Source organism: Tigheibacillus halophilus, assembly GCF_042683165.1.
Lineage (GTDB): Bacteria > Bacillota > Bacilli > Bacillales > Amphibacillaceae > Tigheibacillus > Tigheibacillus halophilus.
This window is the reverse complement of sequence record NZ_JBHUIZ010000005.1, coordinates 283,133-340,803: the sequence shown is the minus strand read 5'-3', so window position 1 is coordinate 340,803 and position 57,671 is coordinate 283,133. Positions and strand designations below refer to the sequence as shown.

57 protein-coding genes and 1 other annotated feature (1 of these 58 cut by a window edge) are annotated in these 57,671 nt (G+C 42.8%); of the genes, 24 read left to right on the top strand and 33 right to left on the bottom strand.

All coding sequences use genetic code 11. The features are described 5' to 3' along the window. Positions 1–160: 160 nt before the first annotated feature. The gene (locus ACFSMW_RS07950; RefSeq protein ID WP_390354561.1) at positions 161–1,264 is read right to left on the bottom strand and encodes a glycerol dehydrogenase; all 1,104 of its coding nucleotides are present in this window, start codon (positions 1,262–1,264) and stop codon (positions 161–163) included. A 227-nt stretch (positions 1,265–1,491) separates the two neighbouring features. On the opposite strand from ACFSMW_RS07950, the gene ACFSMW_RS07945 reads away from it, so the two are divergent. After that, the gene (locus ACFSMW_RS07945) at positions 1,492–2,931 is read left to right on the top strand and encodes an amidase family protein (protein WP_390354560.1); all 1,440 of its coding nucleotides are present in this window, start codon (positions 1,492–1,494) and stop codon (positions 2,929–2,931) included. Between the two features lie 14 nt (positions 2,932–2,945). Here the strand turns inward: ACFSMW_RS07945 and ACFSMW_RS07940 are convergent, their stop codons facing one another. Next, positions 2,946–3,803, bottom strand: a complete 858-nt coding sequence (locus tag ACFSMW_RS07940) for an SAM hydrolase/SAM-dependent halogenase family protein (protein WP_390354558.1) — start codon at positions 3,801–3,803, stop codon at positions 2,946–2,948. 172 nt (positions 3,804–3,975) lie between these two features. Next, positions 3,976–4,253, bottom strand: a binding site (T-box leader). A gap of 201 nt (positions 4,254–4,454) precedes the next feature. On the opposite strand from ACFSMW_RS07940, the gene ACFSMW_RS07935 reads away from it, so the two are divergent. The 3 genes from ACFSMW_RS07935 to ACFSMW_RS07925 all read left to right on the top strand — a co-directional run bounded on the left by ACFSMW_RS07935 (position 4,455) and on the right by ACFSMW_RS07925 (position 6,604). Next, a complete protein-coding gene (locus ACFSMW_RS07935; protein WP_390354557.1) occupies positions 4,455–4,949 on the top strand; it encodes an NUDIX hydrolase in 495 nt (164 codons plus the stop codon). Positions 4,950–5,062: 113 nt separating this feature from the next. Then, entirely contained in the window at positions 5,063–5,881 is an 819-nt protein-coding gene (locus ACFSMW_RS07930; RefSeq protein WP_390354556.1) for an alpha/beta fold hydrolase, read from the top strand. Between the two features lie 141 nt (positions 5,882–6,022). Beyond that, positions 6,023–6,604, top strand: a complete 582-nt coding sequence (locus ACFSMW_RS07925; protein ID WP_390354555.1) for a DUF2238 domain-containing protein — start codon at positions 6,023–6,025, stop codon at positions 6,602–6,604. A 77-nt stretch (positions 6,605–6,681) separates the two neighbouring features. Here ACFSMW_RS07925 and ACFSMW_RS07920 read toward each other — a convergent pair whose 3' ends face one another. From ACFSMW_RS07920 to ACFSMW_RS07900, 5 genes are all read right to left on the bottom strand, one after another. Then, positions 6,682–6,882: a hypothetical protein gene (locus ACFSMW_RS07920; RefSeq protein ID WP_390354553.1), complete on the bottom strand. Its 201-nt coding sequence runs from the start codon at positions 6,880–6,882 to the stop codon at positions 6,682–6,684. A gap of 67 nt (positions 6,883–6,949) precedes the next feature. Continuing rightward, positions 6,950–7,099: a small acid-soluble spore protein O gene (sspO, locus tag ACFSMW_RS07915; protein ID WP_390354552.1), complete on the bottom strand. Its 150-nt coding sequence runs from the start codon at positions 7,097–7,099 to the stop codon at positions 6,950–6,952. 179 nt (positions 7,100–7,278) lie between these two features. Then, complete coding sequence (locus tag ACFSMW_RS07910; protein ID WP_390354771.1) at positions 7,279–8,079, bottom strand: ABC transporter permease; 801 nt, start codon at positions 8,077–8,079, stop codon at positions 7,279–7,281. A 14-nt stretch (positions 8,080–8,093) separates the two neighbouring features. Then, positions 8,094–9,122 carry an ATP-binding cassette domain-containing protein gene (locus ACFSMW_RS07905; RefSeq protein WP_390354550.1) on the bottom strand — a complete coding sequence of 343 codons (1,029 nt, stop codon included), beginning with the start codon at positions 9,120–9,122 and terminating at the stop codon, positions 8,094–8,096. A 408-nt stretch (positions 9,123–9,530) separates the two neighbouring features. Then, positions 9,531–9,947, bottom strand: a complete 417-nt coding sequence (locus tag ACFSMW_RS07900) for a hypothetical protein (protein ID WP_390354549.1) — start codon at positions 9,945–9,947, stop codon at positions 9,531–9,533. Between the two features lie 184 nt (positions 9,948–10,131). Between ACFSMW_RS07900 and ACFSMW_RS07895 the strand changes: the two genes are divergently transcribed. The 3 genes from ACFSMW_RS07895 to ACFSMW_RS07885 all read left to right on the top strand — a co-directional run bounded on the left by ACFSMW_RS07895 (position 10,132) and on the right by ACFSMW_RS07885 (position 12,353). Then, positions 10,132–11,145: an NADP-dependent oxidoreductase gene (locus tag ACFSMW_RS07895; protein WP_390354548.1), complete on the top strand. Its 1,014-nt coding sequence runs from the start codon at positions 10,132–10,134 to the stop codon at positions 11,143–11,145. A 271-nt stretch (positions 11,146–11,416) separates the two neighbouring features. Further along, positions 11,417–11,917: a MarR family winged helix-turn-helix transcriptional regulator gene (locus ACFSMW_RS07890; RefSeq protein ID WP_390354547.1), complete on the top strand. Its 501-nt coding sequence runs from the start codon at positions 11,417–11,419 to the stop codon at positions 11,915–11,917. Between the two features lie 37 nt (positions 11,918–11,954). Beyond that, positions 11,955–12,353 carry a DoxX family protein gene (locus ACFSMW_RS07885; protein ID WP_390354546.1) on the top strand — a complete coding sequence of 133 codons (399 nt, stop codon included), beginning with the start codon at positions 11,955–11,957 and terminating at the stop codon, positions 12,351–12,353. Positions 12,354–12,485: 132 nt separating this feature from the next. Here ACFSMW_RS07885 and ACFSMW_RS07880 read toward each other — a convergent pair whose 3' ends face one another. Further along, on the bottom strand, positions 12,486–13,301 hold the full coding sequence (locus ACFSMW_RS07880; RefSeq protein ID WP_390354545.1) for a lipid II flippase Amj family protein: 816 nt from the start codon (positions 13,299–13,301) through the stop codon (positions 12,486–12,488). A gap of 190 nt (positions 13,302–13,491) precedes the next feature. Between ACFSMW_RS07880 and ACFSMW_RS07875 the strand changes: the two genes are divergently transcribed. Both ACFSMW_RS07875 and ACFSMW_RS07870 read left to right on the top strand, forming a co-directional pair. Then, positions 13,492–14,277 carry a 3-hydroxybutyrate dehydrogenase gene (locus tag ACFSMW_RS07875; RefSeq protein ID WP_390354543.1) on the top strand — a complete coding sequence of 262 codons (786 nt, stop codon included), beginning with the start codon at positions 13,492–13,494 and terminating at the stop codon, positions 14,275–14,277. Between the two features lie 390 nt (positions 14,278–14,667). Then, complete coding sequence (locus ACFSMW_RS07870) at positions 14,668–15,522, top strand: STAS domain-containing protein (protein ID WP_390354542.1); 855 nt, start codon at positions 14,668–14,670, stop codon at positions 15,520–15,522. 72 nt (positions 15,523–15,594) lie between these two features. Here the strand turns inward: ACFSMW_RS07870 and ACFSMW_RS07865 are convergent, their stop codons facing one another. Next, complete coding sequence (locus ACFSMW_RS07865) at positions 15,595–16,104, bottom strand: QueT transporter family protein (protein ID WP_390354540.1); 510 nt, start codon at positions 16,102–16,104, stop codon at positions 15,595–15,597. A 468-nt stretch (positions 16,105–16,572) separates the two neighbouring features. On the opposite strand from ACFSMW_RS07865, the gene ACFSMW_RS07860 reads away from it, so the two are divergent. Beyond that, positions 16,573–17,403 (top strand): MIP/aquaporin family protein, encoded by an 831-nt coding sequence (locus ACFSMW_RS07860; protein ID WP_390354539.1) that lies wholly within the window; start codon positions 16,573–16,575, stop codon positions 17,401–17,403. Positions 17,404–17,449: 46 nt separating this feature from the next. Continuing rightward, positions 17,450–18,940: a glycerol kinase GlpK gene (gene glpK / locus ACFSMW_RS07855; protein ID WP_390354537.1), complete on the top strand. Its 1,491-nt coding sequence runs from the start codon at positions 17,450–17,452 to the stop codon at positions 18,938–18,940. Positions 18,941–19,042: 102 nt separating this feature from the next. Here glpK and ACFSMW_RS07850 read toward each other — a convergent pair whose 3' ends face one another. Next, on the bottom strand, positions 19,043–19,810 hold the full coding sequence (locus tag ACFSMW_RS07850) for a 3-oxoacyl-ACP reductase (protein ID WP_390354536.1): 768 nt from the start codon (positions 19,808–19,810) through the stop codon (positions 19,043–19,045). A gap of 3 nt (positions 19,811–19,813) precedes the next feature. After that, positions 19,814–20,038, bottom strand: coding sequence for a DUF2829 domain-containing protein (locus ACFSMW_RS07845; RefSeq protein WP_390354535.1), 225 nt, complete (start codon positions 20,036–20,038; stop codon positions 19,814–19,816). Positions 20,039–20,305: 267 nt separating this feature from the next. On the opposite strand from ACFSMW_RS07845, the gene cysK reads away from it, so the two are divergent. The 5 genes from cysK to ACFSMW_RS07820 all read left to right on the top strand — a co-directional run bounded on the left by cysK (position 20,306) and on the right by ACFSMW_RS07820 (position 24,681). Further along, positions 20,306–21,241, top strand: coding sequence for a cysteine synthase A (cysK, locus tag ACFSMW_RS07840; RefSeq protein ID WP_390354533.1), 936 nt, complete (start codon positions 20,306–20,308; stop codon positions 21,239–21,241). Between the two features lie 184 nt (positions 21,242–21,425). After that, positions 21,426–22,031 carry a flavin reductase family protein gene (locus ACFSMW_RS07835; RefSeq protein ID WP_390354531.1) on the top strand — a complete coding sequence of 202 codons (606 nt, stop codon included), beginning with the start codon at positions 21,426–21,428 and terminating at the stop codon, positions 22,029–22,031. Positions 22,032–22,305: 274 nt separating this feature from the next. Beyond that, complete coding sequence (locus ACFSMW_RS07830) at positions 22,306–22,824, top strand: hypothetical protein (protein ID WP_390354530.1); 519 nt, start codon at positions 22,306–22,308, stop codon at positions 22,822–22,824. 239 nt (positions 22,825–23,063) lie between these two features. After that, complete coding sequence (locus ACFSMW_RS07825) at positions 23,064–23,867, top strand: CPBP family intramembrane glutamic endopeptidase (RefSeq protein ID WP_390354528.1); 804 nt, start codon at positions 23,064–23,066, stop codon at positions 23,865–23,867. Positions 23,868–24,141: 274 nt separating this feature from the next. Further along, entirely contained in the window at positions 24,142–24,681 is a 540-nt protein-coding gene (locus tag ACFSMW_RS07820; protein ID WP_390354526.1) for a LysM peptidoglycan-binding domain-containing protein, read from the top strand. Positions 24,682–24,838: 157 nt separating this feature from the next. Here ACFSMW_RS07820 and ACFSMW_RS07815 read toward each other — a convergent pair whose 3' ends face one another. Then, positions 24,839–25,570, bottom strand: coding sequence for a glucosamine-6-phosphate deaminase (locus tag ACFSMW_RS07815; RefSeq protein WP_390354525.1), 732 nt, complete (start codon positions 25,568–25,570; stop codon positions 24,839–24,841). Between the two features lie 86 nt (positions 25,571–25,656). Further along, entirely contained in the window at positions 25,657–27,258 is a 1,602-nt protein-coding gene (locus ACFSMW_RS07810) for a PTS transporter subunit EIIC (RefSeq protein ID WP_390354524.1), read from the bottom strand. A 571-nt stretch (positions 27,259–27,829) separates the two neighbouring features. On the opposite strand from ACFSMW_RS07810, the gene ACFSMW_RS07805 reads away from it, so the two are divergent. Continuing rightward, positions 27,830–29,194, top strand: a complete 1,365-nt coding sequence (locus tag ACFSMW_RS07805) for a Zn-dependent hydrolase (RefSeq protein WP_390354522.1) — start codon at positions 27,830–27,832, stop codon at positions 29,192–29,194. A gap of 85 nt (positions 29,195–29,279) precedes the next feature. On the opposite strand, the gene ACFSMW_RS07800 is transcribed toward ACFSMW_RS07805, so the two are convergent. The 6 genes from ACFSMW_RS07800 to ACFSMW_RS07775 form a co-directional block, all read right to left on the bottom strand. After that, positions 29,280–30,053 (bottom strand): MurR/RpiR family transcriptional regulator, encoded by a 774-nt coding sequence (locus tag ACFSMW_RS07800; protein WP_390354520.1) that lies wholly within the window; start codon positions 30,051–30,053, stop codon positions 29,280–29,282. A gap of 295 nt (positions 30,054–30,348) precedes the next feature. Next, positions 30,349–31,431, bottom strand: a complete 1,083-nt coding sequence (locus tag ACFSMW_RS07795; protein WP_390354519.1) for a YkvI family membrane protein — start codon at positions 31,429–31,431, stop codon at positions 30,349–30,351. A gap of 187 nt (positions 31,432–31,618) precedes the next feature. Then, complete coding sequence (menC, locus tag ACFSMW_RS07790; protein ID WP_390354517.1) at positions 31,619–32,731, bottom strand: o-succinylbenzoate synthase; 1,113 nt, start codon at positions 32,729–32,731, stop codon at positions 31,619–31,621. An 18-nt stretch (positions 32,732–32,749) separates the two neighbouring features. Continuing rightward, positions 32,750–33,535 (bottom strand): GNAT family N-acetyltransferase, encoded by a 786-nt coding sequence (locus ACFSMW_RS07785; protein ID WP_390354515.1) that lies wholly within the window; start codon positions 33,533–33,535, stop codon positions 32,750–32,752. 1 nt (position 33,536) lies between these two features. After that, positions 33,537–34,670: a M20 peptidase aminoacylase family protein gene (locus tag ACFSMW_RS07780; protein WP_390354514.1), complete on the bottom strand. Its 1,134-nt coding sequence runs from the start codon at positions 34,668–34,670 to the stop codon at positions 33,537–33,539. A gap of 95 nt (positions 34,671–34,765) precedes the next feature. Continuing rightward, complete coding sequence (locus ACFSMW_RS07775; protein WP_390354513.1) at positions 34,766–35,608, bottom strand: MurR/RpiR family transcriptional regulator; 843 nt, start codon at positions 35,606–35,608, stop codon at positions 34,766–34,768. A gap of 295 nt (positions 35,609–35,903) precedes the next feature. Here ACFSMW_RS07775 and ACFSMW_RS07770 point away from each other — a divergent pair, with 295 nt between their 5' ends. The 3 genes from ACFSMW_RS07770 (at position 35,904) to ahpF (ending at position 39,766) form a co-directional block, all read left to right on the top strand. Then, positions 35,904–37,256, top strand: coding sequence for an MATE family efflux transporter (locus ACFSMW_RS07770; protein ID WP_390354511.1), 1,353 nt, complete (start codon positions 35,904–35,906; stop codon positions 37,254–37,256). A gap of 401 nt (positions 37,257–37,657) precedes the next feature. Beyond that, positions 37,658–38,227, top strand: a complete 570-nt coding sequence (gene ahpC, locus ACFSMW_RS07765) for an alkyl hydroperoxide reductase subunit C (RefSeq protein ID WP_390354509.1) — start codon at positions 37,658–37,660, stop codon at positions 38,225–38,227. A gap of 12 nt (positions 38,228–38,239) precedes the next feature. Next, a complete protein-coding gene (gene ahpF / locus ACFSMW_RS07760; protein ID WP_390354507.1) occupies positions 38,240–39,766 on the top strand; it encodes an alkyl hydroperoxide reductase subunit F in 1,527 nt (508 codons plus the stop codon). Positions 39,767–39,877: 111 nt separating this feature from the next. Here ahpF and ACFSMW_RS07755 read toward each other — a convergent pair whose 3' ends face one another. Both ACFSMW_RS07755 and ACFSMW_RS07750 read right to left on the bottom strand, forming a co-directional pair. Next, on the bottom strand, positions 39,878–40,495 hold the full coding sequence (locus ACFSMW_RS07755) for an RraA family protein (protein WP_390354505.1): 618 nt from the start codon (positions 40,493–40,495) through the stop codon (positions 39,878–39,880). 228 nt (positions 40,496–40,723) lie between these two features. Further along, positions 40,724–40,885, bottom strand: a complete 162-nt coding sequence (locus ACFSMW_RS07750; RefSeq protein WP_390354503.1) for a hypothetical protein — start codon at positions 40,883–40,885, stop codon at positions 40,724–40,726. A 183-nt stretch (positions 40,886–41,068) separates the two neighbouring features. Between ACFSMW_RS07750 and ACFSMW_RS07745 the strand changes: the two genes are divergently transcribed. Continuing rightward, positions 41,069–41,395 carry a hypothetical protein gene (locus ACFSMW_RS07745; protein WP_390354501.1) on the top strand — a complete coding sequence of 109 codons (327 nt, stop codon included), beginning with the start codon at positions 41,069–41,071 and terminating at the stop codon, positions 41,393–41,395. Between the two features lie 246 nt (positions 41,396–41,641). Beyond that, complete coding sequence (locus ACFSMW_RS07740; protein WP_390354499.1) at positions 41,642–41,959, top strand: YflT domain-containing protein; 318 nt, start codon at positions 41,642–41,644, stop codon at positions 41,957–41,959. 74 nt (positions 41,960–42,033) lie between these two features. Here the strand turns inward: ACFSMW_RS07740 and ACFSMW_RS07735 are convergent, their stop codons facing one another. Continuing rightward, the gene (locus ACFSMW_RS07735) at positions 42,034–42,603 is read right to left on the bottom strand and encodes a hypothetical protein (RefSeq protein ID WP_390354498.1); all 570 of its coding nucleotides are present in this window, start codon (positions 42,601–42,603) and stop codon (positions 42,034–42,036) included. 386 nt (positions 42,604–42,989) lie between these two features. Here ACFSMW_RS07735 and ACFSMW_RS07730 point away from each other — a divergent pair, with 386 nt between their 5' ends. Beyond that, complete coding sequence (locus ACFSMW_RS07730; protein WP_390354497.1) at positions 42,990–43,676, top strand: PadR family transcriptional regulator; 687 nt, start codon at positions 42,990–42,992, stop codon at positions 43,674–43,676. 157 nt (positions 43,677–43,833) lie between these two features. On the opposite strand, the gene ACFSMW_RS07725 is transcribed toward ACFSMW_RS07730, so the two are convergent. The 3 genes from ACFSMW_RS07725 to ACFSMW_RS07715 are packed head-to-tail and all read right to left on the bottom strand — an operon-like array spanning position 43,834 to position 44,671. Then, positions 43,834–44,034, bottom strand: a complete 201-nt coding sequence (locus ACFSMW_RS07725; RefSeq protein ID WP_390354495.1) for a DoxX family protein — start codon at positions 44,032–44,034, stop codon at positions 43,834–43,836. Next, positions 44,015–44,188 carry a DoxX family protein gene (locus tag ACFSMW_RS07720; protein ID WP_390354492.1) on the bottom strand — a complete coding sequence of 58 codons (174 nt, stop codon included), beginning with the start codon at positions 44,186–44,188 and terminating at the stop codon, positions 44,015–44,017. Before ACFSMW_RS07720 ends, ACFSMW_RS07725 begins: the two co-directional genes overlap by 20 nt. Positions 44,189–44,191: 3 nt before the next feature. Then, entirely contained in the window at positions 44,192–44,671 is a 480-nt protein-coding gene (locus ACFSMW_RS07715; RefSeq protein ID WP_390354490.1) for a nucleoside 2-deoxyribosyltransferase, read from the bottom strand. A 715-nt stretch (positions 44,672–45,386) separates the two neighbouring features. Between ACFSMW_RS07715 and ACFSMW_RS07710 the strand changes: the two genes are divergently transcribed. After that, positions 45,387–46,715, top strand: a complete 1,329-nt coding sequence (locus ACFSMW_RS07710) for a S8 family peptidase (RefSeq protein ID WP_390354488.1) — start codon at positions 45,387–45,389, stop codon at positions 46,713–46,715. Between the two features lie 295 nt (positions 46,716–47,010). Here ACFSMW_RS07710 and ACFSMW_RS07705 read toward each other — a convergent pair whose 3' ends face one another. The 8 genes from ACFSMW_RS07705 to ACFSMW_RS07670 form a co-directional block, all read right to left on the bottom strand. Next, a complete protein-coding gene (locus ACFSMW_RS07705) occupies positions 47,011–47,181 on the bottom strand; it encodes a hypothetical protein (protein ID WP_390354487.1) in 171 nt (56 codons plus the stop codon). A 61-nt stretch (positions 47,182–47,242) separates the two neighbouring features. Further along, a complete protein-coding gene (locus ACFSMW_RS07700; protein ID WP_390354486.1) occupies positions 47,243–47,485 on the bottom strand; it encodes a hypothetical protein in 243 nt (80 codons plus the stop codon). Between the two features lie 331 nt (positions 47,486–47,816). Continuing rightward, complete coding sequence (gene ppc / locus ACFSMW_RS07695) at positions 47,817–50,579, bottom strand: phosphoenolpyruvate carboxylase (protein ID WP_390354484.1); 2,763 nt, start codon at positions 50,577–50,579, stop codon at positions 47,817–47,819. A 486-nt stretch (positions 50,580–51,065) separates the two neighbouring features. Next, positions 51,066–51,527 carry a hypothetical protein gene (locus ACFSMW_RS07690; RefSeq protein ID WP_390354483.1) on the bottom strand — a complete coding sequence of 154 codons (462 nt, stop codon included), beginning with the start codon at positions 51,525–51,527 and terminating at the stop codon, positions 51,066–51,068. Positions 51,528–51,809: 282 nt separating this feature from the next. Then, a complete protein-coding gene (locus ACFSMW_RS07685; RefSeq protein WP_390354482.1) occupies positions 51,810–53,273 on the bottom strand; it encodes an aldehyde dehydrogenase family protein in 1,464 nt (487 codons plus the stop codon). A gap of 161 nt (positions 53,274–53,434) precedes the next feature. Beyond that, positions 53,435–54,850, bottom strand: a complete 1,416-nt coding sequence (locus ACFSMW_RS07680; protein WP_390354480.1) for an aspartate ammonia-lyase — start codon at positions 54,848–54,850, stop codon at positions 53,435–53,437. 300 nt (positions 54,851–55,150) lie between these two features. Then, positions 55,151–56,071 (bottom strand): iron-hydroxamate ABC transporter substrate-binding protein, encoded by a 921-nt coding sequence (locus ACFSMW_RS07675; RefSeq protein WP_390354478.1) that lies wholly within the window; start codon positions 56,069–56,071, stop codon positions 55,151–55,153. Between the two features lie 503 nt (positions 56,072–56,574). Further along, positions 56,575–57,671 carry the 3' portion of an MFS transporter gene (locus ACFSMW_RS07670; RefSeq protein ID WP_390354477.1) on the bottom strand. 301 nt of this gene lie beyond the right edge of the window, so 1,097 of the gene's 1,398 nt are visible here — the last part of the coding sequence; its start codon lies beyond the right edge, outside the window; its stop codon occupies positions 56,575–56,577.

Genomic DNA, 57,671 nt, shown 5'->3' with positions numbered 1-57,671 from the left:
TATCCAATATTTTGTGGAGGCAAGTTTCGCTATACATTTTTCTGCTTCATGATCTTCTTTACAAATGTCATATCGACTTTAACATAAGGCTGATCTTTTTGTTTCGTTTACTAAATAACCAGTTAATGCTATCAAGCACATTCCTTTTTCTGAATGCTGACTATTGCTGCTTCATATTTTGACTTAGTTGATCAACAGCCAGTATAGCATTCGCCACATCTTCGGGAGTAATATCTACTGACAGGTTATCCATTGTTTCCCCTTCTTTTGTAGCTGCTGCCCCAACTTTTAACAAATCTTCATAAGTTGCTTGTTCTAAATGCATTGCCTGTAATGTTGTCGGTAAATCCAGCGCATTATAAAAAGAGATATACTTTCGGATTTCCTGTTCATCATGCAATTCCAACAATAATTGAACCAGTGTCCCATATGCTACTTTTTCACCATGAGTCAAATTGTGGATGTCTCCATCAAGAACGGTAAAACCGTTATGGATGGCATGCGCCCCAGCCAACCCGCCACTTTCAAAACCCAAACCAGAAAGTAATGTGTTCGCCTCTACAACTGCTTCTACTTGTTTAGTTACCAGTCCTTTTTGGACAGCTTTGTATGCAGGAAGGCCGTATTTGAATAAGGTTTCCTCACATGTCCTTGCAATTGCTTTGGCTGCAATACTCGATTTTCCTCCAGCCATTGCCGTGCCATTATTTTTTATAGTGGCTCTCGCCTCTATCCAAGTCGCCATCGCATCCGCAATCCCTGATGAAAAGAAACGGGCAGGTGCTTTTGCCACAATAGCGGTATCTACCAGCACAAGGTCGGGGTTTTTCTGATAAAATTTATAAGATTCAAAGACACCTTCATCACTATAAATAACAGATAGAGCACTTGTGGGAGCATCCGTAGAAGCAGTTGTCGGGACAATGACAACGGGGACATCCAATCCGTCTGCGATGGCTTTCGCAGCATCCAATGTCTTGCCTCCCCCTACTCCAATGATAAAATCAACCAGTTGATCCTGCCCTTCTGCAATGACCCGATTTATTTCATTCAATGATGCTTCTCCATTAAATGCAACGTAATGGAAATCAGTTTGCTCAGCTTGCAAGCCGTTAATAATTTGATCGCTAGTAATGTTCCAGACGACTTCATCTGACAGAACAAGTGGTTTTTTTCCAATACCATTTACATGATACCCGATGTTACTCAGCTCATCTTTTCCCTGAATATATTTACCAGGTGATTTAAATATGATTGTTGACATATAACCTCACTCCTCTGATAAGTCGTTACACATTCATCTTATCTGTTTTCAGCAAATTTGAAAAGTGGTTTGTGAATCATTTCACAAATTATTCAAGATTGGACTTTCAACCAATTTTTTAGCGATGAATCACATAACATATTAAAGATTCAAATTTTCAAAAAACAAAAGCTTATATTATGGTAGAATATATCACAGAAGCATTCAATTTTATCGGAGGTGATACCATGTCATTCCAATCCACAATGAAGACCGCAGCAATCAGTGACATGCAACAAGCAATGCAAACTGGTGAGCTGACATCTAAACAACTTACAAAAATGTACTTGGAGCGAATCGCTGCATATAATGATGCCGGTCCACGACTAAATGCTGTCCTGGAACTGAACCCCGATGTGTTGCATATCGCAGAAGCTCTTGATGTGGAGAGAAAAAACGGAGTTATTCGCGGGCCGCTCCATGGTATACCGATCTTGCTCAAAGATAATATAGATACAGCGGATAAAACACATACCACTGCTGGTTCCGTGGCAATCGCCAACCATTATGCGGCAGAAGATGCCTTCGTTGCCAAAAAGCTGCGAGAAGCAGGGGCTGTATTATTGGGAAAAACCAATCTAACGGAATGGGCAAATTTTATGGCAGAAAATATGCCTAATGGCTATAGTTCGCTCGGCGGGCAGGTAAGAAATCCTTATGGTCCGGAAAAATTCGATGTGGGTGGTTCCAGTTCCGGATCCGGCGCCGCCATTGCTGCAGGTTTTGCCGCCGGGGCAATCGGTACTGAAACAAGCGGGTCTATTTTGAGCCCGGCAAGCCGTAATTCATTGGTTGGCATCAAGCCAACAGTCGGTCTGATCAGCCGCAGCGGTATCATTCCGATTTCAAACAGCCAGGATACTCCCGGACCTATGGCAAAAACCGTAGAAGATGCTGCCATTTTGTTAGGTTCGCTGACCGGTTTTGACAAAAACGATCCGGCTACATTAACCAATCACCACGTTATTACCGATTACACTCCTTTCTTGCTGGAAACAGGGTTACAGAATAAACGGATCGGTGTCTCCCGGCAATACCTTGCATCATTTACCGAAGAAGAGCAAGCCATTTTCAACAGGGCCATGGAGAAAATGAAAGCTCTGGGTGCCACCATCATTGAATCCGTTTCGCTTTGTGCAGATCTCCCAGAGTCGAGTGTTATGCACCATGAATTCAAAAATGGCGTCAACGCTTACTTAGCAAATCTGCCTGCAGCTGAATCTGTTCGGTCCCTGACAGATGTGATCCACTACAATCTCACGCATGCCGGCTCAGCTCTGAAATACGGACAAACTGTATTGCTGGCATCCGAAGCCAAAAGCGGTACGCTGACAGAGATGGGGTATATAACGGACAGATTGGCAGACCTGAGGTTGTCTCAGGATGAAGGAATCGATCAGGCTATGTCAGAGCATCATCTGGACGCCTTGCTTTTTATCAATTATGCCGGATGTGATATCGCAGCGAGAGCTGGCTACCCCTCTATTACAGTTCCCGCAGGGTATACAAGCGACGGCTTACCAGTTGGTGTTACGTTTACAGGTCAGGCATTTGCAGAACCCCAATTGCTCGAACTGGCTTATGCCTTCGAGCAAGCAACCAAGCATCGAAAAGCACCAGCGCTTTAAGGCTGGTGCCAGACTTAATTGCCAGACAGGCATGCAGGTTTTCGTATTGTTATTTTCCAATCAGCCCCTGTCTGGATATGATATGTTCTTGCAAACGAACCCTGATTGAGGGCGACTCCCACATTGTCCAAGGAATTCACATATAATAGTGGTTCTCCTAAACGACTATCGGCAAAAGAATGGCCGAATGTCATGGTATTTTTATATACCTGGTGAGCGTTATCAGCAATCACTACATCCAGCGAGTCTCCATATTCCACGCCAGCTTCAAGAAACAACTCACGGCTGATATTCATCCATAGGTTTCCAAAACGGACATCCAGGATATCGATATTGCCGAAGACCTCGTTTTCCTTCGCTGATGCTACTGGTCTTTCCAATTCGATGATCGCATCGACATCAACGACTGGTCCCACTTCCTCAAAAGAAATGACATTCGCTGCAAGGCGGGCGCCGGTATACGCGTACACATCCCGACCATGAAACGTATAGGATTCCCCGGAATGCGGCAGACGATTAAGACTTTCATCAATTTCCCTTGCCTCCAAAATCCCGATATCCTGCTTAATATGTGTCAATGTCCCATTATCCGGTGTGACAATATAATGGTTAGTTGCGGTTTTTACCACCACACTTAATCTGTCCGTACCGACACCAGGGTCCACTACAGATACAAATACCGTTTTCTCCGGCCAATAATTAAACGTTTGATACAAACGATAAGACCCTTCCCAAATATTGTATTGCGGGATGTCGTGGGTAAGGTTAGAAATCCTGATCTCAGGGTCCACTGTGTTGGCAACGCCATACATCGCACTTACCGCTCCGTCACTTAAACCGAAATCTGACTGCAACACTAAATTTCTTTTCATTATGCATCCTCCTCAGCTATTTCATGGCTCCTGCAGTATAGTGTGGCCGTTGCAGATCCTTGGCATTCTCCAAGCATTAGTGAATGGTGTCCTTGCATCGGGACAGTATCGAAACAAGTTACATCCTACTGTTTTTGCCGGCAAAAGAAAAACCACGCCCTTAATCAATTACGATAAGGACGTGGTTTGAATATACGCGGTACCACCTTATTTCACTGTATGCTCGCACATACAGCCTTCATTAGTATGTCAAATCCTATAGGATCTTGCATACTTGGCACGTGTAACGGATGCCATCTCGTCGAAACCTACTAATGTCCCCACTGGCGACATGTTCAGCAGCGCAACTCCAAGGCCATTTTTCAGATCCGCATTTTTCGCTTCTTTTCAGCTTCCGAAGCTCTCTTTAGAAAAATCGCCAGAACTTACTTTCCTCTTCCATGTCTTTCTTACAGTTGTTGTTATATAATTTAGACTTATTATACAGATGAAGTCCAGGCTATGCAAGTGTCTCCTTCAATATTTCTTGTGTGCAATCATGCCGGCCAGCCGCATTCTTATTTGCTGACCGGTTCCTGGACTATGTATAATTAATGCATCCATTATTTATAAGGATCTCATTTTCTGATCCATATTTCAAAGGAGTTTACCATGTTAAAATATACGATTTGTTTCATCCAAAGAGGCAATCAGCTACTGCTCCTGAACAGAGAAAAAAGCCCCAACATGGGGAAGTGGAACGGTGTGGGCGGCAAAATTGAAAAGAATGAATCTCCCAAAGAAAGCATATTAAGAGAGGTTTCCGAGGAAACCGGCATTGTGCTTCCTACAGTGACATATGCGGGAAACGTCATCTGGAAAAGTAATGGCGAATATGCCGGTATGTATGTTTTCCTCGCAGATCTGCCGTCTGGTTGCCATCCTGCGACATTGGTCAAAACCAGAGAGGGGATACTGGATTGGAAAGAAATCACCTGGGTGTTGGACCGGGATAACCATGGTGTTGTCGACAACTTAAAACAATTCTTACCTCTCCTATTGAGTGGCCATTATGGCTTGGAACATATTTTCTTTTACCAAAACCATAGGATACTGGACTATACAACCAGACCTTTGCCTTTCGATGCTACGCTTCATTCTTCTTAAATATCTATAGTAAGCCATTTCCCAAGAACCCTTATTTAGAGATGGGGCTCAGTTCTGTTACAGTTCTCTCGCGAATATATAATGGATATAGCAAACTGAAGGGGCTGAGCATTATGGTGGTAGCGGGCGGTAAATACCTGGAAGTCGACACAGGAGTGGAGATGTTCATCCAGGATGTTGGTGAAGGAGAGCCCATTATTTTCATACCTGGTTTCACTTTCACGACTGAGGTTTTCTCCAAACAAGTAGCGTACTTTTCTAAAACACACCGGGTCATCGTGTTGGATCCAAGGAGCCATGGGCGGTCAACGATTACCCCACACGGCAATGACTATGTCACACACGGGGCTGATTTAGCCAAAATACTTGAACAATTAGAAGTGAAGCAAGCAACACTAGCCGGGTGGTCTTTTGGCTGTTTCACCGTTTGGGAGTATATCAGACAGTGCGGTACAAGTAATGTGAAATCCTTGGTCTTGATTGATATGCCGCCCAAATCCTTATCTGCACAAGAAGGGGATTGGGTGGAAGGCACATTGGATGACATGGCAGCTGTCTATCATACGTATTTACGAAATCCCCAGGGACAAAGGACATTCATCAGCAACTATGTGAAGCAGGTAATGATTCAGCGTGAAACGACTCCAGAGGAACTTATGTGGCTGGTCGAGCAGTCTTTAAGAACACCATATCATATTGCGGCCAATCTTTTTTCTTCTGGATTATTTTCTGACTATCGTGAGGAAGCGAAGAAAGCAAGTGAATCCGTACCGACGTTGACCGTGTTGGCTGAACATTGGGCAGAAACCGCCAATTCCTATATTCAGCGGATTTTTCCGCACACAAAAATTGAAATTCTCGGCGGCCATATGATGTTTTGGGAGCATGCAGATCGATTCAATTTCTTAATGGAGGATTTTTTGAAGGGATAGTAAGCGAAGGCCAGGATGCAACCAAAATGCACACCTGGCCTTTTGTCCGTGTAACGCGGCATTTATCAGCACAAGGGATTTATTCACAAAAACTGGGGATTTTAATACTACAAAGATGCAAAAGCTGCACGAGGTGATCAGATGAAACGTAAAATGATTATTGCTATCAGCCTGGTATATGCCATTTTCATGATAATCCTTGCTGTATACTTTTTCAGCACAGGCGATACAAAAAAAGCCATGGTAGGGATAGGTGGATTCGTTTGCGGTGCTATCCCTTTCATACTCTCTCTCTTTACAAAGTTCAAATTCCGTTTGTCAATTGTCGTTTCTTACATCATCTTTTTGTTCGGCTCACAGTACCTTGGTTCCATCAGAGGCTGGTACGGATTTGGATGGTGGGACACTTTTATCCACTTTATCAGCGGCGGCATGCTCGCTTTCATGGCCATCGCGCTATACGAGCGCCTCGTCCATCGCAATGCGGGAGATGATATTTCTCCTGGGTTTGTATTCCTGTTCATACTTGGATTTTCTGCACTCGGAGGAGTGTTGTGGGAGGTGTATGAATTCAGCTGCGACCAGATCTTTCACACGACAATGCAAGGCGGCGGAAATTTTGACACCATGTCGGACTTGATTGCGGGTATGGTGGGTTCATGCATTATCGCAGTCTGCTCCTGGATAAGGACCATTTTGAAACAGAAACAAAAGTCTCTGTAAGTCAAAAACAGAGCATAAGAATGCTCTGCTTTGCAGCATGAATCTATTATCTTAAATAATATTTTCCCGTAAAGGTCTTAATCAACTGGTTCCCCCCGCATCATCTTCTCGAACTTTTTCATCTGCGGATGCTGTATTTCACTTAAAGAAGAAAATGTTTCTTCTGTTTTAGCATCTGCCCGGATGCCGATACGGGTACCTTCTGCGTCCTTAAGCACCCCTTCCTTTTTGCCGTCTTGATGTGGGGTAGTTTCAGCAGGCACATTTCTGTGTTCCATACAATCGAACTCCCTTCCCTTATATTGGAAGAGATACCCCCATGGAGAAGGAGTATCCCAGAGATGGTTATTGACGCTTTTTCGTTTTTTTATTGTTATATTTTTCGTTGGCCGTGAGTGGTTCGTTCGCAAATTCATGATCGAACTGCTTGGAAAGCTTTTTCCTTACTGCTTGTTCATCACTGAACCCGCCGTTTGGCAGCTTTTTTCTGGACATCGAAAAACACCTCCATGCTTTTATCCTGCCTGTTGCACACGAATAATATGTACAGAAAACCATCAATCACACATTTTACCCCTCGAGAAATTACCGATATGCTTTTTTTCGCATTCCTTTTCAAAATAAAATGCCGGACATAAATCCGGCATTTTATTTTTTCATTTCCGAAGCTCCTTTTATGTCCGCCGCATATATGCACGAACTGTTATCGGTGCAAAAATTGCCACAATCACTGTCGCTCCAATGAGAGAGATGGTTAGATCCGAACCTGCCGTCCCATGGTTCGTTAGTTCTCTTACAGCAGTGACAAGATGGGAGATGGGATTGATTTTCACAAACCATTGCAGCCAGTCAGGCATAGTCTCCACAGGGACAAAGGCATTGGAGAGAAACGTCAATGGAAACAGCACAATCATTGAAATCCCCTGTACACTGGAAGCAGTACGGGCAATCACGCCGAAGAATGCAAATATCCAGCTGATAGCCCAGGAACAAACGATGACAAGCAAAGCGGCCATCACAACAGAACCCAGGCCCCCATCAGGGCGATAACCCATGATATATCCCATGGTGAATGTGAGCACGGTAGCAATTGTATACCGGACAGTATCTGCCGTTAAAGCGCCTGCTAATGGTGCAATACGGGCGATGGGCAATGACTTGAACCGATCAAATACCCCTTTATCCATATCTTCTCTCAATTGGACACCCGTCACGACAGAAGTGGTGATCACAGTCTGTACTAGAATACCCGGTATAATGACAGGTAAATAACTCTGTACATCTCCTGAAATCGCTCCGCCAAAAATATAGGTGAACATTAAGGTGAAAATAATGGGCTGAAGTGTGACGTCAAATAATTGCTCTGGTGTTCGTTTTATTTTCAGCAAGCCTCTATATGCCATCGTTAGCGAATTGCGCACGGACTGCCGAAAGCTTGGTTTATTGCGTAAAGGCTGCTGTGCTGCACGGTTCATTGCGATACTGCTTTTCATATGCTCGCCTCCTCCTTATGCACTTGATGAGATGCTTTTGCTGCACTTTCTTTCACTTCCTGGCCAGTGATCGTCAAAAACACTTCATCTAAACTCGGCTTCTGTACGCTCAGCTCAGAGAGTTGGATTCCTTCTTCACGAAAGGCGATAAGCAGGTCCGTTACCTTATCGGCATCTGCCATCGGTGCGGTAATTCCCCTGCCCTCCGGTAAAACCGTAGATGGCACCTGAAGCACTTGCTCAATTGTGTGACGAGCATGTTGAATATCCTTTGAATGCTGCATGATCAGATGAAGCGACGAAGTACCAATCGATGCTTTCAGTTCATTCACAGTGCCTTCCGCAACTACACGTCCACGATCGATGACAGCAATCCGATCAGTTAGTTCATCAGCTTCTTGCAAGTATTGGGTGGTCAAAAGCACGGTGGAACCGTTATGGACCAGCCGGCGGATGGTATCCCACATCTGATTACGTGTGCGCGGATCAAGACCTGTAGTGGGTTCATCTAAAAAAATCAGCGGTGGCTGCGCGATAAGACTCGCCGCCAAGTCCAGCCGGCGCCGCATTCCTCCGGAGAATTTTTTCAATGGACGTTTTGCAGCCTCTGTCAAGTTGAATTCCTCCAGCAGATCCGCTGCCTTTTTCCTTGCTTCCGCTCTTCCCAATCCAAGCAATCGGGAAAAGATGATTAAGTTCTCGGTAGCACTTAAAGATTCATCGACTGATGCATACTGGCCGGTTACACCTATCAACTGCCGGACCATTTGCGGTTCTTTCTCCACATCGTGACCAAAAATGCGTGTCGAGCCTGCGTCAGCACGCAGCAGCGTCGCCAGCATTCTGATTGTGGTCGTTTTTCCCGCTCCATTTGGTCCCAGCACACCATAAATTGAACCTGCACGTACATTCAAATCTACACCATCTACTGCGCGGTTATCACCAAACGTTTTGACAAGTCCACGCGCTTCAACAGCTAAATCACCATGGTTTGGTGCTACTTTGTTTTTGTCAGCAATTTGCATTGCCATTCCTCCTCGCTTTTCCTACTTCACTATAATTCGTGCGAAACATTTTAGAAACGAACGCACGACGGAGAAACTCTCCGCCCCGCGACGGGTTTCTGCCAACTGCTATCAGACACCTTCATAAGTCGCTCAAAAGGAATCATAAAATGTATTTATGAACTGTATATGAACAATAATTACTTGAGAAGGTTGAAGCGTTGGGAAATCGGTTGCAATGAAGCATCATTCGCATAAAAAAGGCATCAATCAGCGTATGATCGATGCCACAAACTATCCCCATATATTTAAGTTGCTTATGTATCAACACTTTTATATTATTTCACAGCAGTTATTCCTGCTAAAGAAGATCATATCTTTCACAGTGAAGCATTCCCACTCCTTACATAAATATCATATAGACGTCTTTCACCAAAACTTTATAAGCAGCCCGACAGTAACAGAGAATAAAGCGTGCCCCAGTGTCCAAAGCCCCCATGCCGCCACATCAGCAAGCTCGGGAGTTCTCGCAGACAATGCCGTCAATGGATACAGAAAGGCTCCGCCGATGGTGTACACAAGTACATAGGGCAAAAACCTTCTTTCCAGATGAAAAGGCTTTAGCAATAAAAACAGAACAGCGACACTCATGATGCATGTGAGGAAATGAAAAGCTATTCCGACACCCGGGACCTCATGCCACTGTTTCAAAACAGGCACATAATCTGTTTCAAATAAGAGGTCATAAGCCTGATTCCCCGTTGTCGTCTGAATGATTTTCAAAAACACAGCCAAAATTGCCCCAGCTGCCAGTCCTATAAGAATCAACTTAACTGCCTGTTTCATGCTTCCACCTACTTTTAAATCAAAAAGTAAATTTATCCGTTTTAGGAAACATACCCGAATGGCGCAATTTCCACACCAAGCAGTACAAAAATCCCGCGGATTCCCTCCTAGCTCCCCGATTACAAATCAAAGTCACGGGGTACATGTTTATTAGAGTAAATGCAATCATGAGGAGGAAATATATATGAAAGCGAAACAGCTCATATTCAATGAAAGACCAAACGGCATGCCAGACAAGGAAACTTTTCAATTGAAAGAAACGGAGCTTGGCAAGCCAGGCGATAACGAAGTATTGCTAAAGACCTTGTACGTATCTGTTGATCCATATATGCGCGGCAGGATGTCAGACAAGGAATCTTACGCCGAACCATTCCAGGTAGGGAAACCGCTGGAAGGAGGCGTCGTCGCCCAGGTTTTGGAATCCGGTTCAGGTTCTTTTCAAAAAGGAGACATTGTCAGGGGAAATCTGCCATTCCAAACGTATCTCATTGAAGAAACGGACAATATCAGCAAAGTGGACACACATGGATTGAACCCAAGTGCTGCCTTAAGTGTGCTTGGGATGCCAGCACTCACAGCCTATTTCGGCATAATGCATATTGGCAAGCCCGAAAAAGGAGAAAACGTCGTCATTTCAGGCGCCGCAGGAGCTGTCGGCCAAGTAGCAGGACAGCTGGCCAAACAGTCCGGAGCCCATGTTGTCGGCATTGTGGGGTCTGCAGAAAAAGCGAAACATATCACAGAAAAACTCGGTTTTGATGCAGCTGTTGAATATAAGAACGGAAATGTCTTGCAACAATTAAAAGATGCCTGCCCAAATGGCATTGATGTATATTACGAGAATGTTGGCGGAGAAATCGGAGATGCTGTCTGGCCACTGCTGAACACATTCGCACGTGTGCCAGTCTGTGGTGCCATTTCTTCATACAATTTAAAGGAAAACGAGCAAGACATCGGTCTGCGCGTACAACAATTCCTGATCAAATCCCGCGCTACCATGCAAGGTTTTCTTGTTGGTGATTTTGCTGAACACTTTAAGGAAGCTTATAGCTTTTTAGCTAACGCAGTCACCGACGGAAATATCGTTTTCAAAGAAACGGTGACAGAGGGGTTCGAGAAGATTCCCGATGCGTTCGCTGGTCTTTTCAAAGGAGAAAATATCGGCAAACAGCTCGTGAAGGTTGCTGAAGAAGACTAGTCTTTCTGAAAAAGGAGTCCCGCATTCAGAAAAGAACCCATTTACCCTTTGGATAGCCTGTCCAAGGGTTTTTTCATGGGCTATTTTTGAAAAGTCAGTTCCGAAAAAGGGCCTTTCTTCATTCATTGTGAGTAAGCAGAATAGGGGCCCCGCTTACAAAGGCATGTGAATCATCAATTAGTCAACATGTTGACTTTTTAAAGGCAGATGTTTTATACTTTTACAATACGTCAATAGGCTGAATCCTTATGAGCAAAAGCAGGTGAATGTTTTGGAAGATAAAGATACCAGAGTTGCAAATATGATACTGGATGTCATTCGTACCGCAAATCTGCTCGAAAGGCTTGGTGCCCAGTACGCTAAAGAAGCCGACCTAAGCAGCGTTCAACAGTATATGATCCTATCGATGCTATCAAATGAAGGTGACTTGCCAATGCGGGATCTCAGGCAGAATACGTTAGTCACCAAACAGGCAGTTACCGGATTGGTAGAGCGGCTAAGCCAGACTGGGTACGTAGAAACGTGCAAAGATACAAAGGACCACAGAGTCACACTTGTCAGACTGACATCTGCAGGTGAAAAAGCACTAGAAATCATTCGTCCTTTCCGGGTTTTGGGAAACCGCAATGCCTTTTCCGTTTTAAGCGATGAAGAGTTTTCCCAGTTGTCTGCCATACTACCTAAATTGATCCATCACTTAAAAAGCAATCAGGAACATATAGAGCATTCACGGCAAAATAATATAAAAAAAGCAAGTAATGATTCCCTATGACGTCGTCTATAAGGAAAATGGATAAGGAGTGAAAAGATTGGAAGCGTTAGGTCTTTTAATTATACGTTTGATTACAGGTCTGTATTTTGCCGCACATGGTGCCCAAAAAGCATTCGGTTGGTTTGGTGGACAAGGGCCGCAAGAAGCAGGTGCTACATTTGAAAAAATGGGTATTAAACCCGGAGCAAGGATGGCACTCATTGCTGGTTTGGCTGAATTTCTTGGCGGATTATTATTCGCAATTGGGCTTCTGACACCGCTGGCAGCTGTGTTAATTATCATCCCAATGATTGTTGCAATTGTGAAGGTTCATGGCAAAAACGGCCTTTTTGTTGACAAGGGCGGGGTCGAATATAACGTCGTCTTAATCGCCATAGCTCTTGGTATTGCATTATCTGGTCCCGGCACCATTTCAATAGATGCTATATGGTTTTAAAGAATGCTGCAAAAATGGATCTGATCATCAAATAATGATGTTCGGATCCATTTTAGTTCACTTTTAGCCAGTTATATCCTTATCATTTGATTTTCAGATATGCCAGCTCCTGAGCAGCAGCTATCATCCTTGCTATGCAATGAATTTTGTAAGCCAGGCGATGTATTGCGCACCGGGTATGAACAGGATTTGTGCCACGAAGGTCCCCAGCAATCTGGAACCTACCATCATCAGCGATATTCGCTTCAATGTCAGATAGCTTCCCCTTTTGTTGACGACATCATCTGCGATCACGGATACTTTCGGGTCGATAAAAACAACTAGCAGTATCGTCGCCACGCCATTTACCAGACCAGATGCCATAATGGCTGTGGATGCTCTTTCTGGTGCCAGGAGGGATGCATAGAGTGCTGATAAAACGCCGATGGTGTAAATTGCGGTGATAACCGTATTCACCAAAAACAGCTTCACCGGAATATCCTTCCAACGGACATCCTTCAAATATGACAAGCTTGGAAATCTGATATGCTTCATTCCCCGCCGTATGAACGTCAAAGAAAAGCCTTTTTTCAATAAAGCAGGTATAGAGCCTCTTTCTTCAGACAAATGAATAATCGCCCGTGAGAACAAGGCAATGAATGTTGGCAGCAGCAGTGTCCCGAATAACGTGCCAAGGGTGGAAGAGCCAATAATGATTCTGTATTGGCTTTCTACAAATGCTAAGGCATGTTCCTTTGGGGCGTTGTCTATAAGACTGCCAGTGAACGGTTGCTGCATCATATTCGCCATTCTGGATATGATGACCATCAAGTTGAATAGCGCCAGCGCCGAAGCTATCATTTTCACCCTGGCCCCTGACAATCTGACTGCATAAGCAAGTGTCTCTATAGCATGTATGATGAAAACGAACAATGAAATGAGAATTAATTTTTCTGTTATATAATCCAAATTGTTTACCACCCACATGTGGACTTATCCACTTTTTATAAACATAAGAAAATCCTACCACAAACTTTCGGGTTATGCCCCATTTACCCCTCCACTAATCAATTTTTCCATTTCCAAGTTGCTTCAGTCGCCAAAAAGGGAATAAACTAAAAACAGATAACCCATCTTAAAATAAATGGAGGCAAATAAAATGGAAAAAATGTTAACGGATAAAGTCGCCTTTATCACGGGAGCGGCCAGCGGAATAGGGCTGGAAATCGCCAGAGCATTCGCCGGCCAAGGTGCAAAAGTGGTTATTTCCGATATCAATGAACCGGCAGCTCGAAACGCAGCGGAAGAGCTGGAGAGCCAAGGGTATAAGGCCCTTGCTATCGCCTGTGATGTCACAAAAGAAGCTGAACTATCACGAAGTATTGAGGAGACAGTGGATATATTCGGCCGAATTGATATTCTGGTCAATAATGCAGGCATACAGCATGTCGCCAATATCGAAGATTTCCCGACTGATAAATTCGAATTTATGATCAAGCTGATGATCACTGCACCCTTCATGGCGACAAAAAAAGTTTTCCCACTTATGAAAAAGCAAAAGTTTGGCCGTATCATCAATATGGCCTCCATCAATGGGGTAATCGGTTTTGCCGGTAAAGCAGCATACAATACAGCAAAGCACGGCCTGATCGGTCTGACGAAAGTCGCCGCATTGGAAGGTGCAGAACATGGCATTACCGTCAATGCGCTGTGTCCGGGATATGTGGACACACCACTCGTGCAAAATCAGCTGAAAGATATTTCCGAAACGAGAAAAGTACCTGTAGAAAAAGTCATGGAAGATGTTTTCTTCCCTCTTGTACCGCAACAACGCCTCCTCTCTGTACAGGAAATTGCTGATTATGCCATATTCATCGCCAGTGACAAAGCAAAAGGAGTGACAGGACAGCCAATCCTTCTGGATGGAGGCTATACTGTGCAGTGAGTCAACAGCTTCATCGCCTTACAGCATTCTCTCTCCCACTTGGTCCAGCTATCAAAAATGGCCGTGCCGTCATTAACTGAAACTGGCCATTTTTGATTCAGTAACCGCGGAGAAAGAGGCCATCATTCTTCCTGGCGTTCAAATAAAAAGCTTTCCAAATGGATTGGAGTAATAGGTGAGCAAATGATAAAAATCTATTATTGCTATAAAAGAGAATTTCAGGGATAATTTTCCAGTAAATGGAATTTATTTCACCCCTCCATTCCCATTGGAAAGCGCTTTATAAACTTTCCCAACAGTAATCACAGCCTGTTATTTCTTCTCATAAAGGACTTTATTTGATATATTGATATAAAGTGTCTCAAAGAACTTACATGTTGAGGTGAGAGAATGACAGATTTGAACGAAGAACTACATACATATCTGGAAGATAGTATAGCAACCATTACAGACAAATGGCTCGCTCTTCGTGACCAAACCAAAGGCTCGATCTATTCCGCCAACGCAAGCAAGGAAACAGAGCAGGAACTGCGCGAGCAAAACACGATCACGAATCAGACCATCATCAGCAGTCTGTTTGGCGACAAAAGCAACTTCGAAAAAAAGAAAAACGAATGGGCTCATGTTGTTGCAAAAAGCCGGGTTGCAACTGCTACGCCAATTCCGGATGTACTGCGCGCGCTAAGCAAGGTACGAAAAGTATTTTGGCAGCAGGTGGAGCACTTTTTGGAAATGCACAAGCCAGCAATACCGGCACACATCGTAGCAGATTGGAGCGACACCATCCACCTCGCATTTGATGAACTGTACATCGCTTTTTCTGAAACGTATTTCAAACTTATGAACGATCGTCTCAGCGCGCAGCAGGAATTGATTAACGAACTGGGATCCCCAATTATCAAAATCACGGAAACCACTGGAATCCTACCGATGGTTGGCGACATTGATACATGCCGTGCCCAGACAATTATAGAAAATGTACCGGCTAAATGCGTCAGAACCGGGATCACAAGTTTGTACATCGATTTATCCGGCGTAGCTATCATTGACACAATGGTAGCCAATCAAATTTTCCAATTGACCAATATTCTCAATTTGCTTGGCACCCAGACAACCATCACTGGGATCCGCCCGGAAATTGCCCAGACAGCTGTACAATTGGGCATAAACTTTTCAAAAATCAATACTTCCAGTTCTCTTCTTCAGGCACTTAAGAACCGTTACGTGCTGCAAAAAATAGACTGACGGACAAGTGTCCGGCATTGTAAAAAGCACCTTTCCAAAAAAGGTGCTTTGTCAGCACCCCCTACTTGGTATTCAACGTGTGAAATCAATCTTTTTACTGAGAAAATATATGAAAATACCACCAATGGCCATAGACAGCAGTTCTCCTGCTCCAACAGACAACCATGTGTAGAAAAATGGCAAATCAAGCATGATAGTCAGTTGCCCCGCTACAGTAAACATAGACAGAGCAAAGATCATGGCTGTAACAGCCAGCTTGGTACCATGATGTTTGATGTTTCTGGTTATGTATCGACAGAGAACCAATACAAGAAATGTGGACACGCCGCCAATGGGTACATCCAATAATCCAGTCGGCGACATCAGGTTGGCGAATATGACGCCAAGCGTCACTGCGATGACGTAGCGCTTGTGATATAAAGCAAGGTAGTTGAACATTTCCGAAAGCCGCAGCTGGATCATGCCAAAGCTGAAAACAGCCAGCCATGCCGTCACAACAACGTACAGCGAGACCACAATGGAAATTTTTGTCAACTCTAATACAGAGGTGCTTGAGGTTGGGCGGGAAATTGATTTATTCATTTTATTTCTCCTTTGTAAAATAACGATTAAGCTATTTTAGTAATAACTGCGACCAAAGGAAGACTAAGTGCCGCAGTGCAGGTTTATATCAACATGCTGTCTGCTGAGATCCCCATCAATATCAGTATTTTTTGCCTGCGTGCTTATTATATCAGAGTCACTTTCCAGCGCGCATTTTTATTTTTTTTACCCCGTCAATCACTGTCCCGCTTAAGTTTTCGGTGACCATTACTTCAAGAAAAAACCATTGACAACGCTTGCACAAAGGTGTAACCTTGACTCAACAAGTTAAGAGTACGTGATGGAGATCAGGAGCCCGCACTATATCATCTGCTTTTTTTCTAAAAAGCAGCAATTGTTATAGTGCGGTTTTTTTGTGTCCTTCATCCACACTTGCGCGCGCAATCTTGTTATCTGTTCGTTTCTTTGGGAACGTATTCATACTACCATGATGGAAGGGGAATAAGTATGTCAGAATTTATGGCTGAAATAATCGGTACAATGATTTTAATTATTTTTGGCGGCGGAGTAGTTGCAGGGGTTAATTTAAGCAAATCAGGCGGTAAAGGCGGTGGCTATGTTGTCATTACGATTGCGTGGGGGCTCGCGGTTACCATGGGAGTTTATGCATCCGGTAATTTTTCCGATGCCCACCTGAACCCGGCAGTTACGTTAGGGTTTGCGGTTGCAGGCGACTTCCCTTGGAGTAAAGTTCCTGAATATATTACTGCACAAATGATAGGGGCAATCATTGGCGCTGTCGTTGTGTTTTTTGCTTATTTGGCACATTGGCGTGTTACAAAAGATCAAGGGGTAAAGTTGGGTGTCTTTGCAACCGGTCCAGCGGTAGACAGCCCACTAGCCAACCTCATTACAGAAATTATCGGTACGTTCGTCCTGGTCATGGGATTAATGTTTATCGGTGCTAATCAATTTACAGAAGGTTTGAATCCAGCTATCGTTGGTTTGTTAATTGTTGCAATCGGCATGTCACTTGGAGGACCGACTGGTTATGCCATAAATCCTGCACGTGATTTAGGTCCCAGGATTGCCCACGCTCTGCTGCCAATCCCTGGTAAAGGGCCGTCCAATTGGAAATATGCCTGGGTTCCTGTAGTTGGACCGATTTTCGGCGGGGTCTATGGCGCGCTTTTCTATGGTTCCATTTTTGAAAAACATTACACAGCGGGTTTTTGGATAGCTTCCGTCGTAATGGCCGTGATATTTATTGCAGCATTAGTAATAGAGCTTAGAAAAAAAGATTCTGCAGAAGGCAATATTTCAAAGCATGCTGTTTAAACACATTTTCATTTTTAAAAATAATATTTAAAGGAGACATCCTGTAATGGGAAAATATATTTTATCTTTAGACCAAGGTACAACCAGCTCAAGAGCTATTTTATTTAATCATGACGGGGAAATTGTGGACACCGCACAAAGTGAATTTGAACAATTCTTTCCAGAGCCAGGCTGGGTAGAGCATGATGCAAACGAAATTTGGACTTCTATTTTAAGCGTAGTCGCAAATGTTCTACAAAAAGGTAATATTTCACCAAGTGATATCGCTGGTATTGGCATTACGAACCAGCGTGAAACAACGGTCGTTTGGGATAAAACTACCGGAAAGCCTGTCTACAACGCTATTGTGTGGCAATCCCGCCAAACGGAAGATATTTGCAAAGAATTACGTAAAAAAGGCTACAATGATCTTTTCAGAGATAAGACTGGTTTGTTAATCGATCCTTATTTTGCCGGGACAAAAGTGAAATGGATTCTGGATAACGTTGACGGCGCACGTGAGAAAGCTGAAAAAGGCGAGTTGTTATTCGGTACAATCGATACATGGTTAATCTATAAATTATCTGGTGGCAAGGCACATGTCACAGATTACACAAATGCATCCAGAACACTGATGTATAACATTTACGACTTGGAGTGGGATGACGAACTGTTGGAAATCTTAACAGTACCAAAGTGTATGCTTCCAGAGGTAAAATCATCTTCAGAAGTTTATGCCCATACAGTGGATTATCACTTTTTCGGTCATGAAGTGCCTATTGCCGGGGTGGCAGGAGATCAGCAAGCAGCTTTATTCGGCCAGGCCTGCTTTGAAGAAGGTATGGCAAAAAATACGTATGGCACTGGGTGTTTCTTATTAATGAATACAGGAGAAACAGCAGTAAAATCACAAAACGGCTTGCTCACCACACTGGCATGTGGTATAGACGGAAAAGTGCAATATGCGCTGGAAGGCAGTATCTTTGTTGCAGGTTCCGCTATTCAGTGGCTTCGCGATGGATTGAATCTGGTCGACAATGCCCCAGAGAGTGAAGCATATGCAACAAAAGTATCATCCACGGATGGTGTGTATCTGGTGCCTGCATTTGTTGGCCTGGGTGCGCCTTATTGGGACAGTGACGCTCGTGGAGCCGTATTTGGGCTCACACGTGGCACATCAAAAGAACACTTCATTCGCGCCACATTAGAGTCACTGGCATATCAGACAAAGGATGTCTTGGATGCAATGAATGCTGATTCAGGCATTGAGCTGAAAGCACTCCGTGTAGATGGCGGTGCAGTGAAGAACAATTTCTTAATGCAATTCCAAAGTGATATGCTTGGCGTTCCGGTTGAGCGGCCAGTTGTTAATGAAACAACGGCGCTAGGCGCTGCATATCTGGCTGGCCTTGCAGTAGGATATTGGCAGGATAAAGAAGAAATTGCAAAGCAGTGGAAAGTAGATCAAAGCTTTCATCATACAATGGATGATGCTAATCGTGATGTTTTATATGCCGGATGGAAAAAAGCGGTTGAAGCAACCCGCGCATTTAAGTAAAATTCCCAGCATGGATAGTGGAAAAACATGCATAAAACGTAGAAAGGTACCTGCGGATAAACAATTCTATCCGCAGGTACCCTTTTTTAAAGTTCAAGATATTCATTTCATTGTCCAGCCGCCGTCAATTGGCATGACAGCGCCATGTATATAATCTGCTGCTTCACTTGCTAAAAAAAGCGACAAATTCGCGACTTCCTCCGGCAGGGCCCACCTTCCCGCAGGTGTTTCCTCCGCTACCCGCTTCGCCATCGTACCATCTCCGGCGAAATCCGCTTGGTTCATCGGTGTTTGAATCGCACCAGGCGCGATAGCATTCGCACGGATACCTTCCCGGCAATAATCCATATCAAGCTGCTTTGTGTAACCGATAATAGCATGTTTGGAAGCAGTATATGCTGCGCCGCCTCCACCCGCAACTAGTCCTGCTATCGATGCCATATTCACCACAACTCCTTGATTTTGAGCAAGCATGGAAGGAAGCACGGTATTCGTCACCATATACGTCCCCTTAAGGTTCGTATTCAAAACGTCATCCCATAGTTTTTCATCGGTTTCTAACGATTTGGCATAGCCATCAAGTACACCAGCTGTATTCAAAAGAATATCAAGTCGGCCAAATGCTGCCAATGCAGCTGTAACCGCATGTTTAACCGCCGTTTTATCTGCCACATCACCAGCAGTATAGCCAAATTTTCCCTCATATTCGCAAGCGAGCTGCTGTAACCCCTTTTCCTGTACGTCCAATGCAAACACATCTGCGCCATTTTCCAAAAAAGCAACGGCCTGTGCCCGCCCGATTCCAGATGCTGCTCCAGTAATAAATACTTTTTTTCCTGCAAACTCAGTAAACTTCATGTTATGCACCATGCCTTATTTCGCCACCATTTTCCAATCCTCTGCCAAAATATCACAAACGGCAGGAGTGAACATCGTATATCCTTCGCCACGTACATTGATCAAGAAATAAGGGTTGAGCTTTTCCCCATCATACTGACCTCGGCCGATAAGCTTTACATACAGTTCTGCCCCGCCCCAGCCTTCACGAACCACTTTCTTTCCAGACTTTAATGCAGGTAATATCTCCTCAAATGTCATGTTATCTTTTCCTCTCTTTTGGCTCATTTCGTGTCGTTTACGGTTATTGCCATAGACTCATAAATGCGTTTTGCTGAAGCTAGTATAGTGGATTGGTATTTAAATGGCAATGCATGATTTGCTCTAAACAAACAGCGATTTCATACCCGTACCTTTGTTTATATTCAGGAACCTCACACCACACCAATTCATAGTATTTTACTGTGTATAGTCAGATAAACTTTGTTATAATGAAGGTATATTTGCCGAAGAGAAAGGATGTGCAGTATGCGAGTTGCAAATAATATTGCAGAATTGATTGGAGAAACTCCGTTAGTCAAATTGAATAGACTTCCAGCTAATGACGGGGCAGCAGTTTTTGTTAAACTGGAATACTTTAATCCAAGCGGAAGTGTCAAAGATCGAGCCGCTTATCATATGATTCTAAAAGCTGAACAGGACGGTTTACTGAAACCAGGATACACCATCATTGAGCCCACTTCAGGAAACACAGGAATCGGTCTGGCCATGAATGCTGCCGCGAGGGGCTATCGCGCGATCATCGTCATGCCGGATAACTCCACTGCAGAAAGAATCCAATTATTACAGGCATACGGTGCAGAAGTTGTCTTGACACCGAGTGCAGAAAAAATGCCGGGGTCCATTCAAAAAGCACGGGAAATAGCTGAAAAAATTCCAAACAGCTTCATACCAATGCAATTTGAGAACGAGGCCAATCCAGACATTCACCGAATAACGACCGCCCCGGAAATCATCGCAGCTATGGAGGAATACGGAAAAAAACTCGCCGCGTTTGTTGGAACATCGGGTACTGGCGGCACGATCACCGGGACAGGGGAAGCATTGAAATCGTATGATGACAACATAACCGTTCACGTTGTAGAGCCCTCAGGTTCTGCAGTTTTATCCGGTGAAGCACCAGGAAAGCATAAGCTTGTCGGAACGAGTCCAGGTTTCGTCCCGCCGATTTTGAATACAAACATATACGATGAAATTTTCAAGATAGAGGATGAGGAAGCTTATGAGACCGTGCACCGTCTTGCAGCTGAAGAAGGCATATTGGTTGGCCCTTCCAGCGGCGCTTCTGTATTCGCAGCACTGCAGGTGGCAAAACGGCTTTCTCCGGATCAAACCGTTGTCTGTATGGCTCCTGACACAGGAGAGCGCTACCTTACCAGTGACTTGTTTCAATTTGAAAATTAATGTTAGAAGCGCGGCACCAACCCGTCTGCCAGTCTGGTGTTATAACTAGTGCATCCATCAGAGTTGCTGCTTTTACTTTACCCCAAACGGATAAAAGTGTCCTTCCTGGAGAAGATCGATTCATTGCATTTCGCTTTCAAAGAAGGTACCATTTTCTATAACTGAAGCGAAAGGAGGTATATTCTTGCAAACTATCAACCCATCTTCAAATACAGCAAAAGAAAACTACAAACTGCTGATTGGAAGTATTATCCCAAGACCGATTGCATTTGTTACGAGTCTATCAGCAGAAGGGATTTTAAACGGTGCACCTTTCAGTTTTTTCAATGCTGTCGGGGAGGATCCACCTATGATTTCTCTTTCCATCAACCGAATTGATGGCCGAAAAAAAGATACCACCAAAAATATACTGGAAACCAAAGAGTTCGTTGTACACATTGCCGATGAAGATAATATAGAACAAATCAATCAAACAGCGGCGAGTCTGCCATCGAATCAGAGTGAAATAGAACTCGCTGGTCTGACCCCTGTAAAAAGCAACAACATATCTGTTCCAGGTATCCAAGAATCAAAAATTCGCATGGAATGTATCCTTGAGCATGCCATCACATTAGGGGAACAAGATTCATTGCGGGATTTCATTATTGGAAAAGTTGTCCAATTCCATTTCGCTGATGATATTTATACAAACGGTAAAATCAATCCACGGCGGCTAGGTGCTGTGAGCCGTTTAGCAGGTACCAACTACGCCAGCATAGGTGATATCTTTCCATTGAAGAGACCGGAATAAATAATGTTTATGCCGCCTGCACTCGGGTTGCTTCCGCAGTGCACATGGGCGTGTCTGCCATCTTGATATCCTTGAATTACTACCACGTTCAAAAGCATGCTTTCAAAAACTTCATACCGCGCAATGGCTGTACTTTTCCGCCTCCGTTCCAGATAGCTTAAGCAAACACCTCCGTATTTTCCTGACTAATTCGAAACTTTCATGTAAAATAAAAATAGCTGGAATAATCATTTTTTGAATCGTCCTGGAATAGAAAACTATGGGGGGAATTCTTATGAGCAGACTTATCCCGAGAGCAGCAATAAGCGGTACAGCAACCGGTGTGCTTTTCATGGCTTTTTTCGGTACTGCCTGGGCTGGTATTGGCATCGGGGGGTTACAAGGTTGGGGAAATCCTTGGCTACCAGCCATCGCTGTGTGTATTGGCCTGGTTTTATGTTCAGGGGGAATCCATTTGTTACGAGCTTCCCGAAACGCACCAGCAGTGACATCAAAATCAGACATGCAGTACAGAAAACGAATCGGCCTCGGATTCGGCATCACATTTACTGCGGAAGCTGTACTCATTGCAGCAGCCGGGGCCATCCTTGGAGCAGCCAATCATTTCGAGTATTTTTTTCCTGTCATGGCATTGATTGTCGGTATCCACTTTTTTCCGCTTGCTCATCTGTTCCAAGTAAGTGGATATTATATCACTGGCACACTTCTTTGCATGCTTTCGCTTATCACATTTTTACTGGTGCCACATTTTTACTGGTGCCAACGCACATCACCATCGCTGCTTATGAAATAAATGGGTGGGAATCCTTCATCGGGTTCACATCTTCTCTTGTACTATGGATCACCGGGATCGCTATATGGAGAATGGGAAAAAATATGCTTAGGAAAACAGAACAAATATAAACAATCAAAAAAAGTGCAAAGGATCCATTGCCCGCTTCATTACTTATGCATCTTATGTCCTTCGGTATTCAAAAGCCCCCCTTCCGCATGCATGTTAAAAATTGATCGACTTTGTCAAAGGAGCTAATTATGTTTGCAACGATGAAAATCCGTTATTTTTTGTTGATCGGTCTGCTTATCCTTGTAGCAGATTTATTCATTTTCGGTGTTTCTGACGAGGATTGGTTTTCATTTGGATTATCCTATACCCTGCTTGGTTTTTATCCTATTCTCTGGCTAAAATATCAACTGAAAAAAAGAGGTCGGATGCTCTCCACTGTTATCCAGCCGAGCGGCACGGTGAAAAGACTGCCAGGACTGCTTTATGTTGTAATTGTAGTGATGTTCTTCTCCTTTGGTGCATTCTGGCTGCTCAACTTCGGTCTTTCCTTCGCTTTTCCAGGGGCGGTTGATTTTCTGTTGCAGGAAGATGAATTGCTGCCAGAGGGCGGAATGCTGTTTGTATGGATGGTGATCTATGTCGGCATCCTGGGGCCCGTTGCTGAGGAAATCATCTTCCGGGGGCTGTTGCTGAACCGTCTGACAGCCAAACTGAACCCGATTGCGGGACTTATCATTGCCAACGGACTTTTTGGCATAATGCACATGGACATTATCGGCGCGTTCATTTTCGGAGTCATGATGTCTTTACTTTATTTCAAAACAAATAACTTATGGTGGCCAATGATGGTCCATATGCTGAACAATTCTATCATTATGGTGATGCAGCTATTTCACATTCCAGATCCCGCCTTTGCAACCTATACAAATATTTCCCAGGTTCGTGACATGTGGCTGCCGAATACGGTGATCCTTGCTATTTCAGCAGTGTTGGTCATTCTTTTTATTCGCCAAAAGACTCAGGAGATCAATTGGAATATGCTCTGCCGATAAGTCAGAGGGCGCGTCCTGTACTGCACCCCAATTGTTAGACTAATAACAATTGGGGTGCAGTTTTTTAAAAGGTCTCTTTCAATTCATTGAGCATGACGTTTGTCTCTACTCGTAAAATTTTCAGGTTTAGAAAAACGTTAGAAAGGGCAGTGTACAATATTGACAGATTCATAGCAGGGGGTGAGATGACTATCATTCACTCGACACTGCCTGTGTGAAAAGAAAGTAAATCAATACATATTTTCTTTGACTGGCAGATTAAAATCTCTGAAATATGAAAGGAGAAATCACTATCAAATCTTTGCGTGTCATTATTTTAACTATCATCAGTCTATTGTTCGTATGCAGTACAGCCTATGCAAGCACAGACTACACCGTCCAATCCGGTGACACCTTGTATAGTATTTCGCGTTCCTACCATACTGAAGTGGCTTCCCTTTTGGATGCTAACCCTTCTGTAACGGATGAAGGCCATATTGTTCCCGGACAGAAGGTCACCATTCCAAATGCCAAAGAGGAATCGTTTAGAGTAACCGCCTACACTGCGGGGTATGAATCTACCGGAAAGCATCCAGGAGATAAAGGTTATGGTGTCACTGCTTCCGGGAAAACCGTCAAGGAGAAGCAAACCATTGCTTGTCCTCCAAGTATGCCATTCGGAACCGAAATATATATTCCAGCGATGATGGAAACATATACGTGTGAAGACAGGGGCAGTGCCATCACAGAAGGGAAATTGGATATTTACACTAATAATTTAAATGAAGCGCTGCAGTTCGGTGTGCAGCATCTTGATGTCCAGATCTTGAATTAGCACATAAAAAAGAACGGGCTTCACCACGGCGGCTCTTCAAGCTAGCCTTTCTGCCTCATCAAAAAGTACATTCAAACCATTTAAAAACAGCAGTACAGACGTAATCTCGGTCTGTACTGCTGTTTTGATACTGGACTTTATCGGTAAATCATTAACTTCAGTATTCCTTCTCCAACAATGATGCTGCATCTTCATCTATGATTACAACCGTATGGTCACTGTTCCTTAGAGCAGTGGCCGGGCAATCCGGGGTTATTTCCCCTTCCAGCAATGCTTTCACCGCCTCTGCTTTATGCTTGCCAGATACAAGCAATATGACTTGTTTTGCTGCTAGTATCTCTGTGAATCCGAGGGTCAGCATTTCTGTCGGGGCTTCTTCTCTTCCTATTCCATATTCTTTCATTGTACTTTGAATGGTCGATTCATCATGCTGGGCCAGGAACATAGTGGAATCAAATGGCGTTCCAGGCTCATTAGCACCGATATGACCGTTTGTACCTAAACCTAGCAATTGAATATCTCTGGGATATTGATCAAGGATCTCTTTATACCTCGCAATTTCTTTATCAGTATCTTGTGCAGCCCCATCAATCAAAAAGATATTTTCAGGCTTGGCAGAAATCAAATTATACAGATTTTCATACATGAATGTTCTCACTGTATACACAGCATCCCTCGGCCCCATATATTCATCCAAATTCATGATTGTGGCACTGCTGATGTCTAAACCATTCTGAACTTCTTCTACAAACAATTTAAACACTCCTCTTGGTGTACCGCCCGTTGTCATCGATAGCACAGGGCGCTCTTTGCTTTCTAACACCTCTTTCATGAATTCAAAACCTTTCTTGGACATTTCATCATAATCCTTCACAAATATTGTTTTCATTTTTCTCTCATTAAAGCGAATGGCCTTAATGATCTTCCCTCCTTATAAATAGTGATATTTGAAACGGCCTGCAGAAATCTACTTGTTTATTTTTTAATTAACGTGCCGCTCCGGACCTCCTTCTTTAAAGACCGGGCCGCATGTTCCACTTTCGGGCCGTATACAACTTGAATATTGTTCTTATCGATTTTCACGAGCCCCATAGACCCTGTTGCTTTCAGCATGGATTCATTTACCAATGAAGTATCATTCAATACCAATCTTAACCTTGAAATACAATTATCGATTTCCAAAATATTATCTCTTCCACCTAAGGCATTAAGAATAGCAGCTCCTAAATCATCATTGGAAGGCACATCTTCTGCTGCCTCACTCTCTTCAGACTCTGCACTTCTGCCAGGGGTCTTCACATCCAGTTTTTCGATAACATATTTAAAGACAAAGTAATAAATTACTGCATAGGCAAGTCCCACTAATACGACTAAATACCATCTGGTATATGTGCCTTGTAAAATCCCGAAGATGGTTAAATCGATCATCCCACCGCCGGCATTCCCAACAGAAACATGCATCAAGGTCATTAATAAAAATGACAGCCCCGCCATGAAAGCATGGAATACCCACAGAACCGGGGATATGAATATAAAAGCGAATTCTATAGGTTCCGTAATACCGGTTACAAAAGAAGTTACTGCAGCCGCAAGCAGCATACCTTTGACTTTCGGCCGCTGTTTCAGATAAGCGGTTTTATACATGGCATAACATGCGGCTGGTAAACCGAATAACATAAAGGGATGGTATCCCTGTGTCAAAAAGCGAGTCGCATGTCTTAATGTATCAATATCCGGATGTGGTGATGCCAGTGCCGCATTAAATATAGACAGTGCTCCTGATACAGTTTGGCCATCGACTGTTGCAGTCCCGCCTATTGGCGTAAAACGGATCAACTGGTTCAGCACATGATGCAGTCCGGTTGGAATAAGCAATCTTTCCGAAAAGCCATACATGAAAGTGCCAATCGCCCCTGATTTACTGATTATGCCGCCTAGTCCATTGATGGCACTGTTAAAATACGGCCACACAAAGTAAGCTATAATAGAAAGAAAAGGAATTGTTACGATGATCACAATCGGCACAAATCGATTGCCGCTAAAAAAGCTGAAAGCAGTAGGCAATTGCTTCGTATGGTATCTGTTATGGATAAAAGCAGTCCATAACCCTACAATTATCCCTCCAAAAACACCCATTCGATACGTGAATACACCAAGCATGGACTCATACGCATTAGAAATTTCAAATGCGTGGATTTGCGTCACACCATGTTCAACTAAATAATCCACGGAAGTCGTTTTAGCCGTTATATTGTTCAATCCCAATAAATAGCCAATGACAACATGAAATATAATGAAGGCTATCACTACGGCGAATCCTGCAATCTCCTTATCGTCCTTTGCCATTCCAGTTGCTACCGAAACTGCGAATAAAATCGGCAGCAAAGCAAACATCATCGAAACAATCTCCCGGACTCCGCCTATGAAGTTTTGAATGATAACAGCATTCGAAACTGTCTCACCCACAATAGATGGGTTTTGCAAAATGGAGACGATACCCAATAGCAACCCTGATGCCACAATGATCGATAAAGGGCCCATAAGCGTCTTCCCAAGTTTTTGGATACTGGTTCTCATATTATCTCACCCACTTAATTTGAATTAGTAGCATTTCGATCTACTGCAATCCAATAATCCTGACACAATCTATTTCTGTTTTTGGCTGAAAGCCTATCTATCTATTGACTTGTTGCTACAAACTGATCGCCTCCAGAATTCTATTCTTCCCCCCAAATTTTCCGTGATTTTAAAAAATCCCCATGAACATCTTAAGATGAACACGTGGGTGACTTTGAAGAAAACCCTTTCATTTCAACTTGATAAAGTCATGGTAGCATTTAAAAAATTCGCAAACAATATATTTTTATCATTAAAAATTCTAAATCTGATTTTGATTTTTCATCCATATTGCGATAAAATATTCAGCCTTGTATATCCAGTACTTTCCGCTATTCAGGCCCTCCTGTCAGACACTTTACTCTTTCTTGTATGGTGCCGCCACCCAATCCTATGCAAAAAGGCTTTTAAGGCAGAAAAACATGCACGGTCAAACCGCCTGGCGTGAAGTGCATGGACGCATCAAACGCAGACTTTGCGATGCCTCCTGATTTCAGCGTACAAATTTTACTTCAAAGAAATTTTATTCAAAATGTGGTTAAAAAATCTGAATGCCCACTATCTGTTGTTCGGCTTTTTAGCCAGTGTTACGATTATTGCGGATAGGCTATCAAATCACATGTTGAAAGGAACGATCATTTTGCAGGTTAATCTGGACAGGGTCATTAACGATATAGAGACATTAGCAACCTTTACAGCAACCCCCGGCAATGGCGTTACGAAATCATCTTATTCCCATGAAGATAAATTAGCAAAAGAATATTTGAAAAACGAGATGGAAAAAATCGGCTTAAAAGTATGGCAGGATGAATTCTCCACCTTATTTGGACGCAGGGAAGGGAAAAACCCCGACGCCCCTGTGATTATGATTGGCTCCCATTATGATTCCGTTGTAAATGGCGGAGCATTTGATGGCGTTGCGGGTGTGGTGGCTGCCTTAGAAATCTTGCGGGTTTTCCAGGAAAATAATATTGAAAATGATTATCCGATAGAAATCATCGCCATGAACGCTGAGGAAGGAGAAACATTCGGACCTGGTACAGGCGTCTCAAATTCTCGTGCACTGGTTGGAACCTTGACAGAGAAAGAATTGGATACTGTTAAAAACAGACACGGATTGACTAAAAGAGAAGCGATGAAAGCATATGGTCTGGTTCCAGATTTGGCAAAAGCTAAACGGGAAAAAGGCTCCATTAAAAATTTCATAGAACTTCATATTGAACAAGGTCCAGTTCTTGATAATCATCAAATAGATGTAGGATTAGTAGAGTATCTGCCGGGAATAGGACGATATAAAGTCAAATTCCATGGGAGTCTAGAAGATTCTACAGCTCCGATGGCAAGCCGGAAAGATGCCATGGTGGCCGCGTCAAAATTTGTTCTAGCAGTGAATCAGATTGTGCAATCACTTGGGACAGGAATTACAGGAACTGTTGGAGAATTTGAGATTTCCCCGAATTCCCATCAATTTGTCCCGGATTATGTGCAAGCATCAGTGGAAATTCGGACATTCGATAAAAAGATTCTTGATGAGATTAACTTACGCGATCGATTCATGACAGAGATCAAGTCCATACAAAAGGAAACGAATGTAGATATCGAATTGATTGAGATGGCTCGGATCGGTTATAGCAACCCAACACCGCCAAGCGTAATGTCTAAAGAAAACGTGGAAATCATGAAAAGAATCTGTGATGAATTGCACTATAAACATACGATCATTAATAACGGCACAGGGCACGATGCAATGATCATGACTGATTTTGCTCCTACCAACTTGATTTATGTTCCAAGCAAAGATGGCATCTCGCATCATCCAGATGAGTGGACTGATTATGAAGATTTGAAAAAAGGCATAGATGTGATGATGCATTTGGTATACGAAATATGTAAATAGACAGGAAACGAAACGTAAATCCTGTTTTTAAAAAAGAGGGTTATCATGGATAGCATCATCATGATAACCCTTCTACTATTTTGCCTCATACACTGCTTTTGATATGATTCGTAAACCCCTCGTACAACAAACTCAATACGAGATTCAATGTACAGAAGGATGAGTTGTTTAATTGGTTGATCTTATTTAAATGAGAAACCTGATAGTAAAGGTTGTAATCAGCCAAATAAGCTAAATCATTTCTTGAAAAAACCGTGACAGAAACCATCGGCACTTGTTTTACTGCTATGTTTTTTATCATAGACTCAATGCCATTCATGTTCCCCGACAGAGATGCCACCATGAACAAATCATTTGGAGTGATTGTCTGGGATACTAATTCCAATTCCGTTTTGCTCGGTATGATATGCAAGTATATGTTATTGTTCAGTAAGCATCTGTAAAATTCTTTCAGCATCAGGTTTTGTCCATACCCTGTGCCATAGGCAAAAATGCGATCAGCTTCTAAAAACAACTTGTAGATCTGTGCCAGACTCTTGTCTTCTTCAAAGAGTTTGATCGTTTCCTCCACGTCTTTTAACAGATCAGAGCTACTAAAATATTGATTATTAGGTACTTTGGTTTCTTCAATTCTTTCAGCCTCTTTTTTAAGGAAATAACGGAATTCGCTGTAGCCGTGAAACCCCAGCTTTTTTGTCGTCCTAATGATTGTAGATGGCGATACATTACAATAGTTTGCGATTTCCGTCACGGTTTTATCCTTACATACATCGATATTACGACTAACGAAACTGATCACATGTAAATCGTTTTCATTCATTTGATCGTAATATCGATTGATCAAAGCTTCCAAATTCATGGTAATGACCCCCTTAAACCGCTGTTTTAGATCAGCAGATTTCCATCATGAACTTACGCCATTGTACAAGTTGCTTTTTAGCTGTTTTGAATCTGATAAGTTAGTCCATTCCATCCGGTATTAATTCATTATTATAACATGCAAGTTTATTTCAAAGGAGCAACAGCATTCATAAACATACAAAAAGAGGATGAGACAAAACCCCAGGAAATGTAAAAAAGTTGGGTGGTACCACCTTGACATGGAACCGCCCAACTTTTTTTATTTTATCGTACCATCCGCTCAAAAAGAATAGTTACAACGCCTTGCCTTCATAATCTGCTGTTTCAGAATGCTTGTCCTTGCTTCCCTTGATCCAGGCAAATAGGATAGCCACAATCAGTATGAAGCCCAAGTAACCGGTCACCGGATAAACAGAACCAACTAATTGGATAAAGCCGATAAAGCTGACACAGAAGGACAGCAAGCAGACAAGGACCACACTGCCCTTGAATTTCCGAGTTCCCGGCTGGACAAATCTTGCAGTGAAAGCATATAGCATGCCCACTGCCGTGTTATAAATCATACCGAGCAAAGCAATCGTCATCAGAAAACCAGTCACTGGCGATAAATCCGTCGCCAGCAGCAATGTTGGCATGTCCGCCCCTTGGATTTTATCGGCATTCATAAAAAGTGCCAGATTGATTAAAAACAGTAAAAGGCCAAGTCCCAATCCCCCAAGCAAGCCACCAAGACTTGCAACCTTCTTCTCTTTCACTGTACCGCCAATAATCGCCAGCATAGAAATACCTGCAGCGATATTATATGACACATACAGCAAGCCGCCCATCAGCCAGTTGGGCGCCGCAGATTGCTGATCAGCAGCATCACTCAGCTTGCCCAAATCGGTATGATTGGTAAAAACAGAATATAGGGTGATCACAAATATCAAGACGAGCAGCAGCGGAGTGATCATACTGATGATGGAAATCACCTTTTTGACATTCAGGCAGAGTGTCAGAATGACCAGCACCGTCAATATCAACGCTCCAACTACTGGTGAAATGCTGAACTGCTGTTGAAAAATCGATCCGCTTCCAGCGAGCATCACGGTCGCCACACCAAACAAGAAAAAAGTGACCAAAATGTCGATTCCCGTACCAATATACTTACCGCAAATATGATAAATGACATCCCGATGGGAGACTGTTTGCAATCGGGATCCAATTTGCATGATTTGTACACCCAGGAAGGCGAACAACAGCGTAGCAATACCTGTTCCAATCAATCCTCCCCATCCAAAACTGGTAAAAAACTGCATCACTTCCTGACCAGAGGCAAAACCTGCACCGACAAGCAATCCAATATAGGCCCCGGCAATCTCCAAACTTTTTCTCATTCAAATCTCCCCTTAGTATAACCTAAATATTCCGATTATTAATCTTGTAAAAAAACCTCCAGCCGATCCAGATCAGCGGATGCTTTACTTGAATGAGGGGGGGAGGATGATCCTATCCCTCCCCTATCTCTATCAGCCAAGCGGCCTTCTGTTTTCATCATTGTCATCAGAATAAAACTATTCCCTGTTAAAAGTCGAATACATATGTGTCCACTGTAAATCGTTTTAATGCGTCTTCATCAATTTCATAACCGATACCCGGTTTTTCTGGCACATGGATGACACCTTTTTCCACAACGACTTCCGGCGCGATGATGTCCTTCTTCCAGTACCTGGATGATCCAGCAGTGTCTCCCGGAAGGTTAAATCCCCCCAAGGTTGTCAATGCGATGTTATGGGCTCTTCCTACACCAGCTTCCAGCATACCGCCGCACCAGACATCAATACCCTGTTCACGGCAGTAATCGTGGATGCGCTTGGACTCTGACAATCCACCGACCCGGCCGACCTTGATATTGATAATTTTACAGCTGCCAAGCTCTACCGCTTTTCTTGTGTCTTCCAACGAGTGGATGCTTTCATCGAGACATATCGGTGTCCGCATATTTTTCTGCAATGTCGCATGGTCAATGATATCATCATGTGCCAATGGCTGCTCAATCATCATCAAACCAAGGTCATCGAGCTGCCTCAAGTGATCGATGTCCGCCAAGCTGTATGCTGAATTGGCATCCGCCATGATGGGCACCTCAGGGAATTTCTCACGTACCTGACGAAGGACGTCTATATCCCATCCTGGCTTGATTTTGATTTTGATGCGCTTGTAGCCGGCAGCTACAAAGCGGCCAATTGTATCGATCAGCTTCTGGATGGAGGGCTGGATTCCGATACTTATACCAACATCAATTTCCTTTTTTTCTCCGCCAAGTGCTGCAGCAAGCGACATATGATGCTGCTTCGCATACAGATCCCAGACAGCTCCCTCCAAAGCGGACTTTGCCATATTATTCCGTTTAATCGGATGGAAAAGCGCCGACACGTCATCTGGATGTTCGATCAAGTTCCTTTGCAATATCGGAATAAGAAAATCCCGCATCATATGCAAATTAGTTTCTACAGTTTCCTCGCTATACCACGGATTGATAAAAGCGACAGATTCGCCAAATCCCCGATTTCCTCTATCATCAACAGCTTCGGTGATAAAAAACTCCTTGTCCTGCATCGTACCGAAGCTGGTAGTAAATGGGTCCTTCATTCGCATGTTCAATTTATGCAGCTTCATCTGCTTGATTGGAACCATTATCTATCGTCTCCTTTTCTATTTGGTAAACACATAGTAGCTGAAATCTTCTTTCCGAATCAGGTCACTAGCCTGAAAACCATGATCAAATAACTTTTGAAATACCTTCCCAGACTGTAGACGCCAGCTTTTTGCCGCTTCAAAATCTGCTTGCTTGACTGCCTGGAAATCAGCTGGTATTGCCACAAAATAAACTTGCTCATTTGCTGCTGTCTCCACCTTCTCCAGTCCGCCTAGAATGACGGGTTCATGATTATTGCCGCCATCCAGCAAAATCTTCTCCGCATCCACGGTTACTTCCGGATGCTTCTTTTCACTGGTGAGATCCCATTTGATTTGGATACGGTCCGTAGGCAACCCTTGATTGAATTCATCATCCATCTCGCCATAGTGATTCGCTTGAAATACTGCGCCTGCTGCACCAAGTTTATGTAAATTCACATACGCATTCCTGCTTTCCAGCGGGTCGTAAGTCCACGTGATCATCGTATAGCCGAGATTCCTTGCGATTTCCGCCTGCTTCAATTTCAATGATTCGCCAAGCCCGCCCATGCGGTAATCCGGCAGCATCCCCATCATATGAGAGCATAAATAAGGCGCTGTTCCATCGAACCCGGCAAAGCTGTATAAGAAACCAACCATATCATCTCCATCGAAAGCACCTAGTATGATACCTCCGTTATGCAGAGCAGTAAAAGTCTGGTGGACAGGAATCGGATCCATATGCCACACGCCTCTTTCCACTTGCTGCATCTCCCGTAGCTCCTCCATCGATGTCAGTTGCCGAATCTGTAATGTATGCATCCTATCCCTCCCGGTTGTCAGCGGCTGTTTTCATTAGCGCTTGCACCAGAATATTGACCGCTTCTGGAATCATGTCATGGTTGAATGTCATTTGCGGGTGATGCAGCCCCGGTTTCAAACCACACCCGATCGCCAGCATAGTAGCCTTTAATGTTGGCCGCTTGATCGTATAAAAATGAAAATCATCTCCACCAGTTGTCGTGATGGCTGGCTTCATATTTTCTCTCCCAGCTTGTTCTGCAATAGCTTCGCTTAAAATTTTCGCAGCTGTTTCGTCAGGCACAGCTGCAGCAACGTTCGCCTTCGTTTCCAAGTGAATGGGCACGCCGTGATAATTTTCAAGCATTGCAGCAATCTGTTCAATTTTTTTTGTCAGAAAGGCCATCACTTCGTTATTCTGTGCCCTGACATCGATGGAAAAGACTGCTTTTCCAGGAATGATATTAGCACTTTTTCCACCCGCTTGAAAAGCAGTCATCTTTACTGAATAAGGCACTCTGGGGTCAGCATGGATATTATTCAGATGCTGGAAAAACTCCGTGCCGATTTGAATCGCATTTTCATTCAAATGCGGCCGCGCACCGTGTGCATCCTCGCCAAGAACAGTACCCTCGATAAACTTCGCTGCGCCGTGATGAATTGCCGGGGCGAACTGGCCTTCGAGTAATTCCTCAGCTGGCCGCAAATGCATACCGTATAGAAAATCAATGTCATCCACTACACCAAGCTCCACCATTTTTAAAGCCCCGGTGCCTTTTTCTTCGGCAGGCTGAAAGATGAAACGAAATGTTCCTGTTTCAGGAAGTCCCTTTTTCACCAGCGACAGAAATACACCAAGCACAATTGTCATATGGGCATCATGTCCGCAGGAATGATTGGCTTGCATCTTGCCGTCTACTTCCTGCCAAAGGGCATCCATATCAGCCCTGATTGCGACAACAGGCTTTCCGCTGCCAATTTCTACTACCACGGCCGCACAGTCATCAAATGTCTGAACCCTGCAGTCATACGCCGACACAATCGACTTTATGTATGCACTTGTCCCATGTTCCTCCCAGCTGATTTCAGGATGCTCATGCAGATGATTGAATATGCTTTGCAACTGTCCTGCCAGCTGCTCTGCTTCAGTTTTCATGCTCTCCATCTCCTTGTATACGATGTGTATGGATTGTTATGCATATCTTTTTTATGGATTGAAGCTATATACAAACGGTTATATGCTTGGCTAAACTATCCACCAAAAAAATCATTACCATCCAACTGTTCAAAATTAGTGACTCGCTGTTGGAATTCTTCCTTATTTTCCAGTGAAACTGCTGAAACAATACTTTTCGCCAGTGACATGACAACTGGTGCTGCATCCAATGTCGAGGTTGTCTGTAAGTGGATCGGCAGTATCATATCAGCATACGCAGCTATTGGCGCAGCCGGTGTGTCGGTCAATGCAACGACAAAAACCCCTTGCTTTTTTGCAAGTTTGGCGAGATGGATCGTATCTGCCGCGTACCGGTGAAATGAAAAAGCGACCACCACACTTTTCGGCGTCAGTTCGCCTACACGGAGTAATACATCATCCACTGTCGGCTGATATAATCTTGTTTTTCCCATCACCAAATCAAGTGCATACGCAAACCAGCTTGCCAGTGCATGTGACGAACGGACCCCTGCCACAAGCACCCGATCGCAGGCAGACAGTCTGGAAACAACGGCAGCCAGCTTATCCTCAGACAAGTGCTCCAACACCCGCTGGACATTATTGATATCCTTTGCCATCAAAGCTTTCACTGACGCTCGCTGTGCGTCATCTGCCACAGGCTCCACAAACTCTGCCAGGGTGCTTTTCCGGAATAATTCGTGCCGTATTTCTTCCTGCAGCTCACGATACCCTGCATAGCCAAGCTTTTGGCAAAAGCGGATCACCGTTGTTTCACTGACCCCCATCCGCTTCCCTGCTTCTGCAGCTGACTGCATCGCAAACATTTTCGGATCTTCATATAAATGTGATGTAATCTTCAGTAAATTCTTTGAAAAAGAAAGCTGCTGCGCAGCAATCCGTTGATAAATAGCTTCCACCGGCGATACCTCCATCGGTGCCGTATACTAAAACGAAGCAAATACTTCATATTTTATTTAAAAAGAAGGAAATGCTTTATAAGTTTTGATTATTTTAACATGCATAAGAAGCATTAGCAATGATTTAGTATGGATGTTTGTTAACAGATAGATGAGTCCGTCTTCCAAGCAGCCACTGCCAGGGAAACTCGTTTATTGCAATGCAGCTTTCCAACCTTTAACATTTAAGTTAACTAACGAGCACACTTGCAACTTGGAAGACATAGCAGGCATCAAATGTTATGGAGGCAGTATGATGAATAAATCACAATACGATTTTACGCATGGTAATATATTCAAACAGCTTATGATGTTTTCTGGTCCAATCATTCTGACGAATTTACTGCAGACTTCCTATCAATTTGCAGACAGTCTTTGGGTCGGGAATTTGCTTGGTGCCAAAGCGCTTGGTTCTGTTGCAGTTTCGAGCACGATCATTTTCACCATGCTGTCATTCGTCATCGGCTTAAACAATGCATCCCTAACCATTTTGTCACAGCAAAAGGGCAAAGATAACACGGAAGGATTGCGGCGTTACCTGAATGCCTTTGTTGTTGTACTGGCATGCTTATCCATCGTCCTGGGAGCTGCAGGCTTCCTGATGGCTGGCCCACTGCTGCAGTTATTAGGTACACCGCAAAGTATGATGGTTGATGCAATCAGCTACTTGCGGATTAATTTTATTGGCATCTTATTTTTGTTCGGTTATAACTTCATCAGTACCGTATTAAGGGCTTTAGGCGATAGCAGGACACCCCTGCGGTTTGTGTTGGTAGCTGTCATTCTGAATATTTTGCTGGATCCGTTATTCATCGCTGGATTTGACTTAGGCGTACAGGGGGCTGCATTGGCAACCATCGCATCCCAGGGCATCGCATTTCTCTATGGGATCAGTTATGTCTTATATCGCAAACTGGCACCCTTTCGCATCCCTAAACTACCCAGTAAGCAGGAGGTCGGCTTGATTTTGAACCTGGGAATCCCATCCGGTTTACAGATGGCAGTCATTTCCGCTGGGGTAGCTGCCATCATGAGTGTAGTGACAGGTTTTGGAGAAAGTGTAGTAGCTGGATTCAGTGCTGCACAGCGGCTGGACAGTATTCTTATGCTTCCGGCTCAGGCCCTTGGAACAGCTGTCAATAGCATGGCCGGCCAGAATATTGGTGTCAGCAATTGGGAGCGTGTGAGGAAGATTGCCATATATGGCGTTTTTTATAATTTTGCAGTGATGCTGGTTATTGCCATATTGGTCGTATTTCTGGCTTCGCTTGGAATGCGCTTATTCATACAGGAGAAAAACGCAGTAGCTTTTGGAACCAATTACTTACAAATCGTCGCATGGTGCTACCCTTTCCTGGGAATCAATTTCATTCTGAATGGTGTCGTCCGCGCGTCTGGGGCCATGTATCAGGTGCTTGTTTTAAACATTATCTCATTCTGGGTCTTGCGATACCCGCTGACAGCCCTTTTCGCCAAATGGCTTGGAGACTCCGGTGTCGGTATCGGGATGGGCGCAAGCTTCATCATCAGCAGTGTATTTGCTTTTCTATATTACCGCTATGGGAAATGGCGAGAAAAGCAGTTATTCCGGAATAGGGAAAAGGGTTGATGGGAGCGTATTCTATTTTTTAAACACTGAAAACTCCTACCCAAGACTGATACTAATTATATTCAAATATATAGCTTAATCGAGAAATGCTTTTGTTAATTGAAAATAATAGTCCGCCCATTCGCTGATTTTGCTGCTATTTCCAAGTGAGAATCCAGATGGCTGGCAACTGCTCGTTCAAGTACAAATTGTACAGATAAAATAAAGATTAATTAGAACATTCGAACGATGGTATTTGTTGACAAAAGCCATGAGTTATATATAATTGGAGACAGTTTGTACTTATTATAGTTAAACAATGATAATAAAAAATAAATCATTGCTGTTTGTTGAGGAATGGTCAGCCATACGCCTTAAACGAACGAACTATTCTAAAATACACATCAGGAGGAAGATACACTATGTCTTTAATCGGAAAAGAAATACAACCATTCACAGCACAAGCTTACAATAGCGCAAATGGGGAATTCATTGAAGTCAGTGATGAAAATCTGAAAGGACAATGGAATATTGTTTGCTTTTATCCAGCAGATTTTTCCTTTGTTTGCCCTACAGAGCTTGAGGATCTGCAGGGACAATATGCAGAACTGAAAAAGCTTGGTGTGGAAGTATATTCTGTTTCAACGGATACACATTTTGTACACAAGGCATGGCATGATCACTCAGAAGCGATTAACAAAATTGAATATACAATGATTGGCGATCCATCCCAAACAATCACTCGCAATTTTGACGTACTGGATGAAGAATTGGGCCTTGCACAGCGCGGTACATTCATCATTGATCCAGATGGCATCGTACAAGCTGCGGAAATCAATGCTGATGGTATCGGCCGTGACGCAAGTACGCTTATCGACAAAATCAAGGCGGCACAATACGTTCGCAACAACCCAGGTGAAGTTTGCCCTGCAAAATGGAAAGAGGGTACTGAAACACTTAAGCCAAGCCTTGACTTAGTAGGTAAAATTTAAGGAGTGCATTAAATGTTATTAGATAAAGACATCAAAGAACAATTAGCCCAATATCTGCAAATGATGGAGGGCGATGTGCTGCTTAAGGTAAGTGCTGGAGAGGATAAAGTTTCCGGTGACATGCTGGGACTGATAGATGAATTAGCTACGATGTCATCCAACATTAAAGTAGAGCACACACAACTAAAAAGAACACCAAGCTTTAGTGTCAACCGCATTGGCGAGGACACTGGCATAACTTTTGCCGGTATTCCTTTAGGCCATGAGTTTACTTCATTAGTACTTGCTCTATTACAGGTAAGTGGAAGAGCACCAAAAGCCGAACAAAAGGTAATTGACCAGATTAAAAACCTAGAAGGCGAACACCACTTCGAGACGTATGTCAGCCTGAGCTGTACCAAGTGCCCAGAAGTTGTACAAGCGTTAAACATGATGAGTGTTCTTAACCCACATATCACACATTCCATGATCGATGGTGCTGCTTTTAAGGAAGAAGCGAAAGATATCATGGCAGTGCCAAGCATATTCCTTAACGGAAAGCCATTTGCCGACGGCCTGATGTCTGTCGAACAAATCCTATCCATGCTTGGCAGCGGACCAGACGCTTCAGACTTTGCCGACAAAGATCCATTTGATGTGCTTGTAGTCGGCGGCGGACCAGCTGGATCCAGTGCGGCTATCTACGCAGCACGTAAAGGAATCCGCACTGGTATGGTTGCTGATCGTATTGGCGGACAGGTTCTGGACACGGCAGGTATTGAAAACTTCATCAGTGTCAAGTATACGGAAGGACCTAAGTTCGCAGCAAATTTGGAAGAACACGGGAAAGTGTACGACATTGATGTGATGAACTTGCAAAATGCCAAGCATTTGGAAAAGAAAGATGATGGCATTGAAATTGAGTTGGAAAACGGCGCTGTACTAAAAAGTAAAACTGTCATTCTTTCCACAGGTGCACGCTGGCGTAATATCGGTGTCCCTGGCGAAGCAGAATTCAAAAATAAGGGAGTCGCGTACTGCCCTCACTGCGACGGACCATTATTTGAAGGTAAAGACGTAGCAGTAATTGGCGGCGGAAATTCCGGTGTGGAAGCAGCCATTGACTTGGCAGGCATCGTCCAACATGTGACTGTGCTTGAGTTTTCACCAGAATTGAAAGCTGATTCCGTACTGCAAGACCGTCTTCACAGCTTGCCTAACGTCACAGTCGTTACGAACGCGCAAACTACGGAAATTACAGGCACTAACAGCGTGAACGGTATTACCTACATCGACCGTGAAACAAAGAGCGAGCACCATATTGAACTAGCAGGTGTATTTGTTCAAATCGGCCTCGTTCCAAATACTGAATGGCTTGGGGATGCTGTTGAGCGGAATAAATTCGGCGAAATCATTACAGACGAGCGTGGCGCAACGAACGTTCCTGGTGTTTTCGCTGCAGGAGACTGCACGAATAGTCCGTATAAACAAATCATTATCTCCATGGGATCAGGTGCGACTGCATCATTAGGCGCATTCGACTACCTTGTTCGCCATTGATAGATGGAATAATACGATTCGGGAGTCACTGTACTATCTAACGGTAGCACAGTGACTTTCTTTCATTCCCATTCTGCAACAAAAGCGTCGTGCTACACCCCGCCTGTTCTTTTACCCTATTGATAACATATCGTCCAAATAAGCGAGGATTTTATCCTTATCACCGGCCACCGACGCTTCTCTTTTTTCATCCTTATTGATTTTTTCTATGGATTTTTCAAGCATCGCCTTTTCCTGCTGACGCGGAACCACAACTACCCCGTCTGCATCACCCACTACGATGTCTCCAGGGTTTACTGCAACGCCAGCACAAGAAATCGGCACATTCACTTCACCTGCTCCTGTTTTAGCACTGGCCGCAACAGTCGTCCCCCTGCAGAACACGGGAAAATTCAATTCCTTCACCCCAGTAATATCTCGAATAACGCCGTCAGCAATCACACCCTGAATTCCCATTGTCTGAGCCATTCCCAGTATGAAATCCCCAGCCACCGCGCGATAAGTATCACCTTTTGCATCAATGACAAGCACATCCCCGGGCTTCGCTTCCTTGATTGCTTGAAGTACCATCAAATTATCGCCAACAGGCATTTTCACCGTAAATGCGCGACCCGCCACCCGATAATTCCCTTTTAAAGGAGCAATGGATGAATCCAGATTGCCCATCCCGCCCATTGCATCGGAAATACACGTTGTTGGAATATCCTGGAATTGATCAATGATGTGCATACATAAACTTCCTCTCTACGAATCATTTACTTTTTTACTTACCATTTCGAATGACAATATACGAATTATATTATCAAATATTTCCGTCTATTGGAATACATTTAAATTTTCATTTGCGTTTAATCCGGCACTATCGCCTTTTATGAAATGAAAGAAACGATATTAAAAGATCTGAATGGTAAGTACAGCTACAGCCTCTCCACCCAGATCTTTTGCGTTCCCCACAATTCATTTGAACATCGGCAAAATATAATTTGCCAGAAACCATAAAATCACGACCAAAATGATGATATATGCAGCATATTTAATGAACGTCGCCGCGACCTTACTTGAGTCCGACTTCTTCTCTCTTCTTTCAATTTCGAGATCTTCGTCTCTGCGTGGCATCATTATTTCCCTCCCTTATTGTGGGGCTTTCAAGGAAATTTTCCCGATTTTCTGAAGCCCCAAACAAATAAGACCGGCATTTGTACTTCAGCAGTACGAATCAGCCATGTTTTAGCCATCCATTTCTTGGATAGACTCTAAGTAAATGAACATCTCTAATAATAATCTAATAAAGAGGGGCTTGTGATGTCTGGTATCTTCATATTGTCGGCGGTTGCTATTTTATTATTTATGTTTAAAGATGACAGTAAATATGAAATCGTTTACAAAGGGAGTGAAACAAATTTAAGCGAGGCAAATGAATATTATTGGCTCTTAAAAAATCACCGGATTCCGTTTAAGTACCAAATTCCATATAACTGGAGGAATTTTGTTGCATTTGGATACAAAGAGAGCCCCGTATACATCAAAGTCAGCGAGGAAAATGTAGAGAGAGCGACAAAAGTGATGATGTTTCATCGCGCAGAAAAAATGAGGATGGAGAGAAATATCCAAGCTGGAAAAAATGAGTGATAATGCCGCTCCAAGGCATGCCGAACCACCACCCTTAACCTGTACGACTTTTTTAGATCAGTTGTTGGGCAGGTAAGCCTGTATGAAAGCGTCAGACCAAAATGTTAAAGTGCTATTCGTATGAGGCGGGGAATGTTTGACAGCTTTGTTTTAGGGAATATTACGAGTGGGAGATGGTCATGCATCTGATTCTTCCAGAAATGGCAGAAGCATGATCAAAGCAGACATTTTTGGAGGTATGTGAATATGAAACCAACAGTAAAAGAATTTAAAGACGACGTAGAATTGAAGAAAGAGGTTAAGAAACTTTCAGAACAAGGTATCTCAAAGGATAAGCTGTACGTGATGTCACATGACGATGACAGGACAGATCGTGTTGCTGACAGCATCGCTGCCGGTAAATTAGGCGAAGGATTTACGACAGAAAGCGGGAACGTTTTTACCAAAAAAGGTGATGAACTCCGAGCACAATTCAAGGAACTCGGCTTCACGCAGGATGAAGCAAATGAATTTGAAAAGAAATTAGATCACGGTACTATTCTCCTGATCAATACCGCATCCTGAGTATAACCATCAAGTGCAAAAGGGCTGGTCTTCCAGCCTTTTTTGTATACCGCTATCGTCTAAGGAAAATAATTCTATACCCCGACCCGATCTTTCAGCATACTGTTCAGTTCATGTTTCATTTCCTCAGAAGTCACCACACAGCTGGCAGTAAAAGTCCTTGTTTCCATTTTTAATTCATATGTATCGTTTACTTCTTTGGAATGCCCATAATAGCGGTGATTAATGTCAATCCGTTCGAAACGGAAAGACTTTATCCTTTCCCAAGGAATAAATCTGCTCTTGCATAGCACACCATCCTCAACTATTGCAAACATATTCAACCAATTGAATGAACCCAAAAGCGGAACAAGCAACAGCAAATACATGTTTTGATCAAACAGCTTAAAAACACTACTCGCCACAAACATCAACAATGTAAACAGAAATATGACCGTGTATAAAATAATGCCTGATTTCTGGCCTGTATATGTCGGGGAATCCAGTTTTCGCTGCGGCTGTGTTCTGATCGTATCCTTTTCTTCCTCCGAAATAGGCAGTATGACTTTTTCAGTCATTTTCACCAGTACACGTATAAATTCATACGCCAAATATCCCATGATAATCAAAAAGATGATATCCAATACAACTTTCACAACAGACAATTTACTCCCTCCATTCGCACGATCCTATTTGCCAGCATATGACTACTGATGCACTATTGTATACGAATAGCTTCTGTGTCTGGTTTCATGATTACGTCCTTCTATTTAAGATTGCTGCTCGTACAGCATCAGTTCGCTGCCGTCACATAGGGCAGCTACGATAAACTGCTGTTTATCTTGGATTGTGTTTTATATATAGCTGTATTTATTTTGAAGGATGGCGGGACAACATTCACTAGTTTGCAAGGCATAACCAGGAAGTAAATTCTTTTGAAATGTAACTAAAAAAAAGAATCATTTGTGGTTGACAGTTAACGATATATCGTTTAGTCTATAAATAACGATATATCGTTAACTGCAGACTACAGCATAAAGGAGGATTTTAAATGTTTGATAATCACGACATGCATTCGCATCCTTTTTTTAAAGGACATGGACATTCAGCACATAAAGATTTTTTTAGAGATGCCAGGTTTAATAAGGAATCCCTGCAGAACAGGAGATTGGAAATGGAACATGAAGATAGTGATGCACATGGAAGATTGCAATTCTTTGCAAGAAGAGGATTCGGCGGGGATGGCAGCGGACGTTTTTTTAGGCGCGGTGATTTTAAAATGATCTTATTAAAATTGTTACAAGAACAGCCTCGGCATGGATATGAACTAATCAAGGAGCTGGAAGAGAAGTTCCAAGGGTTCTATTCACCTAGTCCCGGATCCGTTTATCCCACGCTTCAAATGCTGGAGGACCAAGATCTTATTCACTCGTCCAAGGAAGGACGTAAGAAGGTTTATCATCTTACGGAAGAAGGAAAGGATTATTTAAAAAAACATCAAGAAGAAGATCCTTTCATCCAAAGAATGAATAAATTCAAGAATGTGGACATCGATGAAATGCAAGACTTGAAAGTAGACATTCATCATCTGTTTCATGCCTTCATCAAGATAGGTCGTCAAGCTATGAAAAATCCTAAAAAGAAAGAACAGTTACAGCAGCTTCTTGAGAAAACACGAACAGAGCTAAAAAAAATTGCCGATGAGAATGACACATCAGCGGAAAATGATAAGCAATGACTGCATGTGGAACCATTGCTTAGCTTTTCAGAGACCGTCCTCTGTACAGGATGGTCCAATTTTTTGTTTTAGACAGATCACTCACAGTTTTGCATGCACAGTATTAGGAAATGCTGCTGCATCCCGCCGGTCCGGTACTGACAAACTGCCATAATGGTCATTTGCTTGTACGTACTTTCAGCACCCACCAAATAAGCACAAATTGCAATGGCAGACGCAGCCACAAAGCATACGCCGGCAGATCGTACTTCTCCGGCGTCAATGCCATATAGATGTTCACCGGAAATACAAGTACCAGGAATATGGCAATAAACACATCGCTTTTTCTGCTGGTTTGTTTATTCAGCAAACCTTGCAAGCAGTATCTCCACGATCCCTGAAACATACACGATAGCCGGACGGTATGGCACCCAATCGGGCATGACGGCCGTGAAAAAAGATTCCAAGGCAAAATGGGAGATCCCCGCCAACCCAAAAAAGATGGCAAATACATATAATGCGACTTTTTTCATCCGCTACAATACTTCTCCCTCAAAGGCTATTTCGGGCATTGTGTTAAAATCATAGTCTTCTACGGCCTCCACACGGTCCAGATATGCATGGCAGCTTTGCGACAACATGAGGTTCACGATTCCGCCTTTTTCATGTACCAAAATAACAGGCTTATTGGAAGCTATTGCATATCCGATCTCAAAAGCTGTACCAGAATCGACATGTCCATGTTTTACACCATGTAATTCCGTTTCTCCTTCATAGTCTAATACAGCAACGATCACATCAGCCCATTGCACATGCTTTATATCGTTCTGATAAATGGCTGCTGCCCATTCTTTACTGCCGAATGTCAAATGCTCTAATTGATCTTTCCTTGGAGAGAAATATTCTTCAATGGCAGGATTGGCCTCCAGTGCGCTTTCCACTCGTGCAACTCTTTCAATTTGTTCTTCGCTAAAAAATGGACTTGCAAGATATACTTTTATTTTATTTTTTTCCATACTACAACCTCCTGCGTGATGTGAAACGTGATGTCTCCATTTGTCTCCCAAATTAATATAACCCATCAGCCGCATATTGCAACTAATTCACTTCCTGCTCCCACTGCAGCAGCTTGTACCATTCGTTCACTGCCAATAGTTTTATATAAACAGTTTTGGACATGGTTCCCATCAATATCGGCATCCACTCTATGCAAAATATCGAAAAATCTACCACAGGTTGCCCAACTTGAGAATAAATCTCTTAAAAATGCTTAAGAGATTTATCATTTTTTGTCGTAATTTGTTGATAATCCAACTGACTTTCCCAATACAAATAACAGTCATTCTATGTTACTTTGGAAATATATACAAATTATGTAAAAAAGAAGCCAGATAAAAAACCATGTACTAGAATTACTCGATAAAAGAAATGAAATCACGTATCACCAAAAACAGTCTGTGGAACCGTTCCGACATCCTTTTCAGTAACTATTAAAGGTCTCCACACTATGCAATCTGCTAGATTGGTGTGACTTTCAACAACATAGATTCCTTATTCATCAAAGATTCCATGATTTATAATTCATTCCTGGGAATCCGAGAAAATATGGAACCTTTTTTTCATCAAAAATGTTGAAAGGAGGTGAGCATTCAGCTCTTTTAGCCAGAGGGACACAAAGAATTAGTAACAACGCTTCATAATCAGCACCTAATCTTAAAGGAGGAATTCATTATGAAAAAGTTGTTAAGCTTTATTGGTTTTTCTATCCTATCGCTTATTGTTTTTATTGCTATGCCAGCTTTTTCTGGACAAGCATTTGCGAAATCCTCTAAAGCAGCCAACGCATCATATGATTATATCAAAGGTCAGCTTATTGTTTCGGTGGAGGCAGATTCACAAAAAAGTTCCATGCAAAGTACAAACAAAGCCACGCTTCAATCTGCTCAGCTGAAACAAAGTGGTTTCCAAATAGCAGATTCATTGTTAGATAGCATTCAATCAGGTTCTGCACAAACGATGAATGTTGATTTCCAACGTGAAATGATCGATCAGATGGGCCTGGTTTATTTAGTTAAATATGATGGAGCCAAGTACAAAACAATCGATCAAGCAAAAAAAGAACTCGAAAAATCATTGAAGGCACAAGGCCTTAAAGTCAGATACATTCAAGGGAATTATACCATGCACACTCTTGAAGCAGCACCGGAAAAAACATCTCCAATGAGTGTTCATCCTAATCAACAATGGAATTACAACATGATCAAAGCGCCAGAGGCTTGGGAAGTCACTCCAGGCTCGAGCAGCACAAAAATTGCTGTCTTAGATACAGGCATTGACAGCAATCATCCAAATTTAAAAAACTTGGTTAATACCTCATTAGGAAAGAGCTTTGTCGGTGGAACGACAAGTGATGGCAATGGCCATGGCACACATGTATCAGGAACTATCGCCAGCTATGGAAATGTTTCCGGTGTCATGCAGGAAGCCACACTGATTCCAGTAAAGGTTTTAAGTGACAGCGGAAGCGGCTCCATGTATGGCATCCAACAAGGAATCGCCTATGCTGCTAGTGTGGATGCAGATGTCATCAATATGTCATTGGGCGGAGGCGGATATGACCAAGGCATGGAAGAAGCAATTCAAGCAGCAAACAATCAAGGTACAATTGTTGTTGCTGCTTCCGGAAACGATGGAATAGGAAGTGTATCATATCCAGCAGCCTATGATGGTGCCATTGCAGTTGGTTCCGTCACATCCAGCAAAACACGCTCAAGCTTCTCTAATTATGGATCAGCTTTAGATGTCATGGCTCCGGGATCAGATATTTACAGCACTGTCCCGAATGGCGGCTATGCAACCATGTCAGGTACTTCCATGGCTACTCCACACGTGTCAGGCGTGATGGGATTGATCAGGTCAGCTAATCCGAATGTATCTGTCAGCCAGGCAAGAAACATTTTGAATAACACGGCACAGCCTGCCGGTCCAGCACTTCAATATGGTCATGGAATTGTTGACGCGCAAGCTGCTGTACAAGCAGCCAGCCCGCTTTCAAGGTAACCATAAACACGAACTGAAAAAATGATGGCAAAACAGGTGAAGAAACAATTGCTTCACCTGTTTTTTCATTGTTTCAACCAACTCTAAAACTGGACAGCTTCATTGGAATGATTTTTTAAGGTGACAATAACACTAGCGATACTGATGAAAACCCCTGCAACTGCCATAACGCTTACACCAATGCTCTGAGGAAAAAGAAATCCGATTGGTAAAATAACCAGGAATGAGATCACGAAAAACACTTGATAAACTGCGGATATAATTCTCACAACACGGTTGCTGGATAGAGATAAAATCAAAGGAGGTAAAAAAGTACGACCACCATACCGATAGAAACCCACAAACCAGCTGGTTCATCATAGGAAACTGTATTAGGTCCTGTTGGATGTTTCGCAGTTGCCAGCACTGTCCCCACAGCGATGATCAATGTGAGAAAAACCATCAAAAGTCTTTTAAATATAACCAAAACGCCCCCCTTTCAAATTCATTACGCCATCTCTCAGACCGTTTAAATAATACGGTTTGGCCTAAACAAACATTTTAAATCCTACAAATAAAAACACAACTGCCGCAATTAGAATGATGTATACGCTATTGTTAGGTCTCCCTTGTTTTTTCTCCAGAAATTGTACGTAGTTTATAAGTAAAAATGATCCTGCGAATAATATAATGAAAGCTGCCCAATCATCTTGGACAAGTAATGCCCGAAACGACATAAAAACGATCAAAAAATATCCCGCATAACCCATTGTAAACCGAATATATCCCATATCTCCCCTCCAATAGTTATGCAGCTGCCCGAAAAATGATGTAAGTTGACTCTTTCGTGTTCGGTATTTTGTATAATGAGTAGTCTTAACAGGTAAATGAAGGTAATAAACTGCATTCCTTACGACGGTTTTAAACCATCCTATCATTTATAGGGAAAGTATATTACCACTGTTCATTATAACAAACTTCATTGGGGCGGTCAGATTTTATTGAAAACGGTTGATCTGGTTTCCAATTTGATTTTGCCCCCATACTTTTTACCGAAGGAAAGCCAGCTGTCTGCATGACCAGCTGGCTTCGCCATAAAGCATTTTGTTTTTTTCAGTCTCATCAACCTGTATTGACCAATCCCGCTGCAACGCCATTGATTGTCAACAGCACCTCAGTCACCAAATCGTCTGGCGGGTTTGGTGTGTCTCTCAGCTTCTGGATCAAATCCACCTGCAAATAGTTGAGCGGATCGACATATGGATTGCGAAGGTGTACAGACTCTTTGATATTCGGCTTATGGCTAAGCAATTCCTCATCTCCTGAAATCTGCAGCAGTGCTTTTTTGGTCCGCTCGTATTCATCGAGAACATCCTCATAGATACGATTGGCCAGCACCGGATCTGCTACCAGTTCCAGATATTCCTTAGCGGTTTTCATATCAGCTTTCAACAATGCCATTTGCAAATTGTTGATCGTCGAATGGAAGAAAGACCATTCTTTATACATGGTTTGCAAAATCTCTAGATTGCTATCATCTGCTTCAATGAAAGATTGCAGGCCTGTACCAGCCGCATACCAGGCAGGGAGCATATGTCTGGATTGCGTCCAAGCGAATACCCATGGAATAGCGCGCAAATCCTCGAAGCGCTGACTGTTCTTTCGGCTCATTGGCCGTGATCCGATATTCAGTGCACCTAATTCGTTCAATGGTGTAGCCTGGTTGAAATAGGTCAGGAAGTCAGGATCGCCAAACACAAGCGATTGATATTTTTTCAAAGATTTTTCGGAAATGGCTTCCATCGCTTCTTCCCATTCATTTTTGCGCAATTCCAGCTGGTGCGGTGCACTGGAAACTTTGGCACAGTTCTCAAATAAAGCTGCGGCCGCTTGCTCCAGATTACGGTAAGCGATATCTTCGAGTAAATATCTTGAAGATAGTACTTCTCCCTGTTCAGTGATCTTCACACCATCACCCAGCGTCTCCACCGGCTGTGAGAGGATACTCGTGTTCAATGAGCCACCGCCACGTCCCAGCGAGCCGCCGCGGCCATGGAAAAACTTCAGACGGATATCGTAATCTCTAGCCATATTATGGATTTCCAGCTGGGCCTTGAACAGCTGCCAATTCGCACTCAATGTACCGCCATCTTTGCTGCCATCAGAGTAGCCAAGCATGATCTCCTGGTGGTTGTTACGCGCTTGCAGCTGTTTTCGATATACTTTTGTTTCAAATAATGTCTGCATAATGTTCGGTCCTGCAACCAGATCATCAATCGTTTCCAACAGTGGCGCGACATCCAAGTCGCTTTCGATGCTGCCGTCCGGATAGAGGCGATAAATCCCCATTTCCTTGGCAAGCAACAGGACTTCCAAGACATCACTTGGTGCTTCCGCCATGCTGATCAAATAGACCTGGATTGCTCGTTTGCCGAATTCATTGTGGGCCTTTTTGATCATCCGAAAAACTTTCAGCATCTTTTGAGTCGCTTCAGAGTAACCGCCATCGAAAAGCAGCAGCGGCCGTTGATCATTCAGCAATTCAAGCAATACTTCCTGTTTAGCTTCCTCTGTAAGTGCGGAATAATCATCTGTGACATGGACAGCTTTCAAAATTTCATGGATAGCTGTCTCATGCTCTCCGCTGTGGTTTCTGATATCGAGCGTTGCTAAATGGAAGCCGAACATTTCCACCTGCCGGATCACCTTACGCATGGTCTTCAGCTTTTTCGTCTTTGGCAGGTGTGCCTCTGCATGCTCCTTGATTTCCTTGAGATCACCGGCCAGCTCCTCCGCGAAACGATACCCGTCAGCAGATTTTCCAGTCTGGCGCAAACGCTTCAGAATGACCGCGAACTTCCGACGATATATTTCTGATTTGACAGGCCATGTATCCTTTTCCTGTAAATAACGATGTTCTTCTGCTGCCACTTTATCAATAAAATCCTGGCTGATAGAAATGCGTTCACTCGATTGACTGAATCGCCTCATCAAGTCTACGATAGCATCGTCATATTTCTTTAAAATCAGTTCACGTTGCATTTCGAGCGTCTGCCAGGTAATTTCTGGTGTCACATTCGGATTCCCATCCCGGTCGCCGCCGATCCAGGAACCGAAGCGAATAAAATTCGGTACTTGCCAGTCCTCCTCAGAAATCTTTTCCTGCAGCTGCAATTCCAAATCTTGAAAAATAGAGGGCAATGTGTCGAACAATGTCTGGTCAAAATAATAGAGGCCATTTTTCACTTCGTCGAGGACTTCCGGTTTGCGATGCCGCAATTCATCCGTATGCCATAACGCGGTCACTTCGTTGAACAGACTCTCTTTGACGAAAGCTTTCTCTCTTTGTGTGGATTGCGGATTATCCAGTTTTCGCAAATTTTCCGATATCCGTTTCTGTATTTCCAATACTGTCCGCTTTGTCGCTTCTGTCGGATGGGCAGTCATGATCAATTCAAGAGATAACGTCTTGAGCACTTCCTGGATGCCGTCATTGGAGAGGTTGTAGCTCTTCACTTTAGAGACCGCATCTTCCAGGGAGAAGGATTGATTGGTTTCCTCTGTCAATAAATACTGACGCCTGCGCCGAATACGGTGGTTTTGTTCCGCAATGTTAATCAGGTGGAAATAGATTGAAAAAGCTCTGATCACTTGTTGACGCATCGGGGGCTGCAAGCTGCTGATTTCATTTTTTAGGGTATGATATGTACCCTCATCGAAAGTTTTTCGTATGCTTTTGGTCTTTTCCCGAATCGTTTCGACTTTATCAAGCAGTTCTTCACCGCCGTGAAGTACTAAAATTTCTCCCAATATGTTCCCTAACATATTCACATCATGGCGTAATAACGCATTATTATCGGTCGTTTTCAAGGTTGTTTCTGCCATTTTGGTTCCTCCTGTCTGTTTCTGGCATCATGGCAAAAAATTTCGTATATTCATCCTATCATGGTAACAAAGCATGCTGACCTTTCGTAAAAAAGAACCACTTTATACTTTGTTATTCTTATAATGATGACATACTAGAAAATAGATTTCAAGAATTCAGTTTAGTTTTGATGTTTACGGAATGCCCGGATCTCAATGGTATAGCTTTAACGCCGTAATGCAGGTGAAAATCAACAATCCTTTTCAAGCTGACTTGCTGAATACGAGATTACTGCTTCTCCAGATTTTTCGATCGTGCAATGGCATTGTTATCATGATTTCTATCACACAAGAAGCCAGTTGGATACAGGACCAACTGGCTTCTGGAGAAGGTTCGGAAAGTTAAATGACGTTGTATAATTGTTTAAAAGAGCACGCTATAAAAAAGGTCCGATGGGAGGCTTTTTGCACTACGCAAAAGTAATTTTACACCCTGGGTTCAACAGGTTAATCTGTCTGAAATATTTTTCGCTGCCACACGTGATAACCATAAATAACGAAGGAAAGAGCAAACATCACCAAAAAGTATTGCCAAGCGGAAATGTTTTCATATGTGGCTACGCCTAGAACATTCAAGATAGGAAGTGCAACAAATGCCATCAAAGCGTCCATGACCATATTTACAACTATAAACAGCGAGAACCTATGTGATGCCAGCTTAAATATCCAAAATGTCCCTACTGAAAATATACCGTAAGCAAAGCTTACATCAGTCATATAGCCCCATGGGACAATCTGTTTATGAATAGCCCACCAATCGTATGTATAAGCAATCTGGAAAATGATTGTCATACATAATGCAGTGAAAATAGTTACAGGCATGAATTTCTTGCGTGTGATAGGGCTGGCAAGAAACAAAGTGAACCAAGGTAAAATCAGACCAGCAAACATTAAAATTCTAACAAACATGAGATGCGCTCCCTTCAACGTTGTCATCAGGCAATTTGTATTTATTATTTCTCCCTCACGTGAATCTATTCAATTGCAGTCAGCTCAAAAAAATAATCAATATCCCATTGACCTGAAATCAGACCCAGATAGCAAAAACGGTACAATCTGTGTACAGCGCATGTCACAAACAAGGAACCCATTTATCCAAAAAGGGTTCCTTCACTTCAACATATAATATATGTGCTTGGCCAAACTTTATACATTCCCCTCTATGATGCTGCAGAAGGAAAAACATTGCAGTCAAAATGGGAATTCCCGATATTCCTTCTGGACCGAAATCCATTTCATTTTAGTAAATTCATCAATTACCCATGGGTTGCCAAACCGGCCCATACCACTCTGTTTATTACCGCCGAATGGGATATTTGCGGCATCATTAACGGTTTGATCATTCACATGAATCATGCCTGCATCTATTTTTAACCCGTATGCTTCGCCTTTTTTCAAATCAGATGTGAAAATAGCAGAAGTTAAACCATACTGCGTATCATTCGCCAATTCAATCGCTTGCTCATCAGATTTCGCTTTGATAATCGACACCACTGGGGAAAATAATTCGGACTGCGCGATATCATCCCGATTATCCACGTCCACAAAGATATACGGTGTCAATATATTTCCGATGCGTCTTCCTTCGAGTCCTAGTTTGGCACCATTCTGCTTTGCCTTCTTGATCATCCCTTGGACCTTTTTTAATTGGCTTTGATTGATTAATGGTCCAATTACCGTATGTTTATCAGTTTGATCTCCATAAGGTAATTCAGCTGCACGTTGGATAAACTTATCGGTGAATGCTTCATATAAATCTTGATGGACAATAATCCGGTTTACACACATGCAAATTTGCCCTTGGTGCATGAACTTGCCGAATATAGCGGCATCTACCGCTTTTTCTACATCCGCATCCTGTAATACGATAAACGGATTATTTCCACCAAGTTCCAATGCCACCCGTTTTAGATTCTCACCAGCTGTTTTTCCGATCTGTTTACCAACTTTTGTTGAACCGGTGAAAGCAATGAGCTGGACCACTGGATTTTCCATCATTTCGTTGCCAATTTCTTCAATATCCGTCAAAATAGATTGGAATACCCCTTTTGGCAAACCCGCATAGTCAAATGCCCTCGCCAAAATCGCTCCGCCTGTTAAGCCAACTTGTAAGTCCGCCTTGTGCACAACGGTGTTACCTAACGCTATCGCCGGTGCAATAGAGCGCATCGATAAGTTCATCGGAAAATTAAATGGTGAAATCGATGAAATGACCCCGAGCGGCTGCCGGTAAATCCGATTCACCTTTCCTTCAATAGACGACTTGACTTCTTTTATTTCTTCTCCGGCGTCCATGTAGACAAATGTTTCTTTAAGCACGTCAATCGTCAGATTCAATTCCAGCTCGGCCTTTAATAATGTCCCGCCAGTCTCTTTGCTGATGATTTGGATGATCTCTTCCTTATTATTTTGGAGGAATTCAGCAGCTTTGCGAAACATTTCCCTGCGTTGTTCTATGGACGATTGTGCCCAATCTTTCTGGCACCTTTCAGCGACACTATAGGCTTTTTTCAACTGATCCAATGATGCAATATTGACTGTCGTAATCACGGAGTCATCGTACGGATTCAATATATCATATGTTCTGCCAGTGTTCCCTTCTGTCCATTCTCCGTTTAAGTAACTCTTATTATAATTGGTTGCAAAGTTTTCCATCTTCCTCAGCTCCTTCATTGGCAACGTTCATATCGTTCGCTTATCCTAATGGATTATACAACATTAACTGCATGCTATTTTAACGGAAAGCAATAAAGGGACAGTTCCTAGCTTCTTTTTAAAGCATGGAACATATCCCCTTATTTTTATAGAAAACGTGTTTATGTTGTCACCAGAAATTGATTTCCAGCAATACCTGGCGTAGTCATCTCACGCGGATCCAGAATGATCTCCAGCTCTTTCTCTGACAACAGCTGATGTGCCTTACATATTTCTTTGATAGTCAACCCTGTTTCTCTTGCTTGTTTAACGACTTTGGCAGCTGTTTCGTATCCCAGATGTGGATTCAAGGCTGTAATGATGCCATAACTCTCTTCTACATATTCACGGCATCGCTGCACATTTGCCTCCATACCACTGACAGCATAGCGTGTAAATACATCCAAACCGTTTTTCATGATTTTTAATGATTGCAGCAGGTTAAAAATGATCACAGGCCCCATCACATTCAATTCGAATTGTCCTGCTTCAGAAGCCATGCAGACTGACTGGTCATTGCCCGCGACTTGAAACGCGACTTGGTTGACCACTTCGATCATGACAGGGTTCACTTTTCCCGGCATAATGGAAGAGCCTGGTTGTTTGGCCGGGAGATTGATTTCCTGAAAACCCGTTCTCGGACCGGATGCCATCAGCCTGATATCATTGCAGATTTTAGACATGTTAATCGCCGACACTTTCAATGCCGATGATAATGTCGTATATCCGTCTGTATTCTGTGTGCCATCTACTAAATTCTTTGCCAAATGCAGTTGTACACCAACTTGTGCAGACAATTGTGCTGCAACCTTTTCAATGTATTCAGGCTTGGCATTCAGTCCTGTACCGACAGCTGTAGCCCCCATATTCACTGTCAGCATTTCCTTCGCTGCCTCTGTAATCCTTCTGATATCCCTGCCAACCACCTCGGAATATGCACCAAATTCCTGTCCCAGCCTGATGGGGACTGCATCCTGAAGATGTGTACGGCCCATTTTCAAGATATCCTGGAATTCATTTTCTTTATGCATCAATTCCATCTTCAGAGAATTCATGATAGTGATCAATTCCTCTGCCATACGGAATGCTGCTATTTTTAAAGCCGTCGGTATCGTGTCGTTCGTCGACTGGGACATGTTCACATGCGTGTTTGGAGAACAGATGTCATAATCTCCTTTCTTCCTTCCAAGCATTTCCAACACGCGATTGGCCAACACTTCGTTCATGTTCATATTGATGGAAGTACCTGCTCCTCCTTGAATAGAATCAACAACGAATTGGTCCAGGAATTTTCCCTCGATCACTTCTTCAGCAGCTTTCACAATCGCACTGCCAATTGTTTCAGATAGCATGCCTGTATGCATATTCGCGATTGCAGCTGCTTTTTTCACCTCAGCCAGAGCCAGAATCAACTCTTTGTGTACAGGTATTTCAGTGATTGGAAAGTTTTCCAAGGCTCGTACAGTTTGTACGCCATAATACGCTTCTTCAGGGACCTTTTTCATTCCTAAGCTATCTTTTTCCATTCTTACATGCATGTCATGATGCTCCTTCTATCGTTCCCGTTTTATCTTATTTCCAGAAAGCGCTTTCCGGAAATAGCTATGATTATTTTTGTCAAGCTTGTTCACAGACATTGAAAGACTAACGCAAAAGGGTTTTAAAGTCAATAGACTAGGAAAAATGATCTGCTGAAGTTTCAAAAAATCATGTGAGCCGGGTATTTTGCTGTATAATCAGTTTCCTTACCGCCTGCTTCCCTGGCAGAAATCCCTGCGATCAGCAGCAACCCCAAAAAAAGAAGCAGCTTCAAGAGCTGCTCCAAACCAGAGATTAATCTATTGTAAAAAATGTTTTTCGAAGAACGTTAATTGATAGTCTAACGTTATGGGATCATTAAACATAAATGTATTCGCATCCGCTTCAAATACATGATTATTCTTCACGGCTGGTATTTCTTTATACAATTTGGTCTTTTGATATGAATTATCTTGGTCAGAATACTTACTAATAACTAAATAGTCGCCAACATATTCAGGTAAAACTTCTGCAGAAAAATCGTAATACCCTTCTTTACTGGTCGCCTTCTTCACATTATCAGGCATTTTTAACGCCATCGCCTGATAAAGTACCTCTGTTCCTCTGCCCCAGCCCTCACCAAGAATACCCATACTCTTATCATAACTTTCCATGACGGTAACAGTTGCATCTTTACCGACCTTCGCTTTTATTTTCTCGCCAACCGCATGCGCACGTTTTTTAAAATCGGTAATCCAATTTTGAGCTTCTTTTTCTTTGTTTACTAGTTTGCCAATCTCTAACCGCTGATTCAGATAGTCCACTTTATTATAAGTGTATGTAACTGTAGGAGCTATTTTTTTAAATTTGTTGAGATTTTTATTATCACTTGATCCAATTATCAAGTCAGGATTTAATTCCATCACTTTTTCTACATTATCATCAGAAACAGTGGGTATATCTTTTAACTTGTCTTTAAATAACGGGCTTTTTTTCGACCATTCCTCTACTCCGACAATATTTACACCAAGGGAAAGTAAATCTCCTGCATAGTCTGATAATAAAACCACTCTTTTTGGGTGCGCAGGAACTTTTACAGGACCGTTTTCTGACTGGTATGTAATCATTTGATCGCTGCTCTTTTTCGCGTCTGTTGCTTCTGCCTTTTCCGCTGGCTGCTTACCACATGCGCTAATCAATACGATTAACATGAGGATAACTGGAATGAGACTTTTTTTCATTTTTTTACCTCTTTTACCTTAGAATGAGATTGATAATCATTATCAATTATTAATTTACCTTGTTATCAATTTTTTGTCAATCTCATTACATGAAAAGGTGATTTAATCCCACAAAAAGGCAGGCTAAAGAGAAAACAGCACTGTAAACCACGCTTGGTAAGTATGTGATTCATCAGGAAAAACCAAAAAACGCAAAGGACCTGTAATCTAAAAATGCCTGTAATACAGCACGGACACGTAATTTTTTTCCGTGTCTGTTGTACAGGCTGTTTTTTTATAACTTTTGAAAAGATAAAAGATGCGATTGAAAGGAACAGATATGACTATCCCTTTATCTGTTCCAGCCTCAAAAACATTATTTCCTGTTACGCATAACGCATGTGTATCAAGTGCTTGCGCCACTGAACCGTCAATGGTATCGTTTCATAAAAATGATTTTTCCAAATCGTGCTGAATTTGCTTTGCCAACCATACAACCTCTTTAATCACATTATTTAAATAGATTAAATACGGTTCTTGGCTAGATCTTCAGCAACCTGGGGACCCAGCCGGTCAATTTTGTAAAAAAGCAAAGAAATGAAACCGAGTACAAACATGATTAACGGAATCCAAATAAAATCAAATTGTATGGCATGGAGTGATTGGCTTGATTGGACCTTATGTGCTATATAGCCGTTGGAAGACATGATCCATGCTGCGGATGCTCCACCGAGTCCCGTTCCAAATTTAACGCCGAAACTTTCAGCACTTGCAAGAAACCCTGGAGCTCGTATGCCAGTTTTCCATTCTCCATAGTCAACGACATCAGCAATTGCAGCCACTATCAGCCCGTTTACTAAACCAAGGCCCAGATATCCTAATGCTGTAGATCCAATTAATATCGATGTGGACGCTGTGAACGTAGAAACATAGGTCATTAACTGGGCAATGATAGCTATGGCAAATCCAATAAGCATCGTGTTCCTTTTTCCGATTCGATTTGCTATGAATGGAACCATGATCATGGAAAGGATCATCATGACAGTTAGCCCCGTAATGATTGGAGTGAGTGACGAATGACCAAGATTATATTTCATATAATAAATCGCTGTTTGATTCTTGACAGTAAAAGCAAACCAGTAAGTGAAATAAATGAATAAAATAATCCACCAAGGCAGATTACTTTTAAGTGCCCTAAAACCTTGTTTAATATTTATCTTTTCATTATGGACAGTTCTGACACGTTCTCGTGTATTTTTAAAAGTAAGTAAGTACATCGCTACTCCGATGAGAGCAAAAAACACAATAGTCATCAGAAAACCCTTTTGATCGTTACCTCGTCCCAGAAAGTAAACCAGCGGAAGTGCTGTAAGGTTTGTAAGGAACGCTCCAACCTGTCCTCCAATCATACGAAAGGAATTGAGAACTGTTCTCTCCTTCGTGTCACTTGTCAAATTAGGAAGAAGAGACGAGAGTGGAAGTGTTACAAGTGAATAGCCAATGTTTAACAAGAGATACGTTATATAGACATAGACCAGCTTTAAAGTTGTGCTAAGGTCTGGCACGTAAAAGGTTAATACAGCAAATAAAGCAAAGGGTGCACAAAACCACAGAAAGTACG

Excerpts from the sequence above, each read along its gene's own strand:
- ACFSMW_RS07950 (WP_390354561.1), bottom strand. The coding sequence starts at position 1,264 with ATGTCAACAATCATATTTAAATCACCTGGTAAATATATTCAGGGAAAA.
- ACFSMW_RS07945 (WP_390354560.1), top strand. The coding sequence starts at position 1,492 with ATGTCATTCCAATCCACAATGAAGACCGCAGCAATCAGTGACATGCAA.
- ACFSMW_RS07940 (WP_390354558.1), bottom strand. The coding sequence starts at position 3,803 with ATGAAAAGAAATTTAGTGTTGCAGTCAGATTTCGGTTTAAGTGACGGA.
- ACFSMW_RS07935 (WP_390354557.1), top strand. The coding sequence starts at position 4,455 with ATGTTAAAATATACGATTTGTTTCATCCAAAGAGGCAATCAGCTACTG.
- ACFSMW_RS07930 (WP_390354556.1), top strand. The coding sequence starts at position 5,063 with ATGGTGGTAGCGGGCGGTAAATACCTGGAAGTCGACACAGGAGTGGAG.
- ACFSMW_RS07925 (WP_390354555.1), top strand. The coding sequence starts at position 6,023 with ATGAAACGTAAAATGATTATTGCTATCAGCCTGGTATATGCCATTTTC.
- ACFSMW_RS07920 (WP_390354553.1), bottom strand. The coding sequence starts at position 6,882 with ATGGAACACAGAAATGTGCCTGCTGAAACTACCCCACATCAAGACGGC.
- sspO (WP_390354552.1), bottom strand. The coding sequence starts at position 7,099 with ATGTCCAGAAAAAAGCTGCCAAACGGCGGGTTCAGTGATGAACAAGCA.
- ACFSMW_RS07910 (WP_390354771.1), bottom strand. The coding sequence starts at position 8,079 with ATGAACCGTGCAGCACAGCAGCCTTTACGCAATAAACCAAGCTTTCGG.
- ACFSMW_RS07905 (WP_390354550.1), bottom strand. The coding sequence starts at position 9,122 with ATGCAAATTGCTGACAAAAACAAAGTAGCACCAAACCATGGTGATTTA.
- ACFSMW_RS07900 (WP_390354549.1), bottom strand. The coding sequence starts at position 9,947 with ATGAAACAGGCAGTTAAGTTGATTCTTATAGGACTGGCAGCTGGGGCA.
- ACFSMW_RS07895 (WP_390354548.1), top strand. The coding sequence starts at position 10,132 with ATGAAAGCGAAACAGCTCATATTCAATGAAAGACCAAACGGCATGCCA.
- ACFSMW_RS07875 (WP_390354543.1), top strand. The coding sequence starts at position 13,492 with ATGGAAAAAATGTTAACGGATAAAGTCGCCTTTATCACGGGAGCGGCC.
- ACFSMW_RS07870 (WP_390354542.1), top strand. The coding sequence starts at position 14,668 with ATGACAGATTTGAACGAAGAACTACATACATATCTGGAAGATAGTATA.
- ACFSMW_RS07865 (WP_390354540.1), bottom strand. The coding sequence starts at position 16,104 with ATGAATAAATCAATTTCCCGCCCAACCTCAAGCACCTCTGTATTAGAG.
- ACFSMW_RS07860 (WP_390354539.1), top strand. The coding sequence starts at position 16,573 with ATGTCAGAATTTATGGCTGAAATAATCGGTACAATGATTTTAATTATT.
- glpK (WP_390354537.1), top strand. The coding sequence starts at position 17,450 with ATGGGAAAATATATTTTATCTTTAGACCAAGGTACAACCAGCTCAAGA.
- ACFSMW_RS07850 (WP_390354536.1), bottom strand. The coding sequence starts at position 19,810 with ATGGTGCATAACATGAAGTTTACTGAGTTTGCAGGAAAAAAAGTATTT.
- ACFSMW_RS07845 (WP_390354535.1), bottom strand. The coding sequence starts at position 20,038 with ATGACATTTGAGGAGATATTACCTGCATTAAAGTCTGGAAAGAAAGTG.
- cysK (WP_390354533.1), top strand. The coding sequence starts at position 20,306 with ATGCGAGTTGCAAATAATATTGCAGAATTGATTGGAGAAACTCCGTTA.
- ACFSMW_RS07830 (WP_390354530.1), top strand. The coding sequence starts at position 22,306 with ATGAGCAGACTTATCCCGAGAGCAGCAATAAGCGGTACAGCAACCGGT.
- ACFSMW_RS07825 (WP_390354528.1), top strand. The coding sequence starts at position 23,064 with ATGTTTGCAACGATGAAAATCCGTTATTTTTTGTTGATCGGTCTGCTT.
- ACFSMW_RS07820 (WP_390354526.1), top strand. The coding sequence starts at position 24,142 with ATGAAAGGAGAAATCACTATCAAATCTTTGCGTGTCATTATTTTAACT.
- ACFSMW_RS07815 (WP_390354525.1), bottom strand. The coding sequence starts at position 25,570 with ATGAAAACAATATTTGTGAAGGATTATGATGAAATGTCCAAGAAAGGT.
- ACFSMW_RS07810 (WP_390354524.1), bottom strand. The coding sequence starts at position 27,258 with ATGAGAACCAGTATCCAAAAACTTGGGAAGACGCTTATGGGCCCTTTA.
- ACFSMW_RS07805 (WP_390354522.1), top strand. The coding sequence starts at position 27,830 with ATGTGGTTAAAAAATCTGAATGCCCACTATCTGTTGTTCGGCTTTTTA.
- ACFSMW_RS07800 (WP_390354520.1), bottom strand. The coding sequence starts at position 30,053 with ATGAATTTGGAAGCTTTGATCAATCGATATTACGATCAAATGAATGAA.
- ACFSMW_RS07795 (WP_390354519.1), bottom strand. The coding sequence starts at position 31,431 with ATGAGAAAAAGTTTGGAGATTGCCGGGGCCTATATTGGATTGCTTGTC.
- menC (WP_390354517.1), bottom strand. The coding sequence starts at position 32,731 with ATGGTTCCAATCAAGCAGATGAAGCTGCATAAATTGAACATGCGAATG.
- ACFSMW_RS07785 (WP_390354515.1), bottom strand. The coding sequence starts at position 33,535 with ATGCATACATTACAGATTCGGCAACTGACATCGATGGAGGAGCTACGG.
- ACFSMW_RS07780 (WP_390354514.1), bottom strand. The coding sequence starts at position 34,670 with ATGAAAACTGAAGCAGAGCAGCTGGCAGGACAGTTGCAAAGCATATTC.
- ACFSMW_RS07770 (WP_390354511.1), top strand. The coding sequence starts at position 35,904 with ATGAATAAATCACAATACGATTTTACGCATGGTAATATATTCAAACAG.
- ahpC (WP_390354509.1), top strand. The coding sequence starts at position 37,658 with ATGTCTTTAATCGGAAAAGAAATACAACCATTCACAGCACAAGCTTAC.
- ahpF (WP_390354507.1), top strand. The coding sequence starts at position 38,240 with ATGTTATTAGATAAAGACATCAAAGAACAATTAGCCCAATATCTGCAA.
- ACFSMW_RS07755 (WP_390354505.1), bottom strand. The coding sequence starts at position 40,495 with ATGCACATCATTGATCAATTCCAGGATATTCCAACAACGTGTATTTCC.
- ACFSMW_RS07750 (WP_390354503.1), bottom strand. The coding sequence starts at position 40,885 with ATGATGCCACGCAGAGACGAAGATCTCGAAATTGAAAGAAGAGAGAAG.
- ACFSMW_RS07745 (WP_390354501.1), top strand. The coding sequence starts at position 41,069 with ATGTCTGGTATCTTCATATTGTCGGCGGTTGCTATTTTATTATTTATG.
- ACFSMW_RS07740 (WP_390354499.1), top strand. The coding sequence starts at position 41,642 with ATGAAACCAACAGTAAAAGAATTTAAAGACGACGTAGAATTGAAGAAA.
- ACFSMW_RS07730 (WP_390354497.1), top strand. The coding sequence starts at position 42,990 with ATGTTTGATAATCACGACATGCATTCGCATCCTTTTTTTAAAGGACAT.
- ACFSMW_RS07720 (WP_390354492.1), bottom strand. The coding sequence starts at position 44,188 with ATGAAAAAAGTCGCATTATATGTATTTGCCATCTTTTTTGGGTTGGCG.
- ACFSMW_RS07715 (WP_390354490.1), bottom strand. The coding sequence starts at position 44,671 with ATGGAAAAAAATAAAATAAAAGTATATCTTGCAAGTCCATTTTTTAGC.
- ACFSMW_RS07710 (WP_390354488.1), top strand. The coding sequence starts at position 45,387 with ATGAAAAAGTTGTTAAGCTTTATTGGTTTTTCTATCCTATCGCTTATT.
- ACFSMW_RS07700 (WP_390354486.1), bottom strand. The coding sequence starts at position 47,485 with ATGGGATATATTCGGTTTACAATGGGTTATGCGGGATATTTTTTGATC.
- ppc (WP_390354484.1), bottom strand. The coding sequence starts at position 50,579 with ATGGCAGAAACAACCTTGAAAACGACCGATAATAATGCGTTATTACGC.
- ACFSMW_RS07690 (WP_390354483.1), bottom strand. The coding sequence starts at position 51,527 with ATGTTTGTTAGAATTTTAATGTTTGCTGGTCTGATTTTACCTTGGTTC.
- ACFSMW_RS07685 (WP_390354482.1), bottom strand. The coding sequence starts at position 53,273 with ATGGAAAACTTTGCAACCAATTATAATAAGAGTTACTTAAACGGAGAA.
- ACFSMW_RS07680 (WP_390354480.1), bottom strand. The coding sequence starts at position 54,850 with ATGCATGTAAGAATGGAAAAAGATAGCTTAGGAATGAAAAAGGTCCCT.
- ACFSMW_RS07675 (WP_390354478.1), bottom strand. The coding sequence starts at position 56,071 with ATGAAAAAAAGTCTCATTCCAGTTATCCTCATGTTAATCGTATTGATT.